Raw genomic sequence first — 48895 nt, forward strand, 5'->3', positions numbered from 1 at the left:
ACCGTCACCAGTCCGGCCAGAGCCTGGCGCTTGCCGTAGCGGGCGGCGATGAAGTCGGCAATGGAAGTGAGCCGTTCCCGCTTGCTGATGCGGATCATCTTCAGGAGCACCGGAGCCAGCATCAGCATCAGGGTGGGACCCAGGTAGATGGTCAGGAAGCCCATGCCCCCCGAAGCGGCCCGGCCGACACTGCCGAAGAAGGTCCACGAGGTGCAATAGACGGCCAGGGACAGGCCATAGACGTTGGCAGAGATGATGGAGCGCCCCTGATCGGCCCGCCGGTCACCGAAGCGGGCGATGGCAAAGAGCAGGCCCAGATAGCCCGCCGCCAGCAGGAATACGGCCCAGGGATTCATCTTCAGTCCCGGCGCTCGGCCACCCAGGCGGCCGCCAGGATCAGGCCGGCCCAGACGCCGAACAGGTACAGGAAGGCATCCAGCCCGGAAGCCCCCGCCTGGGTGTTGAGCATGGGCGGGGTGAGCAGCACCAGCCCCAGCAATGCCAGGGCCACGAGACGCTGACGCCCCCTGTTGAAAGCTTGCATCAGGCCCGCCTCCCGGTCGTGCAGACGAAAACGGCCGACGCGTTAACAACGCGCCGGCCGCCTCGGGCGCCACGCTTGCCGTGGCTGCCAATTGGACACCCGCACAACAGATAGGCGCCCATGTCTCTCTCCTGCCTCCTTATAGTGTGTTTTCAGACGGACATGGGCAGAATGCCCGCCTGGATTTCGCTTCCCCTGGGGAAGCAGGAACCCCTGGGGGTTCCGGATACGACGCCGGCAAGCCGGCGGCCGGAAGCTGCCCGGAGGCAGCCCCGGCCTGGGACCATCAACCCTTCAGCTGCTCCAGGATGGCCGGGTTTTCCAGGGTGGAGGTGTCCTGGGTGACTTCCTCGCCCTTGGCCAGGGAACGCAGCAGACGGCGCATGATCTTGCCGGAACGGGTCTTGGGCAGGTTCTCGCCGAAGCGGATGTCCTTGGGCTTGGCGATGGGGCCGATTTCCTTGCCCACCCAGTCCTGCAGCTCCTTGATCACCTTCTTGGCCTCGTCGCCGGTGGGACGGGCGCCCTTGAGCACCACGAAGGCGCAGATGGCTTCACCGGTCAGGTCGTCGGGACGACCCACCACGGCGGCCTCGGCCACCTTCTCGTGAGCCACCAGGGCGGATTCGATTTCCATGGTGCCCATGCGGTGACCGGAAACGTTCAGCACATCGTCGATACGGCCGGTGATGGTGAAGTAGCCGGTCTTGGCGTCACGGATGGCACCGTCGCCCGCCAGGTACAGGGTACCGCCCAGATCCTCGGGGTAGTAGGACTTCTTGAAGCGCTCGGGATCGCCGTAGATGGTGCGGATCATGGAAGGCCAGGGCTTCTTGACCACCAGGATGCCGCCCTGCCCCCAGGGCACGTCGGAACCGGTCTCGTCCACCACTGCGGCCTGGATGCCGGGGAACGGCAGGGTGCAGGAACCAGGCACCAGGGGGGTGGCACCAGGCATGGGGGTGATCATGTGGCCGCCGGTCTCGGTCTGCCAGAAGGTATCGACGATGGGGCAACGGCCGCCACCCACGTTCTGGTGGTACCACTCCCAGGCGGCAGGGTTGATGGGCTCACCCACGGAACCCAGCAGGCGCAGGCTGGACAGGTCGTACTTCTTGGGATGCACGGCCTCGTTGGTGTCCGCCGCCTTGATCAGGGAACGGATGGCGGTGGGCGCGGTGTAGAAGATGCTGGCCTTGTGGTCCTGGATCATCTTCCAGAAACGCCCTGCATCGGGATAGGTGGGCACGCCCTCGAACACCACTTCGGTGGCGCCGCAGGCCAGGGGGCCATAGGTGATGTAGGTGTGGCCCGTGACCCAGCCGATGTCGGCCGTACACCAGAAGACATCGGCAGGCTTGATGTCGAAGCTGTACTTCATGGTCATGATGGCCTGCAGCAGGTAGCCGCCGGTGGAATGCTGCACGCCCTTGGGCTTGCCGGTGGAACCGGAGGTGTAGAGCAGGAACAGGGGATGTTCAGCTTCGACCCACTCGGGTTCGCAGGTTTCCGGCTGGGAAGCCAGCACCTCGTGGAGCCACTGGTCGCGGCCGGCGGTCATGGAGACTTCGCCGCCGGTGCGCTTGAAGACGATCACGTTCTTGACGGATTCGCAGCCGCCCAGGGAGAAGGCTTCGTCGGCGATGGGCTTCAGGGGAATGGACTTGCCGCCACGGAACTGGCCATCGGAGGTGATCAGGCAGACGGCACCGGCATCGTTGATGCGGTCACGCAGGGACTGGGCGGAGAAGCCGCCGAACACCACGGAATGGGTGGCGCCGATGCGGGCACAAGCCTGCATGGCAACAATGCCTTCCACGGTCATGGGCAGGTAGATGACGACGCGGTCACCCTTCTTGACCCCCATGGACTTGAGGGCGTTGGCCATCTTGCAGACCTTGGAGAGCAGTTCCTTGTAGGAGACCTTGGTCACCTGGCCGTCATCGGCTTCGAAGATGATGGCGGTCTTGTCGCCGTTGCCGGCCTCGACATTGCGATCCAGGCAGTTGTAGGAAACGTTCAGCTTGCCGTCGGTGAACCACTTGTAGAAAGGAGCTTCGGATTCGTCCAGCACCTTGGTGAAAGGGGTTTGCCAGGTGATCAGTTCCCGCGCATGGCGGGCCCAATAGCCTTCGTAATCCTTTTCTGCCTCCGCGCACAGTGCCTTGTAGGCATCCATCCCGGAAACGGCGGCATTCTTCACGAACTCGGGGGACGGATAGTAGAGCTGCACGGATTCATTCGACATAGACATTCTCCTCTGCGGTATGGGTATCGGGTGATGCTTCGAGTGAGCTGCAACAAGCAGCGCGCTTGCGCAACATTAGACGCGGATAATCTTACAGAGCCCTTACATATTCACGCTGCAGCGCAGCATTGGCGCGGCTTTCCGGACCCCGCCCCCAAGCCGGGCAAGGCCGCGGTGTACCTGGGGTGACGTGGTAAACTTCCGCGTCCTTTTCTTGTCTTTTTCGCCCCATAAAATGAAAACTACCGAAACCCCCATGGAGAAATTCATCTTCTGGAGCCGCTGGATTCAGGCCCCCCTGTATCTGGGCCTGATCGTCGCCCAGGGCGTCTATGTCTATCACTTCTTCCATGAGCTGCTGCACCTGGTGCTGCACGTGGGCAGCCTCACCGAAGTGGACGTGATGCTGATCGTGCTAGGGCTCATCGACGTGGTGATGATCGCCAACCTGCTGATCATGGTCATCATCGGCGGCTACGAAACCTTCGTTTCCCGGCTCAACCTGGAAAACCACCCGGACCAGCCCGAATGGCTGTCCCACGTCAATGCAGGCGTGCTGAAGATCAAGCTATCTACCGCCATCATCAGCATCTCTTCCATCCACCTGCTGAAAACCTTCATCAATGCCGGCAACCTGCCTGAGCACACCATCCAATGGCAGGTGATCATCCACCTGGTATTCATCATTTCGGCCATGGCCATGGCCTACACGGACAGGCTGATGAACCAGTCCGTGCATCTGGCCAAGGGCAACCACTGAGCAACGCAGCAGACGCCAATAACGGAGAAAACCATATGACGACGATACGCCAGGAAGACCTGATCCAGTCCATCGCGGACGCTTTCCAGTACATCAGCTACTACCACCCCCTGGACTACATCAAGGCCCTGGGCGAAGCCTACGAGCGTGAGGAATCCCCTGCCGCCAAGGACGCCATTGCCCAGATCCTGACCAACTCCCGCATGGCCGCCGAAGGCCACCGCCCCATCTGCCAGGACACCGGTATCGGCATGGTCTTCCTCAAGGTCGGCATGAACGTCCGCTGGGACGACGCCACCATGAGCCTGCAGGAAATGGTCAATGAAGGCGTACGCCGCGCCTACGCCAACCCGGACAACCCCCTGCGCGCCTCCGTGCTGGCCGACCCGGCCGGCGCCCGCAAGAACACCAAGGACAACACCCCGGCCGTGGTGCACTTCGAGATCGTTCCCGGCGACCACGTGGAAGTGATCTGCGCCGCCAAGGGCGGCGGCTCCGAAGCCAAGTCCAAGTTCGCCATGCTCAACCCCTCCGACGACCTGGTGGACTGGGTTCTGCACAAGATTCCGGAAATGGGCGCCGGCTGGTGCCCCCCCGGCATCATCGGCATCGGCATCGGCGGCACCCCCGAGAAGGCCATGCTGCTGGCCAAGGAATCCATCATGGCCCCGGTGGACATCCATGACCTGCAGGACAAGGCCAAGAGCGGCGCCAAGCTGACCCGGGCCGAAGAGCTGCGCCTGGAGCTGTACGAGAAGGTGAATGCCCTGGGCGTCGGCGCCCAAGGCCTGGGCGGCCTCACCACCGTGCTCGACGTCAAGGTGCTGGACTACCCCTGCCACGCCGCCAACCTGCCCGTGGCCCTGGTGCCCAACTGCGCCGCCACCCGCCATTGCCATTTCCATCTGGATGGTTCCGGTCCGGCCAAGCTGGAAGTGCCCAAGCTGGAAGACTGGCCCGCCGTGACCTGGACCCCGGACCTGAAGGCCGCCACCCAGGTCAATCTGGATACCCTGACCAAGGAAGAAGTGGCCTCCTGGAAGCCGGGCCAGAAGCTGCTGCTCAACGGCAAGATGCTGACCGGCCGCGATGCCGCCCATAAGCGCATCGCCGACATGCTAGCCAAGGGCGAGAAGCTGCCGGTGGACTTCACCAACCGGGTCATCTACTACGTCGGCCCCGTGGACCCGGTGCGCGATGAAGTGGTCGGCCCCGCCGGCCCCACCACCGCCACCCGCATGGACAAGTTCACCCGCATGATGCTGGAGAAGACCGGCCTCATCTCCATGATCGGCAAGTCCGAGCGCGGCCCCGTCGCCATCGAGGCCATCAAGGACAACAAGTCCGCCTACCTGATGGCCGTGGGCGGTGCCGCCTACCTGGTGGCCAAGGCCATCAAGAGCGCCAAGGTGGTGGGCTTTGCCGACCTGGGCATGGAAGCCATCTACGAGTTCGAGGTGCAGAACATGCCCGTCACCGTGGCCGTGGATTCCTCCGGCACCAGCGTGCATGAGACCGGCCCCAAGGAATGGCAGGTCAAGATCGGCAAGATCCCGGTCAAAGCCTGATTCCCCGCCCCCGCTTCACCCCAAGGCCCGTCCCCGCCCGGACGGGCCTTTTTCATGGCGGCGGCTCAAACGCCCAGGTGGCGCACCAGGGCGGCCAAATCGTCGAAGACCCCATCGGGCCGCACCAGGGGATGGGTTTCGTCCCCCGGCCTGAACTTGCCGGTACGCACCAGAAACCCCCGAATACCCGCCCCCTGGGCGCCGCCGATGTCGTCCAGCAAATCGTCCCCCACCAGAATCGCCTCCTCGGCGCCCACCTGCAGTTCCGTCAGGGCCGCCTCAAAAAAGGCCCGGGCCGGCTTGCCGACAATCTCCGCCTCGACCCCGGCGCTGAACTCCAGCCCCTTGACGAAGGCCCCCATGTCCAGGGAAAGCCCGTCCGGCTCCATGAAGTAGCGGTTGCAGGCCATGGCCATGAAGGCGGCGCCCCGGTCCAGGAGCCGGAAAGCCCGGTTCAGGGCTTCGTAGGTAAAAGCATGACCCGCATCCCCCAGCACCACCACGTCCGGGTCTTCGGCGTTCGCCCCCATTTCCCCGGCGATGTCCGGATGCACCAGCCAATGGGGCCGCAAGCCCCGCTGCCGCACCAGGCTCCGGGCCGCCAGGGCGGCCGTCTGGATTTCCCCGGCTGCAATGGCAAACCCCATGGCCCGCAAACGGCTCAGGATCAGCGTGCTGGGCGCACGGGTGGTATTGGTCAGGAAACGCAGCCGCAGGCCGGCGGCACGCAAACGGGCCAGGGCCGCCACGGAGCCGGGCAGGGCCTGGTCCCCCGTATGCAGCACCCCGGCCAGATCAATGAGCAAAGCTTTGGGAAAGGCGCTCATGGCAGGTTCTCCTGAAATCATTGGGGCAAGCGGAGGGATGGAAACATCCCGGGACCTTGAAGTCCAGCCCCCGGGAGCGGTACCCTGGGCCCCGCCCCCCGGGCTTGCCCCGCTTTCTTCCGAAATATCCCACCATGAACGGACATCAAGACACAATGAAAATTCAGCGCCATGGAACCACCCGCCGCTACTCCGACAGCGTCAGTCATGCCGGCAGCGTCTATCTGGTGGAGGTCCCCCAGAGTACCGAGGCCGACATCCGCACCCAGACCCGGGAGGTCCTGGACAGCCTGGAGCGGCTCCTGGCCCAGGCCGGCAGCGACAAGAGCCGGCTGCTGCTGGCCACCATCTACCTGCGCAACATGGAAGACTACGATGCCATGAACGAACTCTGGGATACCTGGATTCCCGAGGGCTGCGCCCCTGCCCGGGCCTGCATCCAGGCCAAGCTGGCTCACCCCGGTTACAGAATAGAAGTGGTGCTCATCGCTGCAAGCATCCCGGACAGTCCCGCGGGATAACTTTTCCCATCCGTACTCCAGGCCCCGGCCTGCTGGAAACGAAACCGCGCTGCGTTCAGGCGAGTTCGCTGTGGCGCGCCTTCCCCGGCGTATGCTGCAGCCCCTCGCCATGAATCTGGACCCGTCCCCCACCTGCCGCCATGGCGGCCTCCATGCGTCCCAGCGCCAGGGCCAGCAGGGCCTCACCGGAAATCATGCCATCTTCGGGACGGCTGGCCGCACCGGAACTGATGGTGAGCTGCACGGGTTTGCCGCGCACCACGATCTGGGCATTGGCCAGACTCCTGGCCACCCGCTTGGCAAAAGCCTCGCACTGATCCAGCCGGGAAGAGCGGGTTGCAATGGCAAAACGACCGGCGCCATGGTGGCCCATGAAATCACTGGCGCCGATCTTGCCCTGGACCAGGCGGGCAAATTTCTCGGCGATACGGCTGGCCGTGCTCTTGCCCAGGTGATCCACCAGGCCGCTGTATCCATCCACGCCAAACACCAGCACCGCGCCCAGATCTCCGACCCGGGCGAACATGCGCCGCACCCCTTCCTCGAACAAGGAGGCCGAGAGCAGCCCCGTATCCCGGAAGTGCACCACCGGCTTGCCCTCTTTGGCAGTGGCCGCCAGCCGGACAGGCTCGACGGAAGGCGATGCTTCCTGGGCGGCAGCGGTTTTCTGGGCCTGGAGCAGGGGCAGGATTTCCCACTTTCCCATGCCGTTGAGGATGAAATCCGTGACGCCCAGCTTGCGGGCTTCATCGGTGATTTCCTCGATCCGCGTCTCGGAGCCGATGAGATAGAAGGGAATGTGCTTGAGGCGCTGGAGCCGGTTGCGACGCAGCCGTTCGAGCAGGTCCAGGCCACTGAGACGGGGAATGTCCGGCCCGGCAATCACCGCCACCACATCATGGTCGAGCACCAGGGTCTGCCAGGCCGACTCGCCGTCCAGCACCTCAAGAACCTTGAACTGTTCCTCCAGGTGGCGAGACAGGGTTGCCCGTATAACCCTGGACTGATGCACAAGCAGAATGTTACCCATGAGCCAAGATCGATCCAGCAAATGTTGTGATTATGCTATCCAAATCCCGGAAAAGCCAGCATTCCCCCTGTTTTAACAAAACAAAAGGGAGTTAGCCTGAGCTAACTCCCTTCGGATCTGGTGGGTGCTGACGGGGTCGAACCGCCGACATTCGCCTTGTAAGGGCGACGCTCTACCAACTGAGCTAAGCACCCGAAGCAGATTAGTTTACAGCATCCTTGAGCGCTTTGCCAGCACGGAATTTGGGGACCTTGGCGGACTTGATCTTGATGGTGGCGCCAGTGCGGGGATTGCGGCCACTCCGGGCGGCCCGTTCACCCACGTAGAAGGTGCCAAAACCCACCAGGGTCAGCATCTCGCCATCCTTGAGAGCCTTGGTCACTGCAGCAACGGTTGCATCCAGCGCACGACCGGCAGCAGCTTTGGAAATATCAGCTTCTGCAGCAATCGCATCAATCAGTTCGGATTTATTCACTTAAACCCCCTCTTTGGTTTGAATGGGAAACGGATCTACCACCTGCACGGCACGTTATAGCCCCCCAAAAACCCTGGTGTCAAGCGGATTCAGGGGGGGCAGCGCGACATTCGGGCCGTTGAAAATGCTACAACAACAGTAAGGTCCGGAATAGCCCAAATGCAAAATTTAGTGGGTAGTGACAGCCTTGGCTTCGGCCTCCGGCAGCGGGGCCACCTTGTCCCCGGCCACCTCTTCTGCCAGGGGTTCAGGCCGGCGTTCCAGGGCCCGCTCCAGGACCTGGTCTATCCATTTGACGGGCAGTACCTCGATCTTGTTCTTGATGTTGTCGGGGATATCCACCAGATCCTTCAGGTTCTCCTGGGGGATCAGGGCCGTCTTCAGGCCGCCACGTACCGCCGCCAGGAGCTTTTCCTTCAGCCCGCCGATGGCCAGGACTTCACCCCTCAGGGTGATCTCCCCGGTCATGCACACGTCGCAACGCACGGGAATGCCGGTGAAAGCGGAAACCAGGGCGGTGGTCATGGCGATGCCGGCGGAAGGTCCGTCCTTGGGGGTTGCCCCTTCCGGTACGTGGATGTGGATGTCCTGCTTGTCGAAGGCTTCGGCCTTGATGCCCAGACGCTCGGCCCGGGCCCGCACCACGGAGCGGGCGGCTTCCACAGATTCCTTCATCACGTCGCCCAGGGAGCCGGTACGCAGGATGTTGCCCTTGCCCGGCATGACGGCGCATTCGATGGTCAGGAGCTCCCCGCCCACTTCGGTCCAGGCCAGCCCGGTCACCTGCCCCACCTGGTTTTCCTTCTCGGCAATGCCGAAACTGTAACGCCGGACACCCAGGTACTTTTCCAGATTCCTGGAATTGACCACGATCTTGCCTTCCCGCTTCTTCAGGAGCAGGGTCTTGATCACCTTGCGGCAGATCTTGGAGATTTCCCGGTCCAGGCTGCGCACCCCGGCTTCCCGGGTGTAGTAGCGCACGATGTCCAGGATGGCGCCTTCGGTCACCGAGAGCTCGGTGGTCTTGACGCCATTGTTCTTCATCTGCTTGGGCAGCAGGTAACGGATGGCGATGTTCACCTTCTCGTCTTCCGTGTAGCCCGACAGGCGGATGACTTCCATCCGGTCCAGCAGGGCCGCGGGAATGTTGAGGGTGTTGGCCGTGGCCACGAACATCACGTCGGAGAGGTCGAAATCCACCTCCACGTAATGGTCCTGGAAGGTGTGATTCTGTTCCGGATCCAGCACTTCCAGCAGGGCGGAAGCGGGATCACCCCGGAAATCCTGACCCAGCTTGTCCACCTCGTCGAGCAGGAACAGGGGATTGCGCACTCCGGTCTTGGACAGGCTCTGCAGGATCTTGCCGGGCATGGAGCCGATGTAGGTCCGGCGATGGCCGCGGATCTCGGCTTCGTCGCGCACACCGCCCAGAGCCATGCGCACGAACTTGCGGTTGGTGGCCTTGGCGATGGACTGCCCCAGGGAGGTCTTGCCCACGCCCGGGGGGCCCACCAGGCAGAGGATGGGTGCCTTGACCTTGTCCACCCGCTGCTGCACGGCCAGGTATTCGATGATGCGTTCCTTGACCTTGTCCAGGCCGTAGTGGTCCGTATCGAGGATTTTCTCGGCCGCCGTCAGATCCTTGCTGATCCGGGTCTTCTTGCGCCAGGGCAGCCCGATCAGGGTCTCGATGTAATTGCGCACCACCGTGGCTTCGGCGGACATGGGGGACATCAGCTTCAGTTTCTTCAGCTCGCCCTGGGCCTTGGCCAGGCCTTCCTTGCTCATGCCGGCTGCCTGGATCTTCTTGTCCAGCTCCTCCAGGTCGGCGCCTTCCTCACCTTCGCCCAGCTCCTTCTGGATGGCCTTCACCTGCTCGTTCAGGTAGTACTCCCGCTGGCTCTTCTCCATCTGGCGCTTGACCCGGCCGCGGATGCGCTTTTCCACCTGGAGGATGTCGATTTCCGACTCCAGCTGGGAGAGCAGCCGCTCGATGCGGGCCCGGGAGGATTCCATTTCCAGGATTTCCTGCTTCTGCTCGAGCTTGAGGGGCAGATGGGCGGCAATGGTGTCGGCCAGACGGCCCGCTTCCTCGATGCCGGCAATGGAAGTGAGGATTTCCGGGGGGATCTTCTTGTTCAGCTTCACATACTGGTCGAACTGGGCCACCACGGCCCGGCGCATGGCCTCCAGTTCGTGATCCCCCTCACCGCCGTTGCCGAGCAGGCTGGCGCTGGCGACGAAATGGGTTTCCAGGGACTGAACGGTGTCGACACGCACCCGCTGCACCCCTTCCACCAGCACCTTCACGGTGCCGTCGGGCAGCTTCAGCATCTGCAGCACATTGGCCAGGCAGCCGATGTGATACAGGTCGTCAGGACCCGGCTCGTCCTTGGTGGCCGACTTCTGGGCCACCAGCAGGATGGAGCGGTCGCCCTCCATGGCCAGTTCCAGGGCCTTGATGGACTTGGGCCGCCCCACGAACAGGGGAATCACCATGTGGGGGAACACCACCACATCGCGCAGGGGCAGGAGGGGCAGCTCGACCGATTCGGGGAGCGGGGTTGTGCTATTGGACATGTGGATGCCTTGAAAAGTGACGTCCCCTCTTAACTGAGGGCTGAATGGGTAATTTCAAGGCACCCGGCTCAATTGGAGCCGGACACCTTGGGCTGTTCGGCGTAGATCAGCAGGGGCTTGGCATCCCCGATCACCATGTTCTCGTCGATCACCACCTTGGAGACATCCTCCATCCCCGGAAGTTCGTACATGGTGTCCAGCAGCACGTGCTCCAGGATGGAACGCAGGCCCCGGGCCCCGGTCTTGCGCTCCAGGGCCTTCTTGGCGATGGCGATCAGGGCGGCGGGCCGCACTTCCAGCTCCACCCCTTCCATGGAGAACAGCTTCTGGTACTGCTTGATCAGGGCGTTCTTGGGCTCGATGAGGATTTCCACCAGGGCCGTTTCGTCCAGCTCCTGCAGGGTGGCCACCACCGGCAGACGGCCGATCAGTTCGGGAATCAGGCCAAACTTGATCAGGTCCTCGGGCTCCACATCCTTCAGCACCTCGCCGGTAGCCTTGCCCTCTTCCTTGCGCTTCACCGTGGCACCAAAGCCGATGCCGCCCTTTTCGGAACGGGCCTGGATGATCTTGGCCAGACCGTCGAAGGCGCCGCCGCACACGAACAGGATGTTGGTGGTATCCACCTGGACGAAATCCTGATTGGGGTGCTTGCGTCCGCCCTGGGGAGGAATGGAGGCGATGGTGCCTTCGATCAGCTTCAAGAGGGCCTGCTGCACCCCTTCGCCGGACACGTCCCGGGTGATGGAGGGATTCTCGGAACGGCGGGAAATCTTGTCGATCTCGTCGATATAGACGATGCCCTGCTGGGCCTTTTCCACATCGTAGTCACACTTCTGCAGCAGCTTCTGGATGATGTTTTCCACGTCCTCGCCCACGTAGCCGGCTTCGGTGAGGGTGGTGGCATCGGCCATGACGAAGGGCACGTTCAACATGCGGGCCAGGGTCTGGGCCAGCAGGGTCTTGCCGGAGCCCGTGGGACCCACCAGCAGGATGTTGCTCTTGGCCAGCTCCACCTCGTCGGTGTTCTTGCCCTTGAAGCGCAGGCGCTTGTAGTGGTTGTACACCGCCACCGCCAGGATGCGCTTGGCCTGCTCCTGGCCGATCACGTACTGGTCGAGGATAGTGGAAATTTCCCGGGGCACGGGCAGGTCGGACATCTCGCCCTTGACCTCGTCGCCCGGCATTTCATCCCGGATGATGTCGTTGCAGAGCTCGATACACTCGTCGCAGATGAATACGGAAGGACCGGCGATGAGTTTCTTCACCTCATGCTGGCTCTTGCCACAGAAAGAGCAGTAGAGCAATTTCTCGTTGCCGCCTTTTTTGTCCGCCATCTTCAAATCTCCAGAGGTTTCTTGGGGGCTGTCGTCAAGCGACATCGCGACGGGCCAGGACCTTGTCGATCAGGCCGTATTCCATGGCTTCCTGGGACGACAGGAAGTTGTCCCGGTCCGTATCCTTCTCGATCCGCTCGATGGGCTGGCCGGTGTGTTCGGACATGATGCGGTTCAGCTTCTCGCGGATGGACAGGATTTCCTTGGCGTGGATGGCGATATCCGAGGCCTGGCCCTGGAAGCCGCCCAGGGGCTGGTGGATCATCACCCGGGAATTGGGCAGGGCGAAACGCTTGCCCTTGGCGCCGGCACAGAGCAGGAAGGCGCCCATGGAGGCGGCCTGGCCCATGCACAGGGTGGAGACGTCCGGCTTGATGAACTGCATGGTGTCGTAGATGGACATGCCGGCCGTCACCGACCCCCCGGGGGAGTTGATGTAGAAGAAGATGTCCTTGTCCGGATTCTCGGCTTCCAGGAACAGGAGCTGGGCCACCACGAGATTGGCGGAAGCATCATTGACCGGCCCCACCAGGAACACCACCCGTTCCTTGAGCAGGCGGGAATAGATGTCATAGGCCCGCTCACCCCGGCCGCTCTGCTCCACCACCATGGGCACCAGGCCCAGAGCCTGGGGATCCCAGTCGCTTTTGTGTTCCATGTTCACCTCGGTCTTCAAGTGGCGGGAGCGGCGCTGCGACACCCGGGGCCGGGCACCGCTCCACAAATTGCGAGGAGCCCGCAGGCTCCAGATTCGAAACAGCATCCGGGGCAGCAGCCCCGGATGTCAAGCAAGCTGTCGGCTTTACAACAAAAAGATCAGGCTTTCTGGCCCATCAGTTCGTCGAAAGCAACGGTCTTGTCGGTGACCTGGGCCTTGGAAAGCACCCACTCCACCACGTTGTTTTCGATGACCACGGCTTCCACCTCGGACAGACGCTGGGGCTGGGCGTAGTACCAGCCCACCACCTCGGCGGGATTCTCGTAGGTCTGGGCAGCTTCTTCCACCAGGGCCTTGATCTGTTCGGGCTTGGCTTGCAGCTTCTCGGACTTGACCAGTTCAGCAAGAATCAGGCCAAGAGTGACGCGGCGCTTGGCCTGGTCGGCAAACCACTCGGGCTGAATGGGGAAGTCCTTGGCCTTCATGCCACGCTGCTCCATGTCCTGGCGGGCATTCTGGATCAGGCGCTGAACTTCCATCTCCACCAGGGCGTTGGGCACGGGGATGGGGTTGGCGGACACCAGGGCGTCCATGACCTGGTCCTTGAGGCGGGCCTCGATGCGCTTCTTCACTTCGCGCTTCAGGTTGCCTTCGATCTCGGCACGCATCTTGGCGATGTCGCCATCCTCGATACCCAGGGTCTTGGCAAAGTCAGCATCCACTTCCGGCAGGGTGGGCGCCATCACCTGTTTGGCGGTGATTTCGAACTGCACGGTCTGGCCGGCCAGATCCTTGGCGAAGTAATCGGCGGGGAAGGTCATGTCGAAGGTCTTGGATTCGCCAGCCTTCATGCCTTCCACGGCAGCTTCGAACTCGGGCAGCATCATGCCCTGGCCCAGCACGAAGGGATAATCGCTGGCCTGGCCGCCCTGGAAGGGCTCGCCGTCCTTCTTGCCCAGGAAGTCGATCACGACCCGGTCTTCCTTGGCGGCAGCCCGGTCGGTGGCGCTGTAACGGACCCGCTGCTTGCGCAGGATGTCCAGGGTCTTGTCCACTTCGGCGTCGCTGACTTCCAGAACCGGACGTTCGACGCTGGAAGCGGACAGATCGCCCAGGGCGAATTCGGGATAGACCTCGAACACGGCGGAGAACTCCAGATGGGTGGTGCTCTCGGTCTTCTTGGGTTCGATGTTGGGATAACCGGCCACATTCAGTTTCTGCCCCACCACGGCTTCACCGAAGGCGGTATTCAGGGCTTCAGTCAGGGCTTCATGGCGGGCTTCTGCACCATATTGCTGCTTCACCATGGCAAAAGGCACCTTACCGGGGCGGAAGCCGGGCATCTTCATGTTGCGGCCCATGCGCTTCAGGCGCTGTTCGGTGGCGCTCTCCAGGGCATCGATGGCGACGGAGAGGTCCAGACGACGTTCCAGAGGGTTGGTGGTTTGGGTGGTGGTTTCCATGAAGTTTCCTCAGAAGCAGCACGCCAGGCCGGACATGGGCCCGGACTGGCTGCATTGAAAATAAAGCGCTGGGTTGTAGTAATGGTGACAAATTCTGGTGCGCGAGGAGGGACTCGAACCCTCACACCTTGCGGCGCTGGAACCTAAATCCAGTGCGTCTACCAATTCCGCCACCCGCGCTAAAGCCCGCCATTCTAACCGAGAACTCCGTATACTGTCAGGCTGCCTGCCCGGGCCGGCAAGCGCCGCCATCGCCCCGGAGACCACCGCCAACCGCCCAAGCAAACCTGCCCGATGCCGGTCGATCATTACGAGAATTTTCCTGTTGCCTCCCTGCTCGTTCCCAAAGCCCTGCGGGGACCCATCGAGGCCATCTACCACTTTGCCCGGGCCGCCGACGATCTGGCCGACGAGGGCCAGGTCCCCGCTGCAGAACGTCTGGCCAGCCTGGCGACCTTCCAGGCCGCCCTGGATCAGCTGGAAGCCGGCGCCACCCCGGCCCAGCCGATCTTCCAGCGCCTGGCCCCGGTGGTGCGCCAGCACGGACTGCCCCTGCAGCTGTTCCGGGACCTGCTGGACGCCTTTTCCCAGGACGTGGTGCAGACCCGCTACCGGGACTACCCGGAGCTGCTGGACTACTGCCGCCGCTCCGCCAACCCAGTGGGGCGGCTGGTCCTGCACCTGTTCGGCCGCGACGGGGCGGAACAGCTGCACCAGTCCGACTGCATCTGCTCGGCCCTGCAGCTGATCAATTTCTGGCAGGACGTGGCGGTGGACTGGCAGAAGGACCGCATCTACCTTCCCGGGGACGACATGGCGCGCTTCGGCGTCACCCCGGAGGACATCGCCGCCGCCCGCTGCAGCGATGCCTGGCGCCAGCTCCTGGCCTTCCAGATCGCCCGCACCCGGGCGCTGATGCTGAGCGGCGCCCCCCTGGTGCATCACCTGCCCGGCCGCATGGGCTGGGAAATCCGGCTCACCATCCAGGGAGGACTGCGCATCCTGGAGCGCATCGAACAGGCCGATTACGACATCTTCCGCCGCCGCCCCCGGCTGGGCCCCCTGGACTGGCTGGTGATGGCCCGCCGTTCCCTTACAATGTGACGCCTCCCACACCCCGAGCCCCCATGACTCCCGACGATTACTGCCAGCAGAAAGCTGCAGCCAGCGGCTCCAGCTTCTATTACAGCTTCCTCTTCCTGCCCCTGGAACGACGCCAGGCCATCATGGCCCTGTACGCCTTCTGCCGGGAAGTGGATGACGTGGTGGACGAATGCCAGGACCCGGCCCTGGCCTCCACCAAGCTGGCCTGGTGGCGCCAGGAAGTGGAACGGATCGGCTCCGGCCAGCCCCAGCACCCGGTGGGCCAGGCCCTGCAGGCCGCCGGCCGGCGCTTCAACCTGCCCGGGGAGCAACTGCTGGAAATCATCGACGGCATGGAAATGGACCTGCAGCAGGCCCGCTACCTGGATTTCAAGGGACTCTCCCTGTATTGCTACCGGGTGGCCAGCGTCGTCGGCCTCCTGGCCGCCGAGATCTTCGGCTTCCAGGACCGCCAGACCCTCAAGTACGCCCACGACCTGGGCATGGCCTTCCAGCTCACCAACATCATCCGGGACATCGGCGAGGACGCCCGCCGGGGCCGCATCTACATCCCCATGGATGAGTTGAAGCAGTTCAACGTGCCGGCTGCCGACATCCTCAATGGCCGCTACTCGGACAACTTCACCGCCCTGATGCGCTTCCAGCTGGAACGGGCCCAGCGCTACTACGACCAGGCCCTGGAGCAGCTGCCCCCGGCGGACCGCAAGTCCCAGCGCCCGGGGCTGGTGATGGCCGCCATCTACCGCACCCTGCTCAAGGAAATCGAGGCCGAGAACTTCCAGGTGCTGCACCAGCGCATCGCCCTCACCCCGGTACGCAAGCTCTGGCTGGCCTGGAAGACCTGGATCCTGGCCTGACATGAAGATCGCCGTCATCGGCGGCGGCTGGGCCGGCATCGCCGCCGCCGTGGAGCTCGCCCACCGGGGCGCCAGCGTCACCCTGTTCGAAGCCGGGCGCCAGCTGGGTGGCCGGGCCCGCCGGGCCGACACGGCTGACGGCAGCCTGGATAACGGCCAGCACCTGCTCCTGGGCGCCTACACGGACACCCTGGCCCTGATGCAGCGGGTGGGTGCCGATCCGGCCCGGCTGCTGCGCCGCCTGCCCCTGGAAGTGCGCGACAACCAGGGCTTCCGCCTCGCCCTGCCCCCCTGGGCCCCGCCCCTGAACCTGGCCTGGGGCCTGCTCACGGCCCGAGGCGTCCCCCTGGGGGAAAAACTCCGCACCGCCCTCTGGATGCAGGGCCTCAAATACCGGCAGTTCCGGCTGAAACGGGACAGCAGCGTCAGCCACTGGCTCGATGCCGCCGGACAGACGGGCGTCCTGCGCCAGCGGCTCTGGGAACCCCTCTGCCTGGCCGCCCTGAACACGCCGCCGGCCCTTGCCTCGGCCCAACGCTTTGCCCGAGTGCTGCGCGACAGCCTGGGCAGCCCCCTGCCCGGGGCCACGGACCTGCTGCTGCCGCGCCAGACCCTGTCGGAACTGCTCCCCGACCCTGCCGGCGCATGGCTGCAAGCGCAGGGGGCCCGGGTGCTGACCCGCCGGCGGGTGCGGCAGCTGCAGCAGGATGGAGCGGGCTGGCGGGTGGAAGAAGAACAGTTCGACCAACTCATCCTGGCCGTGGCCCCCCAGCATCTGGCCGCTCTGCTGCCGGGGCCCGGACTGCCCCTGCCGGATTACCGCTACGAACCCATCGCCACCCTCTATTTCCACTACCCGGCCGACACCGCCCTGCCCTTCCCCCTCATGGCCCTGCATGGCGGCCACGGACAATGGCTGGTGGATCGTGGCCAGGGGGTCATTGCCGCCAGCCTCTCCGGCCACGGCCCCTGGGAGACCCTGGAAGAAACGGCCCTGGCCGCCGCCCTGCACGAGGAAATCTGCAGCTTCACCGGCCCCCGGCCCCTGTCCCCGTATCGCTTGATCAAGGAACAACGGGCTACCTTCGCCTGCACCCCCGACCTGCCGGCCTGCCCCCAGACCACCCCCTGGCCCGGGCTATGGATTGCCGGCGACCATTGCTGGGCGGACTACCCGGCCACCCTGGAAGGCGCCGTACGCAGCGGCCTGGCCGCCGCCCGGCTGAGCCTGGCGGCCCGGCGCACCTAGCCCTGGCTCAGCGCAAGCCAGGGCGGCACCGATTCCCGGGAACAGGCCCGCGGTTGGCCGACCTATTCAGCCACCAGACGACCGCCATGCATGCGCAGCACCCGGTGGCAGCGGCGGGCGATGGCCTCGTCGTGGGTCACCAGTACCAGGGTAGTGCCCTGCTGGGCATTGATGGCGAACATCAGGTCGATGATGCGCTCCCCGGTCTGGGCATCCAGGTTGCCGGTGGGCTCGTCGGCCAGCACCAGCTTCGGGGCCGGGGCAAAGGCCCGAGCCAGGGCCACCCGCTGCTGCTCGCCGCCGGAAAGGTGCTTGGGATAATGGCCCAGCCGGTGGGACAACCCCACCCGCTCCAGCCACTCCCGGGCCCGGGCCTCGGCGGCATCGGCTCCGGCCAGCTCCAGGGGCAGCATCACGTTCTCCAGGGCCGTCAGAGCCGGCAGCAGCTGGAAGGACTGGAACACGAAGCCCAGCAGACGCCCCCGCAATCGGGCCCGCTGGTCCTCGTCCAGCCCCACCAGGTCCTCCCCCGCCAGGCGAACCGAACCGCGGCTGGGCAGGTCCAATCCCGCCAGCAGGCCCAGCAGGGTGGACTTGCCCGAGCCCGAGGCCCCCACGATGGCCACGGACTCCCCGGCGGTGACCGAGAAGGAAATATCCTGCAGAATGACCAGCGCTTCCTGCCCGGCGTCCGCGGCAGGAACCTCCTTGCCCAAGGCCTCGACTTCCACCACCCGTTCATTTGCCATGCACTATTTCCCCCATAAACGCTTGCTGCTTCTGCTGCTGGCCCTGCTCTGCTGCAGCCTGCCAGCCCTGGCGGCGCGCAACATCCTGATCCTGGGCGACTCCCTTTCGGCGGGTTACGGCATTCCCCTGGAAACGGCCTGGCCCAGCCTGCTGCAGGCCCGCCTGCAGCGCCAGGGTCCCGATTATAACGTCGTGAATCTGAGCATCTCCGGGGAGACCACGGCTGGCGGCCGTTCCCGCCTGCCCGCCGCCCTGAGCGAACACAAGCCCTCCCTGGTGCTGCTGGCCCTGGGTGCCAACGACGGCCTGCGCGGCCTGCCCCTGAGCCAGACCCGGGATAACCTAGTGACCATGATCCAGGTGATCCGGAACAGCGGCGCCCGGGTGGTCCTGGTGGGCATGCGCATTCCCCCCAACTACGGCCCCTACGCCCGGCAGTTTGACGCCCTTTACGGCGAACTGTCCCGGGACCTGCGGCTGCCCCTGGTGAAATTCCTGCTCGAAGGGGTGGCCGACCAGCCCCAGCTGTTCCAGCCCGACGGCCTGCACCCCGTGGCCGCCGCCCAGCCCCGCATCCTCGACAACATCTGGCCGGTGCTGCAGCCCCAGCTGCGCTAAAGCTGCTGACCCGTCCCCAGGGCATCGCGGCTGGCGCAGAGCCGCTGCACCCGGGCCGGCGCGCCGGTTTCCCCCTGCTCGAAACCGGCCACGAAGAGGTCATGCCGCCGGGCCAACTCCAGCAGCTCCCCCGGCTGGAGCAGAAAATCCGGCCGCGAAGGCCGGCCGAACACCTCGTGCCCTACCATGAAAGTCTCGTAGATCAGGATGCCCGCGGGGGCCAGCAGCTGCACCAGCGCATCAAGCCTGGGGCGGTACAGGTAGTTGGTCACCAGCACCCCGTCGAATTCCAGCCCATCCAGGGGCCAGACCTCCCCTTCCAGATCCAGTTGCCGGGTCTCCAGGCCCGGCACCCCGGCCAACCCGGCCAGGGCCTCGGGGTCCCGGTCCACCGCCAGCACCCGGTAGCCCTGGGCCGCCAGCCAGCGGCTGTGGCGCCCGGAGCCACAGGCCAGGTCAAGAATCCGCCCGGCGGGCCTGAATCTGTGGGCCTGGCGCAACAGCCAGGGAGAGGGTTGCCTGTCGTTCAAGTTGCGGACCTCCTGAAAACGCTATCATGCCCGCAACCAACAAAAGAAAACCAGCGGGGAGAGACATGGCTACACCCATCATCGTTCAGGAAGCCCGGGCCGAGGGCCTGAGCCCCTACCGCCAGCTGATCCAGGCCGGTGCGCACCAGTGGCAGGCCGACCTGCCGGTCTCCGGCGGCGGCCAGGACCTGGGCCCCGCCCCCATGGAGCTGCTGGCCGCCAGCCTGGGGAGCTGCACCACCATGACCCTGCGCATGTACGCCGACCTGAAACAGCTGCCCCTGGAGCAGGTCCGGGTGGAGCTGGAATGGGAAAAGGTGGAGGCAGATGGCCAGCGTCAGGACCTGATCCGCCGCCGTATCCAGCTCCAGGGCCCCCTGACCCCGGCCCAGCGTCAGCGCCTCCTGGAGATTGCCGGCCGCTGCCCGGTGGCCCGCACCCTGTCCCAGGGGGTACGACTTGAAGACCGCCTGGAACCATGAGCGCCGCAAACGTGGAAAACCACAGTGCCGCTGTTATGCTGAATGTGGTAAATTTGTGCGCTGCACAATCTTCTGAACCGACTTTTCCTTGAGGCCATAGGCATGCTGGAACAACACTATCTGACCTCCATGTTCGAACCCAAGTCCGTGGCCGTGATCGGCGCCTCGGAACGGGAAAACTCCGTCGGCAACATCATCTTCAAGAACATCCTGGATTCCGGCTACACCGGCCGGATCTACGCCATCAACCCCAAGCACGAGACGGTCCTCGGCCAGCAGTCCTACAAGAGCATCGAGGAAATCGGCGCCCGGGTGGAACTGGCGGTCATCGCCACCCGCCCCCAGACCGTGCCCATGCTGGTGGAGCAGTGCGGCCGCAGCGGCATCAAGAACGTCATCGTGATCTCCGCCGGCTTCTCGGAAACCGGCCACATCGGCGCCAATCTGGAGCGCAAGATGCTGGAGATCGCCCGCTCCTACAACGTGCGCGTCCTGGGCCCCAACTGTCTGGGCATCATCCGCCCCAACCTGGGCCTGAACGCCACCTTCGCCCGGATGACCGCCAATACCGGCAACCTGGCCCTGGTCTCCCAGTCCGGCGCCATGTGCGCCGCCGTGCTGGACTGGGCCAAGTCGAACAAGGTGGGCTTCTCTTCCGTGATCTCCCTGGGCAGCACTGCCGACGTGGATTTCGGCGAAATCCTCGACTACCTGATCTACGACAACCGCACCCACTACATCCTCATGTACGTGGAGGGCATCCGCAATGCCCGCCGCTTCATGAGCGCGCTGCGTTCCGCCGCCCGCATCAAGCCCATCATCCTCTTGAAGGCAGGCCGCCACGAGGCCGGCTCCATCGCCGCCCAGACCCACTCGGGCATGATCGCCGTGGCCGACGCGGTGTTCGATGCCGCCGTGCGCCGGGCCGGGGTGGTGCGGGTGCAGAACGTGGGCCAGCTGTTCTACGCCTCCAAGGCCCTGGCCTCCAAGTTCCGCCCCATGGGCAACCGCCTGGCCATCATCACCAACGGCGGCGGTCCCGGCGCCATGGCAGCCGACCGGGCCGGAGACCTGGGCATTCCCCTGGCGCCCCTGTCCGACGAGACCATGGTCAAGCTGAACAAGAACCTGCCACCCACCTGGTCCCACAGCAACCCCATCGACATCGTCGGTGACGCCCCGCCGGAACGCTACCGGGAAGCCATCGTCACCCTGTCCCAGGACTCTGAGGTGGATGCCATCCTGGTGATGCTGGCGCCCCAGGCCATGACCGAGCCCATGGAAGTGGCCAAGGCTGTGATCGAGGTCCACGAACAGAGTCTGAAGCCCATCATCTGCTGCTGGATGGGCGAGGAGCAGGTCTACGCGGCCCGGAAGACCCTGCAGGAAGCCGGCATCCCCGCCTTCCGCATGCCCGAGACGGCGGTGGAACTGTTCCACCACATCTCCACCTTCTACCGCAACCAGAAGCTGCTGCTGCAAACGCCAGCCCCCATCCGCCAGCAGGACCGGCCCGAGTTCGAAGGGGCCAAGATGCTCATCGAGGCGGTGCTCTCGGAACGCCGCAAGGTGCTCTCCGAGATGGAATCCAAGGCCATCCTGCGCGCCTTCCGGATTCCCGTGGCCCAGACCATGGTGGCCCGCACCCCCACCGAGGCCCTGCTGCTGGCCGAGCAACTGGGCTTCCCGGTGGCCATGAAGGTGGATTCCCCGGACCTGGTGCACAAATCCGACGCGGGCGGCGTGCGCCTCAACATCACCAATGCCCCGGCCGTGCGCAACGCCTATCACGACATCATCGAAACGGTGAAGAAGCGCCAGCCCAATGCCCGCATCAACGGGGTTTCCATCGAGCCCTTCCTGGCCCGGCCCCACGGCCGGGAACTGATGCTGGGGGTGTTCCGGGACCCCATCTTCGGGCCGGTAATCACCTTCGGCGCCGGCGGTTTCGACGTGGAAGTGTTCAGCGACCGCTCCGTGGCCATGCCCCCCCTGAACCGCTTCCTGGCCAAGGACCTGATCAAGTCCACCCGGGCCTCCAAACTGCTGGGCCAGTTCCACAACATGCCGCCCATCGACATGGAAGCCCTGGAGGACGTGCTGCTCTCCATCTCCGAGATGGTCTGCGAGCTGCCCTGGATCGTGGAAATGGACCTCAACCCCCTGATCGTGGATGAGGACGGCGCCATCGCCGTGGATGCCCGCATCGTCATCGACCATGCCCCCTCTTCCGGCGACCGCTACTCCCACATGGCCATCTACCCCTATCCGGTACACCTGGTCCAGGAGTGGCAGCTCAACGACGGCCAGACCGTGATCATCCGCCCCATCCGCCCCGAGGATGCGGACCTGGAGCAGGACTTCGTCAAGAACATGTCCGACGAATCCCGCTACTACCGCTTCATGGACACCATCCGGGAACTCACCCCTGCCATGCTGGTGCGCTTCACCCAGATCGACTACGACCGGGAAATGGCCCTGATCGCCGTCCTGGAAGACGAAACCAGTGGCCGGGAAGTCCAGATCGGCGTGGCCCGCTACGTGGTCAATCCGGACGGAGAGTCGGTGGAATTCGCCCTGGCCGTAGGGGACAACTGGCAGAAGTGCGGCATCGGCAGAAAGCTCATGAGCACGCTGGTCGAGTGCGCCCGCATGAAGGGCTACCGGGCCGTGGTGGGGGACGTGCTCTCCAGCAACACCAAGATGTTCCGTCTCATGACCAGCCTGGGCTTCTCCATCCATCCCCATCCCGAGGATACGGCCGTCAAGAAGGTGGTGAAGCCCCTGGCCGGCTGAGCCCCACCCCGATCACCAAGGGACCGGGTCGGCCCGCAGGTTGCCGGAAACCCGCGGAATCCTTCCCGGTCCCGACCAACAAAAACGGCAAGTTCTTCCGAACTTGCCGTTTTCCTTGCAATCCTGCCTAGCACACCGGCACAGGCCGGCCGGTGACTCACTCGCCGAAGAAATTCACGTCGTAGGGGTAGGGCTTCTGGCACTCCTTGGCCTTGGCGAAATCCTGGCAGAGCCCGGGCTCCTGCTTCTTGTCCCACCACAGGGCGCGACCGGCTTCCTGCTCCTGGGCCCATTCCGGGTGCTTGGCCATCATTTCCCGCATCCACTTGGTGTGGTCGGACTCGTAGCTGCTGTCGACGATACCCATGATTCCTCACAAATCCAGACAAAAGATGGCGCGCATTCTAACACGCGCCCTGCCGCCCGAACGTCAGTGGAAGATGATGGGTCTGGCCTCGCCGGCGCAGTAATCATCCAGGAAGGCATCGATGGTTTCCTCGTCCCGCTCCTCTTCCGGAATGTCGTTGATGGCATTGCGGAAACGCCGGGCATAGGGCCCCTGGAGAAAGAGCATGCGCATGGTTTCCTTGTCCACCAGTTCAAAACCTTCCTGAGCGGGGTAGGAAAGGACCGAATAGTGCTCGCTGTTGTAAACCACGTTCATGATGGTGCTCCCAATCGAAAACGGTTGCGAAACGATCTTGTCACCCTGTAAGTAGGTTGTCGGCCGGAAATTTCAAGTCTTGAGGCCCACGCCAAACCAGCAAGAAGGATGCCAAGGAATCTAACGCCCGGCCGCCGACTTCCAGTAAACTACGCGCCCACCGCCACAGGATAACCCATGTCCCATCCCGTTCCGCCTATGGACGCGATCATCGATTTCAATGGCCTGCCCGCCTGCCGCCTGGCGCTTGCCGATGGCAGCACGGCCGTCATCGCCCTGCAGGGCGCCCAGCTGCTTTCCTGGAACCCGGGCGGCAAGGGCGAACGCATCTACCTGAGCCCGGAAGCCCGCTACGCCCCAGGGCAGCCCCTGCGCGGCGGGGTTCCCGTGATCTTTCCCCAGTTCGCCGACCTGGGCCCCCTGCCCCGTCATGGTTTCGCCCGCACCAGCCCCTGGCAACTCGATGAAGTGCGCCAGGACCCCAAGGCCGGCTACGCCGCTGCCATCTTCAGCCTCCGGGATGACGAGGCCAGCCGCGCTCTGTGGCCCCATGCGTTCGAGCTGGAACTGGCCATTGGCATCAGCAGCGGCCGCCTGGACCTGGAGCTGGAAATCCGCAACCCCGGCGACAGCCCCTTTTCCTGCACGGCGGCCCTGCACAGCTACCTGCGGGTGAAGGAGGTGGAGGAATCCTATCTCACCGGCCTCTACAACGCCCCCTACACTGACCGCCGCAACGGCCGGCAGCAACGGGACAGCGCCCCGGAACTGATGGTGGACGACGAGCTCGACCGGCTCTACCCCCGCCTGGGCCGCCCCCTGCTGCTGAGCGAGCCCCAACGCTCCCTGGCCATCCACAACGAAGGCTTTCCCGACCTGGTGCTGTGGAACCCCTGGGAACACCAGTGCGCCGCCCTGACCGACATGCCGGCCCGGGGCTTCCGTCACATGCTCTGCATCGAAGCCGCCGCCGTCGGCGAACCCCTGGTCCTGCCTGCCGGCGGCGAGTGGTGGGGCCGCCAGACCCTGGTCTGCGTCTAACACCTCATGTCACCGACCATGAAAAAAACCAAGACTCCCGCCCTGATCGAATTCAAGGGCAGCACCGTCCCCGCCATCGTCATCACCCTGCGCAGCCTGAACCCCGCCACTCTGGAGCAGAGCGCCGCCCAGATGTTCGGCAACAGCGACTTTTTCGACGGGGATGCGGGCATCCTGGACCTGGGCCAGCTTCCCCCGGACGAAAGCAGCCCTCCTGAAGACTGGGCCGCCATCATCACCTGCTTCGCCCGGCACGGCCTGAAGCTGATCGGCCTGCGCGGCGGCGCCCCGGAACTAGCCGCCACGGCCCAGGCCGCGGGCCTGGCCCTGTTCCCCGCCGACGAACGGCGCCAGCCCCCCGCCCCCGAAGCGGCCCCGCCGCTTGAAGCCGCTCCAGTGGAACCCCCTCCCATGGAAGCCCCCCCGGAACCTCCGGCCCCCGAACCGCCTCCGGCCGCACCGGAACCGGCACCGGCGCGCACCACCCTGGTGATCGACCGCCCCCTGCGCTCCGGCCAGCAGGTTTATGCCCGGGGCGGCGACCTGGTGGTGCTGGCCATCGTCAACCCGGGGGCGGAAGTGATTGCCGACGGCAGCATCCACATCTACGCCCCCCTGCGCGGACGCGCCCTGGCCGGGGCTACCGGCGATGCCCAGGCGCGCATCTTCACCACCCGCTTCGAGGCCGAGCTGGTCTCCGTGGCCGGGGTCTACCGCACCTTTGAAGGGGGCGTCCCGGCCGAGCTGGCAAGCCGTCCGGTGCAGGTCCGGGCCGATGCCGAAGGCAACAAACTGTTGCTTGACTCCCTGAAGCTGGACTAAAGCCCCGTTGCTGAAAGAACATAAAATTCCAGGCGCAGGTAAAATCTGCGCTTTTACATCGGAGAACATTTCGTGACCCGCATCATTGTTGTGACCTCCGGCAAGGGCGGCGTGGGCAAGACCACCACCAGCGCCAGTTTTTCCTCGGGCCTGGCCCTGCGCGGCTTCAAGACTGCCGTGATCGACTTCGACGTGGGCCTGCGGAACCTGGACCTGATCATGGGCTGCGAACGCCGGGTCGTCTATGACCTGGTCAACGTCCTGAACGGCGAAGCCACCCTGACCCAGGCCCTGATCAAGGACAAGCACTGCGACAACCTGTTCGTGCTGCCTGCCTCCCAGACCCGGGACAAGGACGCCCTGACCGAAGAAGGGGTGGAAAAGGTCCTCAAGGAACTGGAACACATGGGCTTCGACTACATCGTCTGCGACTCCCCCGCCGGTATCGAACGGGGCGCGGTGATGGCGCTGACCTTCGCCGACGAAGCCATCGTGGTCTCCAACCCGGAAGTCTCCTCCGTGCGCGACTCGGACCGCATCCTCGGCATCCTGCAATCCAAGTCCAAGCGGGCCAAGGAAGGCGGCGAGCCGGTCAAGGAACACCTGCTCATCACCCGCTACTCCGCCAAGCGAGTGGACGAAGGCGAAATGCTCTCCTTCAAGGACGTCCAGGAAATCCTGCGGGTGCCCATCATCGGCGTCATTCCCGAATCGGAATCCGTGCTGCACGCCTCCAACCAGGGCACGCCCGCCATCCACCTGAAGGACTCCGACGTCGCCGAGGCCTACAAGGACGTGGTGGCCCGCTTCCTGGGTGAAGACAAACCCCTGCGTTTCGTGGACTATGAAAAACCCGGCCTGCTGAAGCGACTGTTCGGAGGAAAATAAGGCATGTCCCTGCTCTCCCTCATCTTCGGCAACAAGCAGAAGACCGCCGCCATCGCCAAGGAACGGCTGCAGCTGATCATCGCCCATGAGCGCAGCGACCTGAGCAGCAAGCCCGACTTCCTGCCAGCCCTGCAACAGGAGCTGGTGGCCGTGATCTCCAAGTACGTTTCAGTCAACCAGGACGACATCAAGGTCTCCCTGGAAAAGCAGGGCAATTACGAAGTGCTGGAAGTCAACATCGTCCTGCCCGAACCCGGGCCCGGCCCCAGCCGCTGATCCCCCGACGCCCGGCCCTGCCGGGCGTTTTCCATTGCAGTCCCGGAAACGCTCACTCCCAAACCGGCTAACCTACCCCCAAACCACCGGGAACCCCCTACAATCCCCTTAAACAAGAGGGGGAGGAAACGCCATGGACCGCAGCGCCATCTTCAAGCAGATCGCCACGGAAGCCGCTCAGGGAGAGCTCAACTTTCCCACCAGCGCCGAAGTCGCCATGAAAATCCAGCGCGCCCTGGATGATCCCGAATGCCCCCTGGACCAGGCCGCCCGCCTGGTCCAGAGCGAACCCCTGCTGGCCGCACGGGTGGTGGCCATCGCCAACTCCATCACCTACAACCGGGCCGGGCGGGAAATCACCGACGTGCGCACCGCTGTCTCCCGCCTGGGATTTAGCACCGTCCGCACCCTCTCCACCGCCCTGGTCACCCGCCAGATGGCCGGCGCCCCCACCGACCCGGCCCTGCGCCAATGCGCTGCCGCCCTGTGGGAACACACGGCCCACGTGGCCGCCCTGACCAGCGTCATGGCCCGCCGGGTCAGCCACCTGGACCCGGAAACCGCCCTGTTTGCCGGCGTGGTCCACGAAGTGGGCGGCTTCTACCTGATCTCCCGGGCCAAGGATTACCCCGGCCTCCTGGAAGGCGAACCCGCCGACTGGGTCGAAAATGGGGAACGGGAAATCAGCACCGCCGTACTCCAGGCCCTGAAGGTCCCCGAAGCCGTGCTGGAAGCCGTGGATACCCTGCTGCAAGGCTTCATGGCCCTGCCCCCGGTAACCCTGGGAGACACCCTGCTGCTGGCCGACGACCTGGCCCCGGTGGAATCCCCCCTGCGCCACTCCCCCACCCAACCCCGGGAAGACCCCCGCGGCCGCATCGACGCCGTCATCGGCGACGCCACCCTGGTCAGCCTCCTGGAAGAATCCGCCACCGAAGTGGAATCCCTGATCGGGGCCCTGCGGTTCTAGGGCGGAAAAGGCCCAAGGTCACTGCACGGGGATGGCCAGCTGCCCTACACCCCGAACCGCCCGATCAGGTCGAAGGAGGTTTCCTGGCCCACCTGGGGGCCATGGGCGGTGAGCCAGTGGCTGGCTTCTTCGTAGCCGATGTCGTGGAGTTTTTTCAGGAAGGGCCAGTCGGCGGCGACCTTGGTGGCGCTGCCGAACTGGCGCAGCAGGTCCTGGGCTTCTATCAGGTGAAAGCGGGTTTTCAGCATGTGCCGCTCGAAGCCCGAGGGTTCGTGCCGGGCACGGCCCAGGAGGCGCTGCAGGCTGCGGCTGCCCATCCAGCCTGCGGCGGCCTCTTCGGCGTGGCTGCGGCTATAGTTGATCACGTTGGCAAAGAGCAGCATTTCCCGCAGCAGGCTGGTGTTGAAGGCCAGTTCCAGGGTGCGGGCACGGATTTCCTCCACCGTGCGGGGGGTTTCCCCATACACGGGCGGGGCCAGCAGGATCAGCAGGATGTCCCGGGCGCTGCATTCGTAGAACAGGGGAAAAACCGCCGGGTTGGCCGCATAACCGCCGTCCCAGTAGGGTTCCCCGTCGATTTCGATGGCGTGGTGCAGCATGGGCAGGCAGGCGGAGGCGAGCACCGCGTCCACGCTCAGCTCCTCGTTACGGAACAGGCGCAGCTTGCCGGTGTTGGCGTTGGTGGCGGCCAGGAACAGGCGCACCGGGCTGTGGCGCACCAGGCCGGCAAAATCCACCCGCTCCTTGAGCAGTTTGCGCAGGGGGTTGAAGTTGAGGGGATTGAGCTGGTAGGGGGAGAGATACTGGGTCCAGTTGAGCATGAAGCGGGTGGCGGGGAGCAAGGCCACGCTTTCGCCGCCGGCCACGGGCACCGAGAGTTCCAGGGGGACACTGTCGGCAATGGCGCGCCAGAACTCGGCCAGGGCCTGCCGGGCCCCGTCCCGGCCGCCGCGCATCAAGCCGTCGGCCAGCACCACGCCGTTCATGGCACCGGCGCTGGTGCCGCTGATGCCTTCAAAATCGAAACGGCCATCTTCCAGGAGCCGGTCCAGGACGCCCCAGCTGTAAGCCCCATGGGCGCCGCCGCCCTGGAGTCCCAGGTTGATCACGGGTTTGCTGGCTGATGTGGCATGACTCATGGAGCCCCTCCTTGCGTTGACGGCTGCACCTCCCGGCTAGGATACTTCGCCCGGCCCGGAATCCTGTAAGGGATTCCCCGGATTTTCCGCATTTCCTCAGGATTTCAGCATGCTGCAAAAGCTCTCTACCTTCCCCGGGGTGCCCGGCCCCGTGGTCATCATCGTCATGGATGGCTACGGCCTGCCCAAGACCGACGTGGGCAGCGCCATCGCCGCCGCCAGGAAGCCCACCCTGGACAAGCTCTTCGCCAACTACCCCAACATCCGCCTGAAGGCCCACGGCACCGCCGTCGGCATGCCTTCGGATGACGACATGGGTAACTCCGAGGTGGGCCACAATGCCATCGGCGCCGGCCAGGTCTATTCCCAGGGCGCCGCCCTGGTGGCGGGCGCCATCGAGTCCAGCAGCATCTGGCAGGGGGAAGCCTGGCAGCAGATCGTGGCTGGCGCCCAAGCCGGCCGGAGCGTGCTGCATTTCATGGGCCTGTTTTCCGACGGCAACGTGCATAGCCACATCGACCACCTCAAGGCCATGATCGTCCAGGCCAAGGCCGAGGGGGTGAAGACCGTGCGCGTCCACGCCCTGCTGGACGGCCGGGACGTGCCGGAGACCAGCGCCCTGGACTACGTGGAGCCCTTCGAGGCTTTCCTGAAAGAAGTCTCCGACGCCAGCTTCGATGCCAGGATCGCCTCCGGCGGCGGCCGCCAGGTGATCACCATGGACCGCTACGAAGCCAACTGGGCCATGGTGGAAGCCGGCTGGAAGACCCATGTGCTGGGCCAGGGCCAGCAGTTCGCCAGCACCGTGGAAGCGGTCAACAGCCTGCGCTCCGCCCACCCGGGCACCATAGACCAGGATCTGCCCCCCTTCGTGATCGCGGAAAACGGCCAGCCCCTGGGCACCATCGAGGATGGGGATGCGGTGGTGTTCTACAACTTCCGCGGCGACCGGGCCATCGAGATCACCCGGGCCTTCGAAGACGCGGATTTCGACAGGTTCGACCGGGTGCGCGTGCCCAAGGTCACCTATGCCGGCATGCTCCAGTACGATGGCGACCTGCAGCTGCCCAAGCGTTTCCTGGTGCCGCCCCCGGCCATCCAGAACACCATGGGCGAGTGGTTCGCCAGGAGCGGCATCACCCAGTTCGCCTGCTCCGAGACCCAGAAATTCGGCCACGTCACCTACTTCTGGAACGGCAACCGCTCCGGCAAGTTCGAGGGTGAGACCTACCAGGAAGTGCCCAGCGACGTGGTGCCCTTCGAGCAGCGCCCCTGGATGAAATCCGCCGAGATCGCCGACGCCATGATCGCCGCCCTGAAGAGCGGCCAGTACAAGACCCTGCGCTGCAACTTCGCCAATGGCGACATGGTGGGCCATACCGGCAACTTCCGCGCCGCCGCCCTCTCCATCGAGGCGGTGGACCTGGCCCTGGAGCGCATCCTGCCGGTGATCGACGCCATGGGCGGGGTAGCCCTGGTCACCGCCGACCACGGCAACGCCGACGAGATGTTCGAGCTGGACAAGAAGACCAAGCAGCCCCAGCTCAACAAGGATGGTTCCTACAAGGCCAAGACCGCCCACACCCTGAACCCGGTACCGCTGATCCTTTACGACAACGTCAGCGGCGGCAAGCTGGCCCTTAAGCAGACGGAAAGCGCCGGCCTCTCCAACATCGCCGCCACCGTGGCCCATCTGCTCGGCCGGGAAAAGCACGAAAGCTGGGACGAAAGCCTGCTCCAGGTCGGCTGAAGCCGCCTCCTTTCCACCGAACGGCAGCCCCGGGGCTGCCGTTTTTACATCCGCTGGCCGACTACAGGCCCATCTGCTCCACGTAGGCCTTGATGCCGGCCTCGAAGGCATCCCGCTGCTGGACCGTGATCAGGTGCGACACGGTCAGGGCCTCCAGCACGTGATGCACGTAGCTCAAGGCCAGATCCTTGAGGCCGGCGCGGATGCGCCCGATTTCCTCGCCGTTGGGAGCCCGGCCCTGGCGGTAATCGAAGTTGCGCTCGTACATGGCGTCCCGGTCCTGGCAGTAGGCGGTCATCACCGCCAGGGCCCGGGAGGCCAGCTCGGGGGAAGTGGCCAGCAGACGGTTCACGTCTATCTTCAGCTGGTTCTGGATCACCGTGGCCCAGGCCTGCAACTCGTCCTTGAAGGGATTCATGACCCGGGCCCGGACCTGCTCCAGCACGCCATCCGGCCCCTGCAAGCCGGTCCGCTCCAGGCTCTGCCCCAACAGCTCGCAGAACTGCCGGGTGCCGAAACCGTACTTGCCGAACACCATCACCGAATAGGGATCGTCCACGGAGTTGGAGACATTGGCGTTGTCCCGGTCAGACAGGGCCAGGATGCGGTTGGCGATGGTGTGACAGGTGCCATTCACGGTATTGGCCACCCCGGCCAGATACTGGTCGCCGCAATCGGGTTTGGCCAGCTCCCGGGCCCATTCCTGATACACGGCGGCTTCGACCACCAGCTCCCCCGGATCAGCCGGGCTGTAGCCCCGGCCGAAGCAGGGCCAGCCAAAGCTGTGGTCCCTGGCCACCAGGTAAATATGCTTGGCTTCGGGCAGGCCCATATACCCGGGAGCGGGCAGGGCCCTGGCCTCAACGGGAGCAAGGGTGATGGGGGAATTCGACATGGCAGGACTCCTGTTTGATTTCAATGGCATAAAACCGGAGCATTCTGCACCAGCCCCCATGGAATTGACAATGGCATCAGCCCCATGGCATCAACCCCGGGCCATACACCCCAACCGGGCACTCCACAAAACATCACCTTGGAAATTCAGGCGGATGGCCTAGAATGGCGCCTCCACGAACCCAGCCCTTCCCCCATGCGCACACTCATCATCCTCGCCCTGCTCGCCGGCGCCCTCCTGCAGGGCTGGAAATACCTCAGCGGCTACCAGGACGGAAGCCCGGCCGGGCAAGCCCGCCAGGAATCCAGCAGCGTCGACCTGCAGGCCCTGGCCAAGACCGTACCTGCCGGGGCGGTGGTGATGTACACCACCAGCGAATGCCCCTATTGCGCCCAGGCCAGAAGCTGGCTCGATCAGTACGGTTTCAGCTACACCGAATGCAACATGAGCCACGACCAGAGCTGCCACAGCGACATGCAACGCCTGGGGGGACAGGGCGTGCCCTTCCTGGTGGTGCGCGGCGACCCCTTGGGAGAGGGCGGTTTCGACACAGAGGAATTCATCCGGCGGCTGCGCCAGTAAGACCTGAGCGCCCGGGTCAATGGGCCGCATCCACCACCAGGGATTCCCCGGTGAGGAAAAACTGGCCCCCGGCCACGTAATGCAGGGTGCGCAGCTCCGGATCGGCAAACACCCAGCGCCCATCGCGCCAGGCCTGGTCATCGGCCCAGGCCGCCAGCACTTCGCCTAGGAACAGGTCGTAATTTTCCTGGTTAGCGGGCTCAGGCATCAGCCGGCATTCCAGCCAGGCCGCACAGCCCTGCACCAGGGGCGCCGCCACCTGGCTCCCGGGCTGCCACTCCAGGCCGAAGGCGGCAAACTTGTCCACTTCCCGGCCGCAGCAGGAGCCCACCTGCACCACGGCCTGGGCCAGCTTGCGCCCGGGAATGCCGAGCACGAAGCCCCCCGCCGCCAGCAGCAGCTCCCGGGTGTAAGCGCTTTTATCCACCACCAGGGCCACCCGGGGCGGAGCAAAGTCCAAGGGCATGGCCCAGGAGGCCGCCATCACGTTGGCCTGGCCGCCATGGGCGGCGCTGACCAGGGTCACGGGACCATGATTGAGCAGTTTGTAGGCCTGCTCCAGGGGCACGGCAACTCGCATGTGAATTTCTCCAGAACGTTACAGGAAGCGGACGGGCGCTAGTCCTAACAGCCCATTTCTCCGCAGGGACAATGTGCTTGCGTCCATCTTCCGCTTTCCACGGACTACAGACCAAATAGCCACACCGACCCCAAGAACAAACGCATATAATTGACGCATTTTGCACTGGCAACCCGTAGTAGAAAGCATCCCTGTGGTAAAAACATCATGACATTCAGTGCCCATCTCTCCGTTGGCGAACTCGCCCCCCTGTTGAAGGCATTGCACAAATCCTTTGCCATCCGGCGCCACTACGAACTGCTCAACTGGCTCCAGGATGACATCCAGCGTTTCCTGCCCCACCAGATCCTGGTGGCTGCCTGGGGTGATTTCGCCTCTGGCCAGCTCTGCCACGACATCGTCTCCCCCCTGCCCGAAATCCGGACCGGCTGTTTTGCCGATCAGGCCCTGCAGCCCTTGATGCAGGAGCTGTTCCACAACTGGTCCGGCCATGACCACAATCCCTTTTCCATGCCGGCGGCCAAAGCCTTTTCCAGCCACAGCCCCATGGGCATCCATGATCAGGGTATCCACGCCGCCCTGATCCACGGCATTCATGACCAACGGAGCCGGAACGCCTGCCTGTACGTCCTGCTGGGCCGGGAAGAAGAGCTGCACAAGGATGGGACCGGGGAAACCCTGCGTTTTCTCCTGCCCTACATCGACACGGCCTTCCGCCAGATCGGCCATCTGCCCAGCCAGTACATCGGGACAGCCCACGACACACCGGACGTCGCGGCAGGCAAGCAGGGAAACCCGGTCTGCCTGGGCCTCAGCGCCCGGGAAATGGACATCATGGAATGGGTGCGCATGGGCAAGACCAATCAGGAAATCGGGATGATCCTGAACATCAGCGCCTTCACCGTGAAAAACCACCTGCAACGCATCTTCAAGAAACTCGATGCCATGAACCGGGCCCAGGCGGTGGGGCTGATCGAGGCCGCCCAGCGTCAGGCCTGCAAGTAAGCCAGGCTGCCCCCCGATGGCGGGGCAGCAGGCGCCCCGCCCTTCCCCGTTACAGACGCCAGACCCGGACCCCGGCAGCCGCCAGGGCCGGCGCCTCGAAGGCAGCCTTCACGTCAATGAAACAGCCTTCCCGGACCAGCTTTTCCGCAAACTGGCTGACGGGCATCTGCAGGTATTCCTGGTGGGACACGGCGGCGACGATGGCCTGGGCCACCGGCAGCTCTTCCCAGGACGACAGTCGCACCCCGTATTCGTGGGCCGCCTCTTCCGGGTCCCCGTAGGGATCATGGACGAACACTTCGACTCCGTAGGACTGCAGTTCCCGGATGATGTCCACCACCCGGGAATTGCGCAGGTCGCCGCAGTTCTCCTTGAAGGTCAGCCCCAGGACATTGACCCGGGCTCCCTTGACGTTGCTGCCTCCGACAATCATCTGCTTCACGGTCTGCTCGGCGATGAACTTGCCCATGCCGTCATTGATGCGGCGGCCGGCCAGGATCACTTCCGGGTGATAGCCCACCATCTCGGCCTTGTGGGTCAGGTAATAGGGGTCCACCCCGATGCAGTGCCCACCCACCAGGCCCGGCTTGAACTTGAGGAAGTTCCACTTGGTCCCGGCCGCTTCCAGCACCTCGCTGGTATCGATGTCCAGCTTGTTGAAGATGATGGAGAGCTCGTTCATCAGGGCGATGTTCAGGTCCCGCTGGGTGTTCTCGATAACCTTGGCCGCCTCGGCTGCCTTGATGCTGCCGCAGCGATGCACCCCCGGCTTGACGATGCTTTCGTACAGGGCCGCCACCCGCTCCAGGGTCTCCGGCGTATCGCCGGAGACCACCTTGAGGATGCTGGTCAGGGTGTGCTCCCTGTCCCCCGGATTGATGCGCTCGGGGGAATAGCCGACGAAGAAATCCTGCTTCCAGCGCAGGCCTGATTCCCGCTCCAGCACGGGGATGCAGATTTCTTCCGTGGCCCCGGGGTAGACCGTGGATTCATAAACCACGACGGCCCCCTTCTTCATGTGCCGGCCAGCGCTGACGCTGGCCCCGATCAAGGGACGGAAATCCGGGATGTGGGCCTCGTCCACGGGCGTCGGCACCGCCACGATGATGATGTCCGCCTCCCCCAGCCGGGTCGGATCCGCCGTGTATTCCGCCTGAGTCGCCAGCACCATCTCTGCGTCGCTCAGCTCCCGGGATGGGTCCGTGCCGCGCCGGCAGGCCTCCACCTTGGCCGTGGCGATATCGAAACCAATGGTGCGCATGCGCTTGCCGAACTCCACCACCAGGGGCAGGCCCACATAGCCCAGGCCGATTACAGCAACAACTGTCATTTCCAAGCTCTCCTGATCAACTTCCCGCACACCGGCCCATCAACACCAGGGCAGGCGTGCCGCCAATGTCGAAATACTAATACAGGATTACGGAAGCACGGCCAGCCGCCCTGGACTGGAAAACCTCCGCCACCACAAATTTATGGCCCTAAACTATTGTTCCCATTCCATTCCTCCCCTACCCATGCGCCACCTCTGCCTAGCCCTGTTCCTGCTCTGCACCCTGCCGGCCCAGGCCGAAGATGCCGCCATCGCCGCGCTGCTGGCCCGCCAGGGGCTCCAAGGCACTCTGGTGATTGCCTCCCTGGATGGCCGCATCCGCCACGTCCATGACGAAGCCCGGGCGGCCCAAGCGGTCAGCCCGGCGTCCACCTTCAAGATCATCAACACCCTGATCGCCCTGGAAAACGGCGCCATCAACCCGGACGAAACCTTTCACTGGGACGGACGGCCCCACGAGATGGCCGCCTGGAACAGGGACCTGAGCCTGTCCCAGGCCTTTCAGGTTTCCTGCGTCTGGTGTTACCAGGAACTGGCCCGGCGCATCGGGCCCGAGCCCTATCGCCGTGCCCTGGCCGGCACCCCCTACACGGCCCTGCCCGGGCAGTTCGAGCTGACCCGCTTCTGGCTCGACGCCAGCCTCAGGATCAGCGCCCTGGAACAGGTTGAACTGCTGCGCCGCATCCGCCTGCGCCAGCTGCCATTCCAGGCGGCCCACTACGACACCCTGCAGACCATCATGCTGGCCGAAACCGGCCCCGGTTACCGGCTTTACGCCAAGACCGGCTGGGGCGGCCGCCAGCAACCCGAAGCCAGCTGGTATGTGGGCTACGTGGATACACCGGCCGGCAGCTGGCTGTTCGCCACCCGCCTGGAAATCCATGACCCAGCCCAACTGCCCCTGCGCCAGGCGCTGACCCGGGCCGCCCTGGTGGAAAAGGGCATCCTGCCGCCGGCCACCCCTGATCAAAAGTCCTGAGAAAGGGCAGGAGGGAACGGCCCGGGCCGCCCTGCGGCCGGTTAGAATCGGAGCAAACCAACAATACGGCTGTTTCCCCATGTCGAAACAACTGCTCCCCGGCGCTTCCTTTCCTTCCCAGGAAGCGGCTCCCGCCGCCATCCAGGACTTCAAACGCAAGCTGCTGGAAGGCCTGCTCCTGGCGGGCAGCCTGGTGGCCGCCCTGTTCGTCCTGGCGGACCTGCTGGGCTGGACCCACCTGGGCTCCCCCCAGGTAGAGCTCACCGCCATCTTCTGCGGCGTGGCCCTGGTGCTGGCCTGGACCTTGAGCCAGCGGCAACACAGCTACACCCCCATCGCCCTGATCAGCATCTGCAGCGGCTTCCTGCTTTTCGCTTCGGCCTGGCTGTTTGTCCCCGCCGATGAACTGCGCAGCGTCTGGTTCTTTCTCGGCATCAGCACCGCCTACATCCTGCTGGGCAGCCTCGCCGGCTGGCTGTACACCCTGCTCAGCATCGGCTTCATCCTGCTCACCCAGTCCCGGCTGGCCATTCCCCATTCCGGGCAGGCCATCACCACCCTCACCCTGGCCCTGGTCTGGTGCTCCGCCCTGTTCCACCTCTACACCCGCCACGCCCTGACCCTGTACGCCCGCCTCCAGGCCAGCGATGCCCGCTACCGCCTGCTGGTGGAAACCGCCAACGAAGGCATAGGGGTGGCCCAGGCCGGCCTGCTCCGCTTCGTCAATCCGCAGCTGGCCCGGGAACTGGGCTATGCCCCGGAAGAGCTGGTGGGCCGTCCCTTTCTCGACTTCATCCATCCCGATGACCAGGCCATGGTGCTGGACAAATACCAGCGCCGCCTGCGCGGCGAAACCGTGGAAGGCCGCTACGAACTGCGGGTTCTCAACCGGCAGGGAAACATCCTCTGGTACGAAACCAGCGGCACCCGCATCGAATGGGACGGCCAGCCGGCCACCCTCAACTTCCTCACCGAGATCACCGAACGCAAACACATCCAGGCCGAAATCCAGAACATGGCCTACCACGATGCCCTCACCGGGCTGCCCAACCGGCGCCTGCTGGAACAGCGCATGGATGAAGCCCTGGCTGCAACCCGCCAGGCCCGCAACCATGGTGCCCTGCTGCTCCTGGACCTGGACAATTTCAAGCCGCTCAACGACGAGTACGGCCATGGCGCCGGGGACCTGCTGCTGCAGGAAGTCGCCCAGCGCCTGCGTACCAGCCTGCGCAGCTCGGATACCGTAGCCCGCCTGGGGGGCGACGAGTTCGTGATTCTGCTCAGCCACCTGGACCAGGACCCCGGCAGGGCCCGGGAGCAGGCCCGCAGCCTGGCCGAAAAGCTGCGCCAGGAACTGGAACGCCCCTATCCGCTGCAAATGCCCGACAGCCAGGAGCGGATTACCTATCCCTGTACGGCCAGCATAGGCATTGCCCTCTTTGACGGGGAGGCCCATCCCACCCAGATCATCAAGCAGGCGGACCTGGCCATGTATCAGGTCAAGGAGCAGGGGAGAAACGGCATCGGCATGCCGCTGGCTCCCAGTCCGGTGAGCTGAAATCCGCCGAAAAAAGCGGGAAACCGCCCCTTATCTCCCCCTTGAACTTGAATGGCATAGGAGAACGGAATATCATCATGCCTTTGTTTTTTTACAGAGGCTTCGAAAATGAATCGCTCAGTTTGGCTCCCCTTGATTGCTGCTTCCCTCGTGCTCGTTTCCGGCTGCACGACCACCACCGGCGGCAAGGGCGGCAAGGACACGGCAGGCATGGCCAACGCCGGCATGAATCTGGCGACCGCCGCCACCCTGTCCGACGCGGAAGTGATTGAACTGGGCAAGCGCACCGCCGATAGCGAAGACCGCCAGAACCGTATTGCCGCCGCCAACAGCAAGTACGCCAAGCGCCTGCAAAAGCTGACGGCCAGCTGGAAAACGGTCGACGGCGTCAAGCTCGACTACAAGGTCTACATGAAGAACGAGGTGAATGCCTTTGCCGTGCCCAACGGCTCCATCCGCGTCTATTCCGGCCTGATGGACAAGCTCACCGATGACGAACTGCGTTACGTGGTCGCTCACGAAATCGGGCACGTGCTGCAGGGCCACTCCAAGAAGGCCATGCAAACCGCCTACGCCACCTCCGCCGCTCGCCAGGCTGCGGCTTCCAGCGGCAACTCCGCCGTCGCCGCCATCTCCGCCTCCGAGCTCGGCGCCCTGGGCGAAGCCCTGATCAACGCCCAGTTCTCCCAATCCCAGGAAAACGAGGCCGATGACTACGCGGTGGACTTCCTCGCCAAGAACCGCCTCAAGACCGGCGGCTCCGTCACCGCCCTGCGCAAGCTGGAAAAGCTGTTCGGCAACGATCGCAGCGTCTTCTCCAGCCACCCGGCTCCCGGCGAGCGGGCTAACCGCATGGCCGAACGGATTCAGGCCAAGAAGTAAGGTCGTCAGACCTCCCCGGCAGGCGGGCCTCGAGCCCGCCTTTTTTATGCCCGCCCGTCAGAGCGCGTGCATGAAAACGGGGCTGGCGCGCCAGCCCCCTGTTCCGCAAGGGCGCTTGCCGCCCCCTCAGAAGGAAACCCGCAGCCCCAGGGTGATGTTGCGGCCAGCCAGGGGCGCCACGTTCTTGATGAAGGAGGTGTGGGCGTAGGCCAACTGGTCGGAGAGGTTTTCCCCCTTCAGGTAGAACTCGGCTGGCAGGCCGTTCAGCTTGGTGCCGTAGCTCAGGCGCAGGTTGAACATGTTGTAGCCCGGCGTCTCGCTCTCGTAGCTGGCCACCCTGTCCTGGCGGGCCACCCGGTAGAGTTCCGCCTCGCCACGCCAGTGCTCGCCCCAGCGGGCATCCAGCCGGGTGCCCAGACGGGCGGCGGGAATGCGCGGCAGGTTCTCGCCTCCCTGACGCTCGAGACGGCCCCGGACGTAATCACCGAACAGGGTCAGCCCGAAATTACGCCCCAGCTGCTGGCGCAGGGAAGCTTCCATGCCGGTGAACACCGCGTCGCCCTGGGCGTATTCGATCAGCTGCAGGCCGTTCAGTTCGTCCAGGGTGTTGGCGTAGATATAGTCGGTGATGCGATTGTGATAGACGCTGACGCTGAAAGTGGTCTCCCCGGCCGTCTTGCGCAGGCTCAGGTCGATGTTGCGTGAAGTTTCCCGCTGCAGCTCGCTGTTGCCCTGCTCGTAGGTGGCGGACGCCGTATGCAGGCCGTCGGCGTAGAGCTCCTCCGCCGTCGGCAGGCGCTGGGCCCGGGTCAGGGTCAAGCCCAGGCTGTACTGGGGCGCAAAGCGCCAGTTGGCCCCCAGGGAGATGGAGGTGCCGCGATGGCTGCGGTCCGGCAGCGCCCCCTCCACCTCGATGTCCTGCCACTCGTGGCGCAGGGCCCCTTCCAGGCGCCAGTCGCCGATGCGTTTTTCCTCCAGCAGGAAGAGCGCATGGCGCCGGGTGATGGTGGGCTGGACATAGGCCTCCTCCCCCAGGGCGCTGAAATCCCGCACCGAGCTCTGCAGGCCCAGCACGCCCCGCCAGCCGGCCAGGGGCTGGTGCTGCAGTTCCAGGCGGCCGTCCTTGGCCTTGTTGCGGAAACGGGTGGCCACCGTGCCGCCTTCCTTCTCATCGTGGCGGTAATCCGTCAGGCCGGCGCTGAAGCGCACCCGGGAAAATCCGGCAAAGGGGTCCAGGTATTCGCCGCGCAGGTCCCAGCGGTCACTGCGCAGGTCCACCCGGGGCACCCCGTGGCCATGTTCTTCCTCGTGGTCGTGCCCATCCTCCTCGTCCCCGTGGGTGCCGCAATGCAGCTCGCCATCGTGGGTATGGCAATCCTCGAAGTCATGGCTGTGGCCGGGCAGGCCGTAGGCGTTGCGCTGCCCGGTGTAGGCCAGGCCCAGGTAGCCCCGATCGCCGATCCAGGAAACCCCCAGGCTGCCGGTCTGGGTCTGGTTGTCGCTCCCTTCCACCTTGCTGCCCCCGGACCAGCCGCTGCCAACCCGGTAGTCGTTGGCATCCCGCTTCAAGCCTTCGGCGTGGATGGCGAAGTTGCCGCTGCCGGCGGTCACCGCGAAGGCGCCGGCGCCTTCCCGGGCGGCGGAACCGGCACGCAGCTCCACATGGCCCTCCACACCCCGGGCCGGCACCCGGGTGGGAATCTTGTCGTCCAGCACATTCACCACGCCGCCAATGGCGCCGCCGCCGTAGGCCAGGCCCGAGGGCCCGCGCAGGATCTCAATCTGGCGGGCCAGCAGGGGCTCGACGGTAACCGCGTGATCCTGGCTGATGGTGGAGGCGTCCATCACCTCCGAACCATGGGACAGCACCCGTACCCGGGGCCCGTCCATGCCCCGGATCACCGGCCGGCTGGCGCCGGCGCCAAAATGGGTGGCCGTGGTGCCGGCCTGCCCTTCCAGGGTTTCTCCCAGGGTGGCGGCACTGCGGGCCCGCAGTTCCTCGCCTTCGAGCACCGTGACCGGGGTCGTCATTTCATCGGCCCCCAGCTCCAGGCTGCTGGCCTGGACCACCACCGCAGGCAGGAGCACCGGGGCGCTCCCCTCCTGGGGAACATCAGGGGCGGCCGCAGCCAGGTTGGGAGCAAGGGAATAGGCCAGCATCAGGGCCAGGGTCATGGGATTCGGCTTGAACATGGGGTAAGCAACCAGGTGGATGAAGGGGATTTTTTGATAACAGTATATCAATACCACAGCAAAACCACCCACCCGGAGGGCAACCAGCGGCAACATGGCTACAATGACGCCTCCCACGACCCTGCCCAGCCCGCCCATGTGCCACCCCATCCGCCACCTGCCCCCGGGCCGTCTTCCCTCCAGCCCGGAGATCGCCCCATGAAGATCTGGGTGGATGCCGACGCCTGCCCGGTGGTGATCAAGGAAATCCTCTACCGGGCCGCCAACCGTACCGAAACCCCCTTGATCCTGGTGGCCAACCAGATGCTGCGGGTGCCGCCCTCCCCCTGGATCAAGGCCCTGCAGGTGCCCGGCGGCTTCGACGTGGCGGACCGGCACATCGCTGCAGCCGTGGCTCCCGGCGATCTGGTGATCACCGCCGACATTCCCCTGGCGGCCCAGGTGGTGGACAAAGGCGCCCTGGTGATCGACCCCCGGGGCGAATTGCTGAACGCCGGCAACATCCAGGAACGCCTGACCCTGCGCAACTTCATGGAAGGCCTGCGCAGCAGCGGCGTCGAAACCGGCGGCCCCGCCGCCTTCTCCAGCGCCGACCGGCAGGCCTTCGGCAATCAGCTGGACCGGCTGCTGGCGCGAAAGCCATGAGCCCCATGCGCCTCCAGGACCGTTACCACGGCGCCCTCCTGGGCCTGGCCTGCGGCGACGCCGTGGGCACCACGGTGGAATTCAAGCCCCGGGGCAGCTTCCCCCCGGTCACCGACATGCAAGGCGGCGGCCCCTTTGCCCTGGCCGCCGGGCAATGGACAGACGATACCTCCATGGCCCTCTGCCTAGCCGAAAGCCTGCATCTGCAGCAGGACTGCGACCCCGCCGACCAGATGCAGCGTTACGTGCGCTGGTTCCAGGAAGGCTACTGGAGCGCCACCGGCAGCTGCTTCGACATCGGCATGGCCACCCGCAGCGCCCTCACCCGCTACCTGAAATCCGGCGACCCCCTGGCCGGCTCGACACAGCCCAACACCGCAGGCAACGGCTCCATCATGCGCCTGGCCCCCGTGGCCATGGTCTGGCGCCGGGCCCCCGCCACCCTGCTGGAAAAGGCCGAACTCAGCTCCCGCACCACCCACGGGGCGCGCAGCTGCCTGGACGCCTGCCGGGTGCTGAGCGTTGCCCTGGCCCGGGCCCTGGACGGCGCTGACCGGGAGCAGATCCTGGACCTGGGCCAGGTGCCCGTGCACAGCGAGGAAATCCGGGCCGTGGCCGCCGGCAGCTACCGGCACAAGGACGCGGAGCAGATCAAGGGCAGCGGCTACGTGGTGGAAAGCCTGGAAGCCGCCCTCTGGTGCTTCAGCCAGGCAGAGGACTTTGCCGACGCCGTGCTCACCGCCGTCAACCTGGGTGACGACGCCGACACCACCGGCGCCATCGTCGGCCAGCTGGCCGGCGCCCACTTCGGCGCCACCGGCATCCCCGCCCACTGGCTGGAACGCCTGCACCGGGCCGACGACATCCGCCACCTGGCCAGCTGCCTGCTGGACGCCAGCCAGAACCGGGAAGCCGGGGCCTGAATCCAGCCCCTGGCAAGGGCAATCTCCAAGGCAGCACGACAGCCGCCTCCCGCAGGCGGCACTACAATGGCTCCTTTTTCATCCGGCCCGCTCCCATGTACGTCCCCCGCTTGTTCCAGCAAGAAGACCCGGCCGCCCTTGCCGGGCTGATCACCGACCACCCCCTGGCCAGTCTTGTCACCCTGGGCCCGGCGGGGCTGGAGATGAGCCCCGTCCCCCTGCTCTACGACCCCGCCCCCCGGGCAGACGCTCCCCACGGCATCCTGCGCGGCCACCTGGCCCGGGCCAATCCCCAATGGCAGCAGTTCAGGCCGGACATTCCCGCCCTCGCCCTGTTCACCGGCCCCAACGCCTACATCAGTCCCAACTGGTACCCCAGCAAAGCCGAACACGGCAAGGCCGTGCCCACCTGGAACTACGCCGTGGTGGAAGCCCGGGGCCCCTTGCGCATCATCGAAGCCCCGGACGAACTCCGGCAGCTGCTGGCCGAACTCACGGCCCTCCACGAAGCCCGCCAGCCCCATGCCTGGACACTGGAAGACGCGCCGGAAGACTTCATCGCCGCCCAGCTCAAGGCCGTGGTGGGGGTGGAAATCCTGGTGCAGCAACTGACGGGGAAATGGAAAATGAGCCAGAACCGGAGCGAAGCGGACCGCCAGGGCGTCGCCGCCCACCTGGACAGACCCGAGCTGCTGGTCCGCTGAGGCGTAGCGGAAAACGCCTGCACCCGGCAGTCCGGCAGCAGGGACTACGCCGCAAACCGGGCCATGCCAAGCCTTACGCCAGCTGGCACTCGGGAATATCAAGCAAGCCGGGGACCTGTTCCGCGATGGCGATAACCCGGTTACGCCCCTCCCGCTTCGCCTGGTACAGGGCCTGGTCGGCCCGGGCCACCAGCTCATGCAGTGCTTCACCGGCAGCGTACTCGGTACAGCCGAGGGAAATGGTGACCTGCTCGGCGCCGGAAAACTCCGTGCCGGCAATATGGGCCCGCAACTTCTCGCCCAGCTGCATGGCGCCGGCCAAGTTGGTGCCCGGCATCAGGATGACGAACTCCTCCCCCCCGAAGCGGGCGAGAAAATCCTGGCGCCGGAGAATGCCACGGGCCTCCGTGGCCAGCTGCTGCAGCACCGCATCCCCGGTCGGGTGGCCATAGGTATCGTTGATCCGTTTGAAGAAATCGATATCCAATATCAGCATGGACAGGGGTTCGCCGGTGCGCCGCACCCGCTCCAGCAACCACTGGCCATGGTCGTAGAAACGCCGGCGGTTGGGCAGATTGGTCAGGGAATCGAGCGTAGCCACCAGGAGCAGGCGGCGTTCCGCACTACGCCGGGAGCGGTCCAGCTCCTCCTGGATCATGGCCGTAAACGCCACCAGCATGGAAATGAAGGCGCTGATCAGGACACAGAACAGGCCGAACTGCTGCAAGGGATTGTTGGCGATGGTCAGGGCCAGGAAATAGCCGATCAGGAAGGGCACCACATAACCGAGCACAATCTGCACCCGGGCAATCTTGCCCCCCACCCAGGGACTCAGGATGGAGCGCAAAAAGCTGCGATGGGCCCCGCTCAACAGGATGGCCACCCCCACCATGAGACCGCCCAGGACCGTCGTCATCGCCATCTGCCCATAGAATTTGTCGATCCCGTAGGCGTAACCGGTCACGGAAATCAGGGGAAAACCCAGGCCCACAAACGAGAACTGCTGGGCCACGGCATAACGCTTGAAACCGATGAAGACCAGGGCCAGGCCAAAACAGAGGCACATCAGGGCCGTGTTGCTGCCGGTGGAAATCGGGTGCCCAGCGGCGGCCTGCTCGGCCAGGCGCCGGGAGAAAGGCGTCAGCCCATCCAGCAGGGTGGCGCCGCTTGCCAGCTCCAGCAGCCGCAAGCCCATCAGCAACACCACCAGCCCCCCCGCCAGCAGCACCCCCCGGTTATTCCGCCGGGGATGCCAGCAGAAACCCCCGATGCCCAGCAGCAACAAGCCGATGGCGCTCAAAGGATGCGTTGCCGGCCCTCCCTGCATGGGACGGAAAAAGGCTTCGATCCCGAACAGATAGCCCGCCAGGACCAGCAGGGAAAACAAGGCCCCGGCCAACCCCAGGGGCCGCACCAGACTCAAGGCCCGAATGATCTGCGGAAAACGCATGAGAAAAGGCAACAAAAAAACAGGGCGCAAGGGTATCACCAAGGGCATAAACAGCCCATGACAAAAACCTTGAATATTCGATTTTGTTGATCTACGTCAATGTTTTTCCAACGCCAACCAACCCCAAAGCCCCTTGAATTTGCGGAACATTTTCCCGGCATCCGGGCCGGGGCCGCACCTCTCCGTGGAGCGAATCCCCATTCCCCGCCCCTGCAACCCGCGCCTCCCCGGGCTGCAACGCAGCGCCCCACAGCCAGGGCCAATGCCCTCTTCGGCGGCAACAAGGCCCAAGGCCAGGAGCAGGCGGCCATGCCGAACAAAAACCCGGAATACCCGATCAGCCTAGGCCATCAGTTCATGACGTTACAATGACGCATCGCTGGCAATTCAGGGAACAGAAAGCGCCACGATGAACACCCAAGTGCCGCACAAGAAGCCACTTAGCCCTTAATACCCCAGCCTTGGCCCTACAAACCGTCATTCACCAGTCCCAGCCAACATGAGCCCTAGCACCGCATCCGACCCCTGGCCTCCAGCCCATTGCCCTCCTTTGGCTTGGCCAACCCTTGCCAGCCAGAATGAAAGATTCGCCTGGTATCGGGCTGTAATTGAAGCCTATGCCCAGTTGTGGGAAGAGCATGTCACCCAGACAAAAATGGCGCCGGTCGGCGAAAAAGATTTGACCGATCTGGAAAACAGGCTCGGTTGCGCCCTCCCCCCTGCGCTACGTGCCTACCATCAGACACTGGGCGCCCTGTCGCTGGCGGAAACCCTATGCAGCGTCGCCGAGAGCGATACTCCCATTCAGCCCTTGCTGGAAGCATTTCCGGCGATAGAAGACATTGCAGAAAACGAGGACCAATTGTCGCTCGCCCATGAGCTGATTGTCTTCAGCGACTATCTCGGCAACGGAAACATGTTCTGCTTCCACAGGAAGACCGGCGAGGTCTATTACTTCGACCATGACGGGGGCGCAATGCTTACCTGTTTCTTTCCCTCGCCTCAGAATTATCTGGATGCACTGATGATTCGCTGCCTTGCGGAAATCCACCAGGAAACCGCCGATGAAGCAAGCGAAGAATCAATTCTGGCTCAGCGATTTGGGCAACAGCTGGTCAGAAAATGGCTGTATTGACAAAGTAATTCACAAAGGGAAATCAGTGTCCGTTGGAAATTTCTGGGCTGAGCCGCCCCCTGCGCCTGGGCACGAGCCCCCACTGCGCGAATGCGAGCTGGACGCAGCTCTGGCAGAAACCCGGGCCGACCTGGCCGCCGGACGTTTCGTGGAAGAGTCAGCCGCCGAGCATCTGGCCAGGCTGGACAGGCTCCCATGAGCTACAGGCTCTGCTTTACCGAGGCCTACAACCGCCGGGCCGCCCGCTGGTTGAAAAAGCCCCCCTGACGACAGCAGTACCTCAAAACCCTGGCCCTGCTGCAGGCCAACCCCTTCCACCCCTCCCTGCGCCTGCATGCCCTGAGCGGCAAACTGCAAGGCATCCATTCGCTCTCCGGCCGGCCTGGCCGAGGTGCTGTCCGCCTTCGGTCCGGCCTATCTCGCCAGCCATGAACTGCCGCGTGGCGCGGCCAAGGTCTGGCGGGCCATTCTTGCCTGCCGTACCGCAGCGCTCGGCGGGCACGTCGAATCCTGTACCGATTGCGGGACGAGTCGGCACGTCTATCATTCCTGCCGCAACCGGCATTGCCCACGCTGTCAGACGCGGGCCAAGGAGAGGTGGCTCGCCGCAAGGCGGCGCGAGGTGCTGCTGGTGCCGTATTTCCATCTGGTGTTCACCCTGCCGCATGCGCTCAACGGCCTGATCGGCGCCGCACCGCGCCGCCTGTACGAGAACCTGTTCGCCGCCGCCTCGGCAACACTCATCGAGTTAGCCGCCAGCCCGCGCCATCTGGGCGGAATGCCGGCGTTCTCGCTGGTGCTGCATACCTGGAAACAGGATCTCGGGCGGCATGTTCATGTGCATGCCCTGGTCGCCGGTGGCGCACTGTCCGACACCGGGGAATGGATCAGCCCGAAGAAGGGCTTTCTGTTTCCGGTGCGGGCGCTGTCGAAAGTGTTTCGCGGCAAGTTCATCGCCGGTCTCGATGACTTGTGCCGGCTGGGGCATCTGCCCGATTTCCTCAATCCGCTCGCTTGGCAGAACCTCAAGCAAGACCTCTACGCCCACGACTGGGTGGTCTATGCCAAGCAACCGCTCGGTGGGCCGCAAGCCGTGCTCGACTATCTCGGGCGTTACACGCATCGGGTGGCGATTTCCAATGAGCGCATCGTCGGCATCACCCATGACCAGGTGGCTTTCCGGGTGCGAGCGGATAGCGGAGGCAAGAAGCGCGTGCTGCGTCTGGCGGGGAGCGAGTTCATCGCCCGCTTTCTGCTGCATGTGCTACCCAGCGGTTTCAAGCGCATCCGGCACTATGGCCTGCTCTCGCCGGCGAGAAAGAAAGTCGGGCTGGCGGCAGCGCGCTCGGCCCTGGCCGTGCCGCCGCCGGAACCGGCGATCATCGAATCGGTGACGGCATTCCTGCATCGGGTGGCTCGCTTTGCGTCGATGTGCTGTCCGCACTGCGGCGGGCAGTTTCGGGTTACCGCCACGCTGCTGCCGCAGCGCGGGGCAACGGCCCGAGGACCGCCATGAGACGCTGCATCAAGCCCCTGCTGACGGTTTCTCCACCGGATGGCCAGACCATTCTCGGAAGGCTTCGCCCTGCGGCCTGCCTAGTGATTCCCGAGCAGCTACGCAAGCACGATCGAGCCGGTTTGCTTCTCCCGAATCCTCTCTCCGCAATGCCTGACGCGCACGAATCCACCGCCTTGTTTCATGCCATGCGATTGACTTCGGAAAAGCCTTCCTTACAATCCCCATAACCACCGCCCGTCCGGCAGTCCAGTCCAACGAGGTTTATCCTCCGATATGACTTCACACCTTCTTCAAACTCGTCCGCGTCGGCGGATAAACGCTATTCGTTATGCACTCAAGGAGGCAATGTGAATCCATTTAGCTCTTTCCCCAAAGAAGATGCACGAGTAGAGAAGAGCAACGGCTCGGTGGTTGGGCCATACAGCACTACGTTTTCCGGTAGCACAATCGTCATATGGGATGCGAAAGCCGACATTGAGGAAGGAGATGTAGTTCTTAGAACACTGCCGAGTGGGAAGGACGAACGAAGCCAAGTAACTCAGGCAACGTTTTTTCAAAAGGTGCATTCGATACCGTCGCATTATCAAATCAAGTTCAAGAAATGGAGCGGAAGCCAAATGCAGCAGAAACCTTCGCACAACATCACGATTCACGGAGCCCAATCTGTACAAATTGGCGACTACAACACTCAGAACATCATCAACTCAATTCAGGCGCTGAAGAACCAGATTGAGTCATCTGCCGCTTCTGAGGGAGAGAAAGAAGAAGCGAAGTCCTTGCTTGCTAAATTTCTTGGTCATCCGTTGGTGACTTCCATTCTGGGAACCGCCGCTGGAGCCGTCATTGGTTGAGCGCATAACCCGGCAGTCCACATGGACGCTGCGCGATAAAGCCGCGCAGCGCCGGTGACTTCTACGTTATGCAGCATGACTGAGCGAGTCGACCTCATCCGCCAGCTCATTCCGCTTTGGTACGCCGAGATGGCCTGGGTGAAGCAGTTGATCGTCCGCGCCTTCCAACTGGAGAAGCCCGACGACATTCTGCGCATGCGAGGCCGGCGGCCTATTCCAGGAACCAACTGGACCATCTGCACCCACGGGATTGGCGTGGATGTCTACAAGACGCCAGCCAGTGGAGGGATTGATTTCGACTTTGATAAACCAGATCCGGATGTCTGGCGCCTACAGATCTTCTTTGAGAAGCAGCTGAATGATGGCGCACTGAACTACGACGTGTATCGCGAGCTAGCTGAGAACGAGGAGCTTCTGATCGCCTCGATCAAGGAGGCTCTCAATGCTGCATAACAGTTCATTGCAGCCGACCTGCGCCAGCTTCGCTGGCTGGTCGGCTGAATTCAGGCGTTAGACATTTACTTCATGCTCTTTTTGAACTTTGTGCTTCCTTTGGCGTTCAGTATTGGGCTTTTGCTTGGCATCTACGTATACATGGGTATTGCCGAGCTTCTAATACTTGCCGGCTTTCAAGAGGCCATTGCCGTTCCACTCGGTGGCTGGGCGGCTCTCCTATTAGTCGTCGGAGTTTCGATCGCGACTGTAAAGCGCAAGGTCAAGGCGTTTGAAGTATCGTCACGAAAGGCAGTGATAGGCCACTGCATGATGGCAGTCGGGAACATCGCTGCAATCGCCACAACCGTTGTTCCGCTTTCAGTCAGCTATCTATCGGGCCACACCGACTACGGCCTCTACATGTGGTTTGCGATACCTGTGCTTTTCGTAAATTTCATCCTCTGGCCGCTCGGCTGGAAACTAGCCACATCGGGTAAGCACAATGTCTAACATCACATTCAAAAGCGCTCCCTCCGGTCGCTCGGACGCGCCGCAAGCGGTGCGCCGTTTAATTCAACGTTAGAGCGCACTATGCCTTGGCACACTCTTGAAGATGGTGCGACTCTCGGCCAGAAAGGCTCAGAGAGCGGCGTTATCACGTTTGATGAGGGAACCGACGACGGAGGGAGAATCACAATTGAGCGTGACGGTTCTATTGCGCCTTGGTCAATTACTTGCGGCATAGCCGGTTGGACAGCACACACAAGATTCTTCTCTACCGAATCGGAGGCAATGTCTGAATGCGAGAGGATGAAGACCGGTATCTCCCGCATCTTGGAGGTGATTTCTCTGAGCACTCCGGGCGACTCCGACCACATCGCGCAGCTAATCGAACAGTTCGTAGCTCAATTCCCATGACCCCGTGCGCTCTAACCCATCATATATGGACTCCCCCGGAAATCAAGGAAACTGAACGATAGGTTTGGCAGCTGGAAAGCGCATGCAGTCGTATATCCGGCATCTGGTGTGGGTTCTCTATGACCCGTGCCGACATGGAATCTGCTCACGGTGCGCCAATCGGTACAAGCGGCAGGCAAGCTGCCGGAAGAGTTATCGGCGTCAATCCGTGTCGGTGCGATCCGTTTAGCCATGATGGGCGATCAGTCTCAAAGCAAACGCGGGAGGGGAAACAACAGGAACATGGGGTTTCCTTTCAGCCGGCAATGGCAAAGGCGGTACGACTCAGTTTCTTTTCCTGACGTGGCTGCGGATGACCGTAGGG

Annotated in this window: 49 protein-coding genes and 2 tRNA genes (1 of these 51 only partly in view); 29 read left to right on the forward strand and 22 right to left on the reverse strand. The window is 64.1% G+C overall.

Going from position 1 to position 48895, the window contains the following annotated elements:
• The 3 genes from G474_RS0111740 to acs form a co-directional block, all read right to left on the reverse strand.
• A protein-coding gene (locus tag G474_RS0111740) for a sensor histidine kinase (RefSeq protein ID WP_026687142.1) crosses the window boundary here: on the reverse strand, window positions 1–356 show its start. It extends 2338 nt beyond the left edge of the window; the window shows 356 of its 2694 coding nt (coding positions 1–356); the start codon lies at window positions 354–356; its stop codon lies off the left edge, out of view.
• A 2-nt stretch (window positions 357–358) separates the two neighbouring features.
• Window positions 359–544: a hypothetical protein gene (locus tag G474_RS0111745; protein WP_026687143.1), complete on the reverse strand. Its 186-nt coding sequence runs from the start codon at window positions 542–544 to the stop codon at window positions 359–361.
• Between the two features lie 286 nt (window positions 545–830).
• Window positions 831–2792, reverse strand: a complete 1962-nt coding sequence (gene acs / locus G474_RS0111750; RefSeq protein WP_026687144.1) for an acetate--CoA ligase — start codon at window positions 2790–2792, stop codon at window positions 831–833.
• Between the two features lie 256 nt (window positions 2793–3048).
• On the opposite strand from acs, the gene G474_RS0111755 reads away from it, so the two are divergent.
• On the forward strand, window positions 3049–3552 hold the full coding sequence (locus G474_RS0111755) for a TIGR00645 family protein (protein WP_245589353.1): 504 nt from the start codon (window positions 3049–3051) through the stop codon (window positions 3550–3552).
• Between the two features lie 35 nt (window positions 3553–3587).
• Window positions 3588–5120, forward strand: coding sequence for a fumarate hydratase (locus G474_RS0111760; RefSeq protein WP_026687146.1), 1533 nt, complete (start codon window positions 3588–3590; stop codon window positions 5118–5120).
• A 65-nt stretch (window positions 5121–5185) separates the two neighbouring features.
• On the opposite strand, the gene G474_RS0111765 is transcribed toward G474_RS0111760, so the two are convergent.
• A complete protein-coding gene (locus G474_RS0111765) occupies window positions 5186–5947 on the reverse strand; it encodes a TIGR01458 family HAD-type hydrolase (protein WP_026687147.1) in 762 nt (253 codons plus the stop codon).
• A gap of 155 nt (window positions 5948–6102) precedes the next feature.
• Here G474_RS0111765 and G474_RS0111770 point away from each other — a divergent pair, with 155 nt between their 5' ends.
• Window positions 6103–6468 (forward strand): RidA family protein, encoded by a 366-nt coding sequence (locus G474_RS0111770; protein ID WP_026687148.1) that lies wholly within the window; start codon window positions 6103–6105, stop codon window positions 6466–6468.
• A 55-nt stretch (window positions 6469–6523) separates the two neighbouring features.
• Here the strand turns inward: G474_RS0111770 and G474_RS20580 are convergent, their stop codons facing one another.
• From G474_RS20580 to G474_RS0111810, 8 genes are all read right to left on the reverse strand, one after another.
• Window positions 6524–7498, reverse strand: coding sequence for a GGDEF domain-containing response regulator (locus G474_RS20580; RefSeq protein ID WP_084513730.1), 975 nt, complete (start codon window positions 7496–7498; stop codon window positions 6524–6526).
• A 118-nt stretch (window positions 7499–7616) separates the two neighbouring features.
• Window positions 7617–7692, reverse strand: a tRNA-Val gene (locus G474_RS0111780).
• Between the two features lie 8 nt (window positions 7693–7700).
• Window positions 7701–7973: an HU family DNA-binding protein gene (locus G474_RS0111785; RefSeq protein WP_026687149.1), complete on the reverse strand. Its 273-nt coding sequence runs from the start codon at window positions 7971–7973 to the stop codon at window positions 7701–7703.
• A gap of 168 nt (window positions 7974–8141) precedes the next feature.
• Window positions 8142–10553: an endopeptidase La gene (gene lon, locus G474_RS0111790; RefSeq protein WP_026687150.1), complete on the reverse strand. Its 2412-nt coding sequence runs from the start codon at window positions 10551–10553 to the stop codon at window positions 8142–8144.
• 68 nt (window positions 10554–10621) lie between these two features.
• Window positions 10622–11890, reverse strand: coding sequence for an ATP-dependent Clp protease ATP-binding subunit ClpX (clpX, locus tag G474_RS0111795; protein ID WP_026687151.1), 1269 nt, complete (start codon window positions 11888–11890; stop codon window positions 10622–10624).
• Window positions 11891–11924: 34 nt separating this feature from the next.
• Window positions 11925–12548, reverse strand: a complete 624-nt coding sequence (gene clpP / locus G474_RS0111800) for an ATP-dependent Clp endopeptidase proteolytic subunit ClpP (protein WP_043464220.1) — start codon at window positions 12546–12548, stop codon at window positions 11925–11927.
• A 158-nt stretch (window positions 12549–12706) separates the two neighbouring features.
• Entirely contained in the window at window positions 12707–14011 is a 1305-nt protein-coding gene (gene tig / locus G474_RS0111805; RefSeq protein WP_026687153.1) for a trigger factor, read from the reverse strand.
• 95 nt (window positions 14012–14106) lie between these two features.
• Window positions 14107–14191: transfer RNA gene (locus G474_RS0111810), tRNA-Leu, on the reverse strand.
• 114 nt (window positions 14192–14305) lie between these two features.
• Here G474_RS0111810 and hpnC point away from each other — a divergent pair.
• From hpnC to hpnE, 3 genes are read left to right on the forward strand one after another with little or no spacing between them, the layout of a single operon-like run.
• Window positions 14306–15115, forward strand: coding sequence for a squalene synthase HpnC (gene hpnC, locus G474_RS0111815; protein WP_026687154.1), 810 nt, complete (start codon window positions 14306–14308; stop codon window positions 15113–15115).
• Between the two features lie 23 nt (window positions 15116–15138).
• A complete protein-coding gene (gene hpnD, locus G474_RS0111820) occupies window positions 15139–15972 on the forward strand; it encodes a presqualene diphosphate synthase HpnD (RefSeq protein WP_026687155.1) in 834 nt (277 codons plus the stop codon).
• Window position 15973: 1 nt separating this feature from the next.
• Window positions 15974–17221, forward strand: coding sequence for a hydroxysqualene dehydroxylase HpnE (hpnE, locus tag G474_RS0111825; protein WP_026687156.1), 1248 nt, complete (start codon window positions 15974–15976; stop codon window positions 17219–17221).
• Window positions 17222–17283: 62 nt separating this feature from the next.
• Here hpnE and G474_RS0111830 read toward each other — a convergent pair whose 3' ends face one another.
• Window positions 17284–17970 (reverse strand): ABC transporter ATP-binding protein, encoded by a 687-nt coding sequence (locus G474_RS0111830; protein ID WP_026687157.1) that lies wholly within the window; start codon window positions 17968–17970, stop codon window positions 17284–17286.
• 22 nt (window positions 17971–17992) lie between these two features.
• On the opposite strand from G474_RS0111830, the gene G474_RS0111835 reads away from it, so the two are divergent.
• A complete protein-coding gene (locus G474_RS0111835) occupies window positions 17993–18589 on the forward strand; it encodes an arylesterase (RefSeq protein ID WP_281171726.1) in 597 nt (198 codons plus the stop codon).
• Here the strand turns inward: G474_RS0111835 and G474_RS0111840 are convergent.
• Window positions 18586–19119 carry a class I SAM-dependent methyltransferase gene (locus G474_RS0111840; protein ID WP_026687159.1) on the reverse strand — a complete coding sequence of 178 codons (534 nt, stop codon included), beginning with the start codon at window positions 19117–19119 and terminating at the stop codon, window positions 18586–18588. The two genes, G474_RS0111835 and G474_RS0111840, sit on opposite strands and share 4 nt — an antisense overlap.
• Window positions 19120–19184: 65 nt before the next feature.
• On the opposite strand from G474_RS0111840, the gene G474_RS0111845 reads away from it, so the two are divergent.
• Complete coding sequence (locus tag G474_RS0111845; protein WP_026687160.1) at window positions 19185–19601, forward strand: OsmC family protein; 417 nt, start codon at window positions 19185–19187, stop codon at window positions 19599–19601.
• A 102-nt stretch (window positions 19602–19703) separates the two neighbouring features.
• Window positions 19704–22397 carry a bifunctional acetate--CoA ligase family protein/GNAT family N-acetyltransferase gene (locus G474_RS0111850; protein ID WP_026687161.1) on the forward strand — a complete coding sequence of 898 codons (2694 nt, stop codon included), beginning with the start codon at window positions 19704–19706 and terminating at the stop codon, window positions 22395–22397.
• 157 nt (window positions 22398–22554) lie between these two features.
• Here G474_RS0111850 and G474_RS0111855 read toward each other — a convergent pair whose 3' ends face one another.
• Both G474_RS0111855 and G474_RS0111860 read right to left on the reverse strand, forming a co-directional pair.
• Complete coding sequence (locus tag G474_RS0111855) at window positions 22555–22764, reverse strand: DUF3460 family protein (protein ID WP_043464192.1); 210 nt, start codon at window positions 22762–22764, stop codon at window positions 22555–22557.
• A gap of 63 nt (window positions 22765–22827) precedes the next feature.
• Window positions 22828–23061, reverse strand: coding sequence for a DUF3567 family protein (locus tag G474_RS0111860; protein WP_026687163.1), 234 nt, complete (start codon window positions 23059–23061; stop codon window positions 22828–22830).
• Between the two features lie 177 nt (window positions 23062–23238).
• On the opposite strand from G474_RS0111860, the gene G474_RS0111865 reads away from it, so the two are divergent.
• The 5 genes from G474_RS0111865 (at window position 23239) to G474_RS0111885 (ending at window position 27058) form a co-directional block, all read left to right on the forward strand.
• Entirely contained in the window at window positions 23239–24102 is an 864-nt protein-coding gene (locus tag G474_RS0111865) for a D-hexose-6-phosphate mutarotase (protein ID WP_245589354.1), read from the forward strand.
• Between the two features lie 18 nt (window positions 24103–24120).
• Window positions 24121–24924 carry a septum site-determining protein MinC gene (gene minC, locus G474_RS0111870; protein ID WP_026687165.1) on the forward strand — a complete coding sequence of 268 codons (804 nt, stop codon included), beginning with the start codon at window positions 24121–24123 and terminating at the stop codon, window positions 24922–24924.
• Between the two features lie 72 nt (window positions 24925–24996).
• On the forward strand, window positions 24997–25812 hold the full coding sequence (gene minD / locus G474_RS0111875) for a septum site-determining protein MinD (protein ID WP_026687166.1): 816 nt from the start codon (window positions 24997–24999) through the stop codon (window positions 25810–25812).
• A 3-nt stretch (window positions 25813–25815) separates the two neighbouring features.
• Entirely contained in the window at window positions 25816–26088 is a 273-nt protein-coding gene (minE, locus tag G474_RS0111880) for a cell division topological specificity factor MinE (protein ID WP_026687167.1), read from the forward strand.
• Between the two features lie 133 nt (window positions 26089–26221).
• Window positions 26222–27058 (forward strand): HDOD domain-containing protein, encoded by an 837-nt coding sequence (locus G474_RS0111885; RefSeq protein ID WP_026687168.1) that lies wholly within the window; start codon window positions 26222–26224, stop codon window positions 27056–27058.
• Between the two features lie 44 nt (window positions 27059–27102).
• Here G474_RS0111885 and G474_RS0111890 read toward each other — a convergent pair whose 3' ends face one another.
• Entirely contained in the window at window positions 27103–28197 is a 1095-nt protein-coding gene (locus G474_RS0111890; protein ID WP_026687169.1) for a patatin-like phospholipase family protein, read from the reverse strand.
• Window positions 28198–28306: 109 nt separating this feature from the next.
• Here G474_RS0111890 and gpmI point away from each other — a divergent pair, with 109 nt between their 5' ends.
• Window positions 28307–29947, forward strand: a complete 1641-nt coding sequence (gene gpmI / locus G474_RS0111895; RefSeq protein WP_026687170.1) for a 2,3-bisphosphoglycerate-independent phosphoglycerate mutase — start codon at window positions 28307–28309, stop codon at window positions 29945–29947.
• A 61-nt stretch (window positions 29948–30008) separates the two neighbouring features.
• Here the strand turns inward: gpmI and G474_RS0111900 are convergent, their stop codons facing one another.
• Complete coding sequence (locus G474_RS0111900; protein ID WP_026687171.1) at window positions 30009–30842, reverse strand: hypothetical protein; 834 nt, start codon at window positions 30840–30842, stop codon at window positions 30009–30011.
• Window positions 30843–31037: 195 nt separating this feature from the next.
• Here G474_RS0111900 and G474_RS22115 point away from each other — a divergent pair, with 195 nt between their 5' ends.
• Window positions 31038–31424 (forward strand): glutaredoxin family protein, encoded by a 387-nt coding sequence (locus tag G474_RS22115; protein ID WP_051282241.1) that lies wholly within the window; start codon window positions 31038–31040, stop codon window positions 31422–31424.
• A 16-nt stretch (window positions 31425–31440) separates the two neighbouring features.
• Here the strand turns inward: G474_RS22115 and G474_RS0111910 are convergent, their stop codons facing one another.
• Window positions 31441–32004, reverse strand: a complete 564-nt coding sequence (locus G474_RS0111910; RefSeq protein ID WP_026687173.1) for a flavin reductase family protein — start codon at window positions 32002–32004, stop codon at window positions 31441–31443.
• A gap of 207 nt (window positions 32005–32211) precedes the next feature.
• Between G474_RS0111910 and epsA the strand changes: the two genes are divergently transcribed.
• A complete protein-coding gene (epsA, locus tag G474_RS20585) occupies window positions 32212–33009 on the forward strand; it encodes an XrtB/PEP-CTERM-associated transcriptional regulator EpsA (RefSeq protein WP_043464194.1) in 798 nt (265 codons plus the stop codon).
• 49 nt (window positions 33010–33058) lie between these two features.
• Here the strand turns inward: epsA and G474_RS0111920 are convergent, their stop codons facing one another.
• On the reverse strand, window positions 33059–34339 hold the full coding sequence (locus G474_RS0111920) for a nucleotide sugar dehydrogenase (protein ID WP_026687174.1): 1281 nt from the start codon (window positions 34337–34339) through the stop codon (window positions 33059–33061).
• Window positions 34340–34523: 184 nt separating this feature from the next.
• Between G474_RS0111920 and G474_RS0111925 the strand changes: the two genes are divergently transcribed.
• From G474_RS0111925 to G474_RS0111935, 3 genes are all read left to right on the forward strand, one after another.
• Window positions 34524–35318, forward strand: coding sequence for a penicillin-binding transpeptidase domain-containing protein (locus tag G474_RS0111925; protein WP_026687175.1), 795 nt, complete (start codon window positions 34524–34526; stop codon window positions 35316–35318).
• Window positions 35319–35397: 79 nt separating this feature from the next.
• Window positions 35398–36876: a diguanylate cyclase domain-containing protein gene (locus G474_RS22120; protein ID WP_026687176.1), complete on the forward strand. Its 1479-nt coding sequence runs from the start codon at window positions 35398–35400 to the stop codon at window positions 36874–36876.
• Between the two features lie 108 nt (window positions 36877–36984).
• Window positions 36985–37758, forward strand: coding sequence for a M48 family metalloprotease (locus G474_RS0111935; protein ID WP_026687177.1), 774 nt, complete (start codon window positions 36985–36987; stop codon window positions 37756–37758).
• 126 nt (window positions 37759–37884) lie between these two features.
• On the opposite strand, the gene G474_RS0111940 is transcribed toward G474_RS0111935, so the two are convergent.
• Window positions 37885–39951: a TonB-dependent receptor domain-containing protein gene (locus G474_RS0111940; protein ID WP_051282249.1), complete on the reverse strand. Its 2067-nt coding sequence runs from the start codon at window positions 39949–39951 to the stop codon at window positions 37885–37887.
• Window positions 39952–40149: 198 nt separating this feature from the next.
• Between G474_RS0111940 and G474_RS0111945 the strand changes: the two genes are divergently transcribed.
• The 3 genes from G474_RS0111945 (at window position 40150) to G474_RS0111955 (ending at window position 42223) form a co-directional block, all read left to right on the forward strand.
• Complete coding sequence (locus G474_RS0111945; RefSeq protein WP_026687179.1) at window positions 40150–40596, forward strand: YaiI/YqxD family protein; 447 nt, start codon at window positions 40150–40152, stop codon at window positions 40594–40596.
• The gene (locus G474_RS20595; protein ID WP_245589355.1) at window positions 40593–41519 is read left to right on the forward strand and encodes an ADP-ribosylglycohydrolase family protein; all 927 of its coding nucleotides are present in this window, start codon (window positions 40593–40595) and stop codon (window positions 41517–41519) included. The genes G474_RS0111945 and G474_RS20595 overlap by 4 nt, the downstream gene beginning before the upstream one ends.
• 95 nt (window positions 41520–41614) lie before the next feature.
• Window positions 41615–42223, forward strand: a complete 609-nt coding sequence (locus G474_RS0111955; RefSeq protein ID WP_026687180.1) for an FMN-binding negative transcriptional regulator — start codon at window positions 41615–41617, stop codon at window positions 42221–42223.
• A gap of 73 nt (window positions 42224–42296) precedes the next feature.
• On the opposite strand, the gene G474_RS22125 is transcribed toward G474_RS0111955, so the two are convergent.
• Window positions 42297–43673: a GGDEF domain-containing protein gene (locus G474_RS22125; protein ID WP_051282243.1), complete on the reverse strand. Its 1377-nt coding sequence runs from the start codon at window positions 43671–43673 to the stop codon at window positions 42297–42299.
• Between the two features lie 499 nt (window positions 43674–44172).
• Between G474_RS22125 and G474_RS0111965 the strand changes: the two genes are divergently transcribed.
• From G474_RS0111965 to G474_RS23935, 6 genes are all read left to right on the forward strand, one after another.
• Entirely contained in the window at window positions 44173–44808 is a 636-nt protein-coding gene (locus G474_RS0111965; protein WP_026687181.1) for an SMI1/KNR4 family protein, read from the forward strand.
• Window positions 44809–45172: 364 nt separating this feature from the next.
• Window positions 45173–46324: an IS91 family transposase gene (locus tag G474_RS0111970; RefSeq protein WP_051282244.1), complete on the forward strand. Its 1152-nt coding sequence runs from the start codon at window positions 45173–45175 to the stop codon at window positions 46322–46324.
• Between the two features lie 350 nt (window positions 46325–46674).
• The gene (locus tag G474_RS0111975) at window positions 46675–47178 is read left to right on the forward strand and encodes an RIP homotypic interaction motif-containing protein (RefSeq protein ID WP_026687183.1); all 504 of its coding nucleotides are present in this window, start codon (window positions 46675–46677) and stop codon (window positions 47176–47178) included.
• A gap of 75 nt (window positions 47179–47253) precedes the next feature.
• Window positions 47254–47631 (forward strand): DUF6896 domain-containing protein, encoded by a 378-nt coding sequence (locus tag G474_RS0111980; RefSeq protein ID WP_026687184.1) that lies wholly within the window; start codon window positions 47254–47256, stop codon window positions 47629–47631.
• Window positions 47632–47703: 72 nt separating this feature from the next.
• A complete protein-coding gene (locus tag G474_RS0111985; RefSeq protein WP_026687185.1) occupies window positions 47704–48123 on the forward strand; it encodes a hypothetical protein in 420 nt (139 codons plus the stop codon).
• Window positions 48124–48681: 558 nt separating this feature from the next.
• On the forward strand, window positions 48682–48895 hold a 214-nt coding region (locus tag G474_RS23935; RefSeq protein WP_211228074.1), incomplete at its 3' end, for a hypothetical protein.

The organism is Azovibrio restrictus DSM 23866, from assembly GCF_000429665.1.
Classification (GTDB): Bacteria; Pseudomonadota; Gammaproteobacteria; order Burkholderiales; family Rhodocyclaceae; genus Azovibrio; species Azovibrio restrictus.

Coding starts and splice junctions, on each gene's coding strand:
- G474_RS0111745 (WP_026687143.1), bottom strand. CDS start 544: ATGCAAGCTTTCAACAGGGGGCGTCAGCGTCTCGTGGCCCTGGCATTG.
- acs (WP_026687144.1), bottom strand. CDS start 2,792: ATGTCGAATGAATCCGTGCAGCTCTACTATCCGTCCCCCGAGTTCGTG.
- G474_RS0111755 (WP_245589353.1), top strand. CDS start 3,049: ATGGAGAAATTCATCTTCTGGAGCCGCTGGATTCAGGCCCCCCTGTAT.
- G474_RS0111760 (WP_026687146.1), top strand. CDS start 3,588: ATGACGACGATACGCCAGGAAGACCTGATCCAGTCCATCGCGGACGCT.
- G474_RS0111765 (WP_026687147.1), bottom strand. CDS start 5,947: ATGAGCGCCTTTCCCAAAGCTTTGCTCATTGATCTGGCCGGGGTGCTG.
- G474_RS0111770 (WP_026687148.1), top strand. CDS start 6,103: ATGAAAATTCAGCGCCATGGAACCACCCGCCGCTACTCCGACAGCGTC.
- G474_RS20580 (WP_084513730.1), bottom strand. CDS start 7,498: ATGGGTAACATTCTGCTTGTGCATCAGTCCAGGGTTATACGGGCAACC.
- lon (WP_026687150.1), bottom strand. CDS start 10,553: ATGTCCAATAGCACAACCCCGCTCCCCGAATCGGTCGAGCTGCCCCTC.
- clpX (WP_026687151.1), bottom strand. CDS start 11,890: ATGGCGGACAAAAAAGGCGGCAACGAGAAATTGCTCTACTGCTCTTTC.
- clpP (WP_043464220.1), bottom strand. CDS start 12,548: ATGGAACACAAAAGCGACTGGGATCCCCAGGCTCTGGGCCTGGTGCCC.
- tig (WP_026687153.1), bottom strand. CDS start 14,011: ATGGAAACCACCACCCAAACCACCAACCCTCTGGAACGTCGTCTGGAC.
- hpnC (WP_026687154.1), top strand. CDS start 14,306: ATGCCGGTCGATCATTACGAGAATTTTCCTGTTGCCTCCCTGCTCGTT.
- hpnD (WP_026687155.1), top strand. CDS start 15,139: ATGACTCCCGACGATTACTGCCAGCAGAAAGCTGCAGCCAGCGGCTCC.
- hpnE (WP_026687156.1), top strand. CDS start 15,974: ATGAAGATCGCCGTCATCGGCGGCGGCTGGGCCGGCATCGCCGCCGCC.
- G474_RS0111830 (WP_026687157.1), bottom strand. CDS start 17,970: ATGGCAAATGAACGGGTGGTGGAAGTCGAGGCCTTGGGCAAGGAGGTT.
- G474_RS0111845 (WP_026687160.1), top strand. CDS start 19,185: ATGGCTACACCCATCATCGTTCAGGAAGCCCGGGCCGAGGGCCTGAGC.
- G474_RS0111850 (WP_026687161.1), top strand. CDS start 19,704: ATGCTGGAACAACACTATCTGACCTCCATGTTCGAACCCAAGTCCGTG.
- G474_RS0111855 (WP_043464192.1), bottom strand. CDS start 22,764: ATGGGTATCGTCGACAGCAGCTACGAGTCCGACCACACCAAGTGGATG.
- G474_RS0111860 (WP_026687163.1), bottom strand. CDS start 23,061: ATGAACGTGGTTTACAACAGCGAGCACTATTCGGTCCTTTCCTACCCC.
- G474_RS0111865 (WP_245589354.1), top strand. CDS start 23,239: ATGTCCCATCCCGTTCCGCCTATGGACGCGATCATCGATTTCAATGGC.
- minC (WP_026687165.1), top strand. CDS start 24,121: ATGAAAAAAACCAAGACTCCCGCCCTGATCGAATTCAAGGGCAGCACC.
- minE (WP_026687167.1), top strand. CDS start 25,816: ATGTCCCTGCTCTCCCTCATCTTCGGCAACAAGCAGAAGACCGCCGCC.
- G474_RS0111885 (WP_026687168.1), top strand. CDS start 26,222: ATGGACCGCAGCGCCATCTTCAAGCAGATCGCCACGGAAGCCGCTCAG.
- G474_RS0111890 (WP_026687169.1), bottom strand. CDS start 28,197: ATGAGTCATGCCACATCAGCCAGCAAACCCGTGATCAACCTGGGACTC.
- gpmI (WP_026687170.1), top strand. CDS start 28,307: ATGCTGCAAAAGCTCTCTACCTTCCCCGGGGTGCCCGGCCCCGTGGTC.
- G474_RS0111900 (WP_026687171.1), bottom strand. CDS start 30,842: ATGTCGAATTCCCCCATCACCCTTGCTCCCGTTGAGGCCAGGGCCCTG.
- G474_RS22115 (WP_051282241.1), top strand. CDS start 31,038: ATGCGCACACTCATCATCCTCGCCCTGCTCGCCGGCGCCCTCCTGCAG.
- G474_RS0111910 (WP_026687173.1), bottom strand. CDS start 32,004: ATGCGAGTTGCCGTGCCCCTGGAGCAGGCCTACAAACTGCTCAATCAT.
- epsA (WP_043464194.1), top strand. CDS start 32,212: ATGACATTCAGTGCCCATCTCTCCGTTGGCGAACTCGCCCCCCTGTTG.
- G474_RS0111920 (WP_026687174.1), bottom strand. CDS start 34,339: ATGACAGTTGTTGCTGTAATCGGCCTGGGCTATGTGGGCCTGCCCCTG.
- G474_RS0111925 (WP_026687175.1), top strand. CDS start 34,524: ATGCGCCACCTCTGCCTAGCCCTGTTCCTGCTCTGCACCCTGCCGGCC.
- G474_RS22120 (WP_026687176.1), top strand. CDS start 35,398: ATGTCGAAACAACTGCTCCCCGGCGCTTCCTTTCCTTCCCAGGAAGCG.
- G474_RS0111935 (WP_026687177.1), top strand. CDS start 36,985: ATGAATCGCTCAGTTTGGCTCCCCTTGATTGCTGCTTCCCTCGTGCTC.
- G474_RS0111940 (WP_051282249.1), bottom strand. CDS start 39,951: ATGTTCAAGCCGAATCCCATGACCCTGGCCCTGATGCTGGCCTATTCC.
- G474_RS0111945 (WP_026687179.1), top strand. CDS start 40,150: ATGAAGATCTGGGTGGATGCCGACGCCTGCCCGGTGGTGATCAAGGAA.
- G474_RS20595 (WP_245589355.1), top strand. CDS start 40,593: ATGAGCCCCATGCGCCTCCAGGACCGTTACCACGGCGCCCTCCTGGGC.
- G474_RS0111955 (WP_026687180.1), top strand. CDS start 41,615: ATGTACGTCCCCCGCTTGTTCCAGCAAGAAGACCCGGCCGCCCTTGCC.
- G474_RS22125 (WP_051282243.1), bottom strand. CDS start 43,673: ATGCGTTTTCCGCAGATCATTCGGGCCTTGAGTCTGGTGCGGCCCCTG.
- G474_RS0111965 (WP_026687181.1), top strand. CDS start 44,173: ATGAGCCCTAGCACCGCATCCGACCCCTGGCCTCCAGCCCATTGCCCT.
- G474_RS0111980 (WP_026687184.1), top strand. CDS start 47,254: ATGACTGAGCGAGTCGACCTCATCCGCCAGCTCATTCCGCTTTGGTAC.
- G474_RS0111985 (WP_026687185.1), top strand. CDS start 47,704: ATGCTCTTTTTGAACTTTGTGCTTCCTTTGGCGTTCAGTATTGGGCTT.